The sequence below is a fragment of the Roseinatronobacter ekhonensis genome, assembly GCF_900499075.1.
Lineage (GTDB): Bacteria > Pseudomonadota > Alphaproteobacteria > Rhodobacterales > Rhodobacteraceae > Roseinatronobacter > Roseinatronobacter ekhonensis.
The window spans coordinates 113,132-169,729 of record NZ_UIHC01000002.1 but is presented as its reverse complement, the minus strand read 5'-3'; the positions used below and the strand labels follow the sequence as shown (position 1 = coordinate 169,729).

The 56,598-nt window shown below is 61.7% G+C and carries 56 protein-coding genes and 1 tRNA gene (1 of these 57 running past the window's edge); 21 read left to right on the top strand and 36 right to left on the bottom strand.

The window, feature by feature from the left end; genetic code table 11:
- From ROE7235_RS01785 to ROE7235_RS01770, 4 genes are all read right to left on the bottom strand, one after another.
- Positions 1-149 carry the 5' portion of a hypothetical protein gene (locus ROE7235_RS01785; protein WP_121092945.1) on the bottom strand. 145 nt of this gene lie to the left of the window's left edge, so only the first 149 of its 294 coding nucleotides appear in the window; its start codon is at positions 147-149; its stop codon lies off the left edge, out of view.
- Between the two features lie 102 nt (positions 150-251).
- Positions 252-2,132: a hypothetical protein gene (locus ROE7235_RS01780; protein ID WP_121092944.1), complete on the bottom strand. Its 1,881-nt coding sequence runs from the start codon at positions 2,130-2,132 to the stop codon at positions 252-254.
- Positions 2,119-2,847, bottom strand: a complete 729-nt coding sequence (locus ROE7235_RS01775; RefSeq protein WP_121092943.1) for a TadE/TadG family type IV pilus assembly protein — start codon at positions 2,845-2,847, stop codon at positions 2,119-2,121. Before ROE7235_RS01775 ends, ROE7235_RS01780 begins: the two co-directional genes overlap by 14 nt.
- A 2-nt stretch (positions 2,848-2,849) precedes the next feature.
- A complete protein-coding gene (locus ROE7235_RS01770; protein ID WP_121092942.1) occupies positions 2,850-4,190 on the bottom strand; it encodes a TadE/TadG family type IV pilus assembly protein in 1,341 nt (446 codons plus the stop codon).
- Positions 4,191-4,473: 283 nt separating this feature from the next.
- Here ROE7235_RS01770 and ROE7235_RS01765 point away from each other — a divergent pair, with 283 nt between their 5' ends.
- The 5 genes from ROE7235_RS01765 to ROE7235_RS01745 all read left to right on the top strand — a co-directional run bounded on the left by ROE7235_RS01765 (position 4,474) and on the right by ROE7235_RS01745 (position 10,776).
- Positions 4,474-5,904 (top strand): Glu/Leu/Phe/Val family dehydrogenase, encoded by a 1,431-nt coding sequence (locus ROE7235_RS01765; RefSeq protein WP_121092941.1) that lies wholly within the window; start codon positions 4,474-4,476, stop codon positions 5,902-5,904.
- A 316-nt stretch (positions 5,905-6,220) separates the two neighbouring features.
- A complete protein-coding gene (locus ROE7235_RS01760) occupies positions 6,221-7,324 on the top strand; it encodes an ABC transporter ATP-binding protein (RefSeq protein ID WP_370743413.1) in 1,104 nt (367 codons plus the stop codon).
- A gap of 95 nt (positions 7,325-7,419) precedes the next feature.
- Positions 7,420-8,520, top strand: coding sequence for an extracellular solute-binding protein (locus ROE7235_RS01755; protein ID WP_183073255.1), 1,101 nt, complete (start codon positions 7,420-7,422; stop codon positions 8,518-8,520).
- A 91-nt stretch (positions 8,521-8,611) separates the two neighbouring features.
- Positions 8,612-9,913 (top strand): ABC transporter permease, encoded by a 1,302-nt coding sequence (locus tag ROE7235_RS01750; RefSeq protein WP_121092967.1) that lies wholly within the window; start codon positions 8,612-8,614, stop codon positions 9,911-9,913.
- A gap of 11 nt (positions 9,914-9,924) precedes the next feature.
- Positions 9,925-10,776, top strand: coding sequence for an ABC transporter permease (locus ROE7235_RS01745; RefSeq protein ID WP_121092939.1), 852 nt, complete (start codon positions 9,925-9,927; stop codon positions 10,774-10,776).
- Positions 10,777-10,906: 130 nt separating this feature from the next.
- Here ROE7235_RS01745 and ROE7235_RS01740 read toward each other — a convergent pair.
- The 3 genes from ROE7235_RS01740 to ROE7235_RS01730 all read right to left on the bottom strand — a co-directional run bounded on the left by ROE7235_RS01740 (position 10,907) and on the right by ROE7235_RS01730 (position 13,359).
- Positions 10,907-10,993, bottom strand: a tRNA-Leu gene (locus tag ROE7235_RS01740).
- Between the two features lie 139 nt (positions 10,994-11,132).
- Positions 11,133-12,767 carry a peptidoglycan-binding domain-containing protein gene (locus tag ROE7235_RS01735; protein WP_121092938.1) on the bottom strand — a complete coding sequence of 545 codons (1,635 nt, stop codon included), beginning with the start codon at positions 12,765-12,767 and terminating at the stop codon, positions 11,133-11,135.
- Between the two features lie 85 nt (positions 12,768-12,852).
- Entirely contained in the window at positions 12,853-13,359 is a 507-nt protein-coding gene (locus ROE7235_RS01730; RefSeq protein ID WP_121092937.1) for a DUF2306 domain-containing protein, read from the bottom strand.
- 102 nt (positions 13,360-13,461) lie between these two features.
- Between ROE7235_RS01730 and ROE7235_RS01725 the strand changes: the two genes are divergently transcribed.
- The 5 genes from ROE7235_RS01725 (at position 13,462) to ROE7235_RS01705 (ending at position 18,545) form a co-directional block, all read left to right on the top strand.
- Positions 13,462-14,238, top strand: a complete 777-nt coding sequence (locus ROE7235_RS01725; protein WP_183073253.1) for a LytTR family DNA-binding domain-containing protein — start codon at positions 13,462-13,464, stop codon at positions 14,236-14,238.
- Positions 14,239-14,241: 3 nt separating this feature from the next.
- A complete protein-coding gene (lipB, locus tag ROE7235_RS01720; RefSeq protein WP_121092935.1) occupies positions 14,242-14,913 on the top strand; it encodes a lipoyl(octanoyl) transferase LipB in 672 nt (223 codons plus the stop codon).
- Positions 14,914-14,949: 36 nt separating this feature from the next.
- Entirely contained in the window at positions 14,950-15,984 is a 1,035-nt protein-coding gene (locus tag ROE7235_RS01715) for an ATP-grasp domain-containing protein (protein WP_121092934.1), read from the top strand.
- Between the two features lie 300 nt (positions 15,985-16,284).
- Positions 16,285-17,991: a cytochrome c oxidase subunit I gene (gene ctaD / locus ROE7235_RS01710; protein ID WP_121092933.1), complete on the top strand. Its 1,707-nt coding sequence runs from the start codon at positions 16,285-16,287 to the stop codon at positions 17,989-17,991.
- Positions 17,992-18,008: 17 nt separating this feature from the next.
- On the top strand, positions 18,009-18,545 hold the full coding sequence (locus ROE7235_RS01705; RefSeq protein WP_121092932.1) for a DUF2244 domain-containing protein: 537 nt from the start codon (positions 18,009-18,011) through the stop codon (positions 18,543-18,545).
- Here the strand turns inward: ROE7235_RS01705 and ROE7235_RS01700 are convergent.
- From ROE7235_RS01700 to ROE7235_RS01660, 9 genes are all read right to left on the bottom strand, one after another.
- Complete coding sequence (locus ROE7235_RS01700) at positions 18,528-19,202, bottom strand: N-acetylmuramoyl-L-alanine amidase (RefSeq protein WP_245963854.1); 675 nt, start codon at positions 19,200-19,202, stop codon at positions 18,528-18,530. The genes ROE7235_RS01705 and ROE7235_RS01700 overlap by 18 nt on opposite strands.
- Before the next feature lies 1 nt (position 19,203).
- Positions 19,204-19,995 carry a hypothetical protein gene (locus ROE7235_RS01695; protein WP_121092930.1) on the bottom strand — a complete coding sequence of 264 codons (792 nt, stop codon included), beginning with the start codon at positions 19,993-19,995 and terminating at the stop codon, positions 19,204-19,206.
- Positions 19,996-20,031: 36 nt separating this feature from the next.
- Positions 20,032-21,513, bottom strand: a complete 1,482-nt coding sequence (gene gatA / locus ROE7235_RS01690; RefSeq protein WP_121092929.1) for an Asp-tRNA(Asn)/Glu-tRNA(Gln) amidotransferase subunit GatA — start codon at positions 21,511-21,513, stop codon at positions 20,032-20,034.
- Complete coding sequence (gatC, locus tag ROE7235_RS01685) at positions 21,510-21,800, bottom strand: Asp-tRNA(Asn)/Glu-tRNA(Gln) amidotransferase subunit GatC (RefSeq protein WP_121092928.1); 291 nt, start codon at positions 21,798-21,800, stop codon at positions 21,510-21,512. Before gatC ends, gatA begins: the two co-directional genes overlap by 4 nt.
- A 35-nt stretch (positions 21,801-21,835) precedes the next feature.
- The gene (locus ROE7235_RS01680) at positions 21,836-22,363 is read right to left on the bottom strand and encodes a hypothetical protein (RefSeq protein ID WP_306418847.1); all 528 of its coding nucleotides are present in this window, start codon (positions 22,361-22,363) and stop codon (positions 21,836-21,838) included.
- Positions 22,364-22,498: 135 nt separating this feature from the next.
- Positions 22,499-22,948, bottom strand: a complete 450-nt coding sequence (locus ROE7235_RS01675; RefSeq protein ID WP_121092966.1) for a nucleoside deaminase — start codon at positions 22,946-22,948, stop codon at positions 22,499-22,501.
- A 123-nt stretch (positions 22,949-23,071) separates the two neighbouring features.
- On the bottom strand, positions 23,072-24,157 hold the full coding sequence (gene ribD, locus ROE7235_RS01670) for a bifunctional diaminohydroxyphosphoribosylaminopyrimidine deaminase/5-amino-6-(5-phosphoribosylamino)uracil reductase RibD (RefSeq protein ID WP_245963853.1): 1,086 nt from the start codon (positions 24,155-24,157) through the stop codon (positions 23,072-23,074).
- Between the two features lie 3 nt (positions 24,158-24,160).
- Positions 24,161-24,628: a transcriptional regulator NrdR gene (gene nrdR, locus ROE7235_RS01665; RefSeq protein ID WP_121092925.1), complete on the bottom strand. Its 468-nt coding sequence runs from the start codon at positions 24,626-24,628 to the stop codon at positions 24,161-24,163.
- A 117-nt stretch (positions 24,629-24,745) separates the two neighbouring features.
- A complete protein-coding gene (locus ROE7235_RS01660; RefSeq protein ID WP_121092924.1) occupies positions 24,746-25,165 on the bottom strand; it encodes a L,D-transpeptidase in 420 nt (139 codons plus the stop codon).
- A 139-nt stretch (positions 25,166-25,304) separates the two neighbouring features.
- Between ROE7235_RS01660 and ROE7235_RS01655 the strand changes: the two genes are divergently transcribed.
- Positions 25,305-25,961, top strand: a complete 657-nt coding sequence (locus ROE7235_RS01655) for an SDR family NAD(P)-dependent oxidoreductase (protein WP_121092965.1) — start codon at positions 25,305-25,307, stop codon at positions 25,959-25,961.
- Here the strand turns inward: ROE7235_RS01655 and ROE7235_RS01650 are convergent.
- On the bottom strand, positions 25,958-26,371 hold the full coding sequence (locus ROE7235_RS01650) for a tellurite resistance TerB family protein (RefSeq protein ID WP_121092923.1): 414 nt from the start codon (positions 26,369-26,371) through the stop codon (positions 25,958-25,960). The genes ROE7235_RS01655 and ROE7235_RS01650 overlap by 4 nt on opposite strands.
- Positions 26,368-26,889: a peptide-methionine (R)-S-oxide reductase MsrB gene (gene msrB, locus ROE7235_RS01645; RefSeq protein ID WP_121092922.1), complete on the bottom strand. Its 522-nt coding sequence runs from the start codon at positions 26,887-26,889 to the stop codon at positions 26,368-26,370. Before msrB ends, ROE7235_RS01650 begins: the two co-directional genes overlap by 4 nt.
- Before the next feature lie 119 nt (positions 26,890-27,008).
- Between msrB and dnaG the strand changes: the two genes are divergently transcribed.
- The gene (dnaG, locus tag ROE7235_RS01640; protein ID WP_121092921.1) at positions 27,009-28,898 is read left to right on the top strand and encodes a DNA primase; all 1,890 of its coding nucleotides are present in this window, start codon (positions 27,009-27,011) and stop codon (positions 28,896-28,898) included.
- A gap of 160 nt (positions 28,899-29,058) precedes the next feature.
- Positions 29,059-31,047 (top strand): RNA polymerase sigma factor RpoD, encoded by a 1,989-nt coding sequence (gene rpoD / locus ROE7235_RS01635; RefSeq protein WP_121092920.1) that lies wholly within the window; start codon positions 29,059-29,061, stop codon positions 31,045-31,047.
- A 54-nt stretch (positions 31,048-31,101) separates the two neighbouring features.
- Here the strand turns inward: rpoD and ROE7235_RS01630 are convergent, their stop codons facing one another.
- From ROE7235_RS01630 to ROE7235_RS01575, 12 genes are all read right to left on the bottom strand, one after another.
- On the bottom strand, positions 31,102-32,061 hold the full coding sequence (locus tag ROE7235_RS01630) for an amidoligase family protein (RefSeq protein ID WP_121092919.1): 960 nt from the start codon (positions 32,059-32,061) through the stop codon (positions 31,102-31,104).
- Between the two features lie 5 nt (positions 32,062-32,066).
- Positions 32,067-32,489: a gamma-glutamylcyclotransferase family protein gene (locus ROE7235_RS01625; RefSeq protein ID WP_183073251.1), complete on the bottom strand. Its 423-nt coding sequence runs from the start codon at positions 32,487-32,489 to the stop codon at positions 32,067-32,069.
- A 40-nt stretch (positions 32,490-32,529) separates the two neighbouring features.
- Positions 32,530-33,417, bottom strand: a complete 888-nt coding sequence (rarD, locus tag ROE7235_RS01620; protein ID WP_121092917.1) for an EamA family transporter RarD — start codon at positions 33,415-33,417, stop codon at positions 32,530-32,532.
- Entirely contained in the window at positions 33,414-34,817 is a 1,404-nt protein-coding gene (murD, locus tag ROE7235_RS01615) for a UDP-N-acetylmuramoyl-L-alanine--D-glutamate ligase (protein WP_121092916.1), read from the bottom strand. Before murD ends, rarD begins: the two co-directional genes overlap by 4 nt.
- A 134-nt stretch (positions 34,818-34,951) precedes the next feature.
- Complete coding sequence (gene mraY, locus ROE7235_RS01610; RefSeq protein WP_121092915.1) at positions 34,952-36,037, bottom strand: phospho-N-acetylmuramoyl-pentapeptide-transferase; 1,086 nt, start codon at positions 36,035-36,037, stop codon at positions 34,952-34,954.
- Positions 36,022-37,452 carry a UDP-N-acetylmuramoyl-tripeptide--D-alanyl-D-alanine ligase gene (locus ROE7235_RS01605; protein WP_121092914.1) on the bottom strand — a complete coding sequence of 477 codons (1,431 nt, stop codon included), beginning with the start codon at positions 37,450-37,452 and terminating at the stop codon, positions 36,022-36,024. Before ROE7235_RS01605 ends, mraY begins: the two co-directional genes overlap by 16 nt.
- Complete coding sequence (locus ROE7235_RS01600) at positions 37,449-38,933, bottom strand: UDP-N-acetylmuramoyl-L-alanyl-D-glutamate--2,6-diaminopimelate ligase (protein ID WP_183073249.1); 1,485 nt, start codon at positions 38,931-38,933, stop codon at positions 37,449-37,451. Before ROE7235_RS01600 ends, ROE7235_RS01605 begins: the two co-directional genes overlap by 4 nt.
- Before the next feature lie 98 nt (positions 38,934-39,031).
- The gene (locus ROE7235_RS01595) at positions 39,032-40,819 is read right to left on the bottom strand and encodes a peptidoglycan D,D-transpeptidase FtsI family protein (RefSeq protein ID WP_121092912.1); all 1,788 of its coding nucleotides are present in this window, start codon (positions 40,817-40,819) and stop codon (positions 39,032-39,034) included.
- Positions 40,816-41,202, bottom strand: coding sequence for a cell division protein FtsL (gene ftsL / locus ROE7235_RS01590; protein WP_121092911.1), 387 nt, complete (start codon positions 41,200-41,202; stop codon positions 40,816-40,818). Before ftsL ends, ROE7235_RS01595 begins: the two co-directional genes overlap by 4 nt.
- A 3-nt stretch (positions 41,203-41,205) precedes the next feature.
- Complete coding sequence (rsmH, locus tag ROE7235_RS01585) at positions 41,206-42,180, bottom strand: 16S rRNA (cytosine(1402)-N(4))-methyltransferase RsmH (protein WP_121092910.1); 975 nt, start codon at positions 42,178-42,180, stop codon at positions 41,206-41,208.
- A 5-nt stretch (positions 42,181-42,185) separates the two neighbouring features.
- Entirely contained in the window at positions 42,186-42,746 is a 561-nt protein-coding gene (gene mraZ / locus ROE7235_RS01580; RefSeq protein WP_121092909.1) for a division/cell wall cluster transcriptional repressor MraZ, read from the bottom strand.
- A gap of 656 nt (positions 42,747-43,402) precedes the next feature.
- Positions 43,403-44,461: an Mrp/NBP35 family ATP-binding protein gene (locus tag ROE7235_RS01575; protein WP_121092908.1), complete on the bottom strand. Its 1,059-nt coding sequence runs from the start codon at positions 44,459-44,461 to the stop codon at positions 43,403-43,405.
- 329 nt (positions 44,462-44,790) lie between these two features.
- Here ROE7235_RS01575 and ROE7235_RS01570 point away from each other — a divergent pair, with 329 nt between their 5' ends.
- Positions 44,791-45,003, top strand: coding sequence for a DUF1127 domain-containing protein (locus ROE7235_RS01570; protein WP_121092907.1), 213 nt, complete (start codon positions 44,791-44,793; stop codon positions 45,001-45,003).
- A 312-nt stretch (positions 45,004-45,315) separates the two neighbouring features.
- On the opposite strand, the gene fliP is transcribed toward ROE7235_RS01570, so the two are convergent.
- Genes fliP through fliF form a run of 4 tightly spaced genes read right to left on the bottom strand, consistent with a single transcriptional unit; the run spans position 45,316 to position 48,504 of the window.
- Entirely contained in the window at positions 45,316-46,044 is a 729-nt protein-coding gene (fliP, locus tag ROE7235_RS01565; protein WP_121092906.1) for a flagellar type III secretion system pore protein FliP, read from the bottom strand.
- Between the two features lie 3 nt (positions 46,045-46,047).
- The gene (locus tag ROE7235_RS01560; protein WP_121092905.1) at positions 46,048-46,344 is read right to left on the bottom strand and encodes a FliM/FliN family flagellar motor switch protein; all 297 of its coding nucleotides are present in this window, start codon (positions 46,342-46,344) and stop codon (positions 46,048-46,050) included.
- Positions 46,337-46,942: a hypothetical protein gene (locus ROE7235_RS01555; protein WP_121092904.1), complete on the bottom strand. Its 606-nt coding sequence runs from the start codon at positions 46,940-46,942 to the stop codon at positions 46,337-46,339. Before ROE7235_RS01555 ends, ROE7235_RS01560 begins: the two co-directional genes overlap by 8 nt.
- Positions 46,939-48,504: a flagellar basal-body MS-ring/collar protein FliF gene (gene fliF, locus ROE7235_RS01550; protein WP_121092903.1), complete on the bottom strand. Its 1,566-nt coding sequence runs from the start codon at positions 48,502-48,504 to the stop codon at positions 46,939-46,941. Before fliF ends, ROE7235_RS01555 begins: the two co-directional genes overlap by 4 nt.
- A gap of 184 nt (positions 48,505-48,688) precedes the next feature.
- Between fliF and ROE7235_RS01545 the strand changes: the two genes are divergently transcribed.
- The 5 genes from ROE7235_RS01545 to ROE7235_RS01525 all read left to right on the top strand — a co-directional run bounded on the left by ROE7235_RS01545 (position 48,689) and on the right by ROE7235_RS01525 (position 53,253).
- Positions 48,689-49,123 carry a flagellar basal body-associated FliL family protein gene (locus ROE7235_RS01545; RefSeq protein WP_245963852.1) on the top strand — a complete coding sequence of 145 codons (435 nt, stop codon included), beginning with the start codon at positions 48,689-48,691 and terminating at the stop codon, positions 49,121-49,123.
- A gap of 12 nt (positions 49,124-49,135) precedes the next feature.
- Positions 49,136-49,558: a hypothetical protein gene (locus ROE7235_RS01540; RefSeq protein WP_121092901.1), complete on the top strand. Its 423-nt coding sequence runs from the start codon at positions 49,136-49,138 to the stop codon at positions 49,556-49,558.
- Positions 49,555-50,124, top strand: a complete 570-nt coding sequence (locus ROE7235_RS01535; protein ID WP_121092900.1) for a MotE family protein — start codon at positions 49,555-49,557, stop codon at positions 50,122-50,124. The genes ROE7235_RS01540 and ROE7235_RS01535 overlap by 4 nt, the downstream gene beginning before the upstream one ends.
- A 102-nt stretch (positions 50,125-50,226) precedes the next feature.
- Positions 50,227-51,096 carry a flagellar motor stator protein MotA gene (motA, locus tag ROE7235_RS01530; protein ID WP_121092899.1) on the top strand — a complete coding sequence of 290 codons (870 nt, stop codon included), beginning with the start codon at positions 50,227-50,229 and terminating at the stop codon, positions 51,094-51,096.
- A 3-nt stretch (positions 51,097-51,099) separates the two neighbouring features.
- Entirely contained in the window at positions 51,100-53,253 is a 2,154-nt protein-coding gene (locus ROE7235_RS01525; protein WP_121092898.1) for a hypothetical protein, read from the top strand.
- 35 nt (positions 53,254-53,288) lie between these two features.
- On the opposite strand, the gene ROE7235_RS01520 is transcribed toward ROE7235_RS01525, so the two are convergent.
- Entirely contained in the window at positions 53,289-54,050 is a 762-nt protein-coding gene (locus ROE7235_RS01520; protein WP_121092897.1) for an NAD kinase, read from the bottom strand.
- 201 nt (positions 54,051-54,251) lie between these two features.
- Here ROE7235_RS01520 and glyA point away from each other — a divergent pair, with 201 nt between their 5' ends.
- Positions 54,252-55,547 carry a serine hydroxymethyltransferase gene (gene glyA, locus ROE7235_RS01515; protein WP_121092896.1) on the top strand — a complete coding sequence of 432 codons (1,296 nt, stop codon included), beginning with the start codon at positions 54,252-54,254 and terminating at the stop codon, positions 55,545-55,547.
- A complete protein-coding gene (locus tag ROE7235_RS01510; RefSeq protein ID WP_121092895.1) occupies positions 55,547-56,314 on the top strand; it encodes an alpha/beta fold hydrolase in 768 nt (255 codons plus the stop codon). Before glyA ends, ROE7235_RS01510 begins: the two co-directional genes overlap by 1 nt.
- A gap of 4 nt (positions 56,315-56,318) precedes the next feature.
- Here the strand turns inward: ROE7235_RS01510 and ROE7235_RS01505 are convergent, their stop codons facing one another.
- Positions 56,319-56,510 (bottom strand): CTP synthetase, encoded by a 192-nt coding sequence (locus tag ROE7235_RS01505; protein ID WP_121092894.1) that lies wholly within the window; start codon positions 56,508-56,510, stop codon positions 56,319-56,321.
- Between the last annotated feature and the right edge of the window lie 88 nt (positions 56,511-56,598).

Here is a 56,598-nt window from a genome sequence, read left to right as displayed (position 1 = left end):
GGCGGTCCCGCCTGCGCCAACAGGCCCGATATCGGCACAAGGCGCGGCGCGTCCCCGCGCGCTTGCCGGTCGGCAGGCGGCAGGTCGGGGCTGTTCACGCAGGCAGCCAGAGCGGCGCAGAGCAGGAAAGAAGAAAATGAGCGGCGCATGACGGTCCCTGTGCTGCAAGCCCCTGCATCTTAGCCACGGACAGGCCAAAGGCGCAAGGCGGTGGTGCCTTGCGCCTTTCGGCAATTCTTTCGAACTAAACGTTAGTAGCGCTCAAAGACAATGTCCGTATCGCAGGTATCACGATACCAGTTCCCGCCATAAACATGGTAAGTTCCACTTTGAGCGTTCTCCATGTTCAAACGCGCGTTCCAGTCGTCATTGCGCCCGCCTTCCCAGACTGTCCAACCACTATAGTGCCACTGGCCACCTGGGTCTCTTACAGCAAGCACAGAATCACAGTCGAACCCACTGTTGCCGTCGTCGGTTCGGATGCGCAGGCGGTTTCCGTTGCCGGACTGTCCCTCATTATCCCAGTTGAACACCACTGTCGGATTCGCGTTCACATAACCGTCATTGTCGCGGTCGAAATCGTCGCAGCGTGACAGGTCTTGGCGGCCGCCAACTTCAACACGATGGCGCAAGACAGAACCAGAGGCCGCGAGAGCTGATTGGGTAACTTTATGGGTGCGCCCGGCATGCCTTGGATCGGGACACGCGTCATAATTCTGAAACCCGGAGTATTGATCGACACCGTCGCGATCGCGCCTGCGGGGCACAAAATGTGATTGCGCCTGATCGCCTGCCCTCGCGCTGATGCGGAAATTATCGATCCCAAAGCTCTCGTTTGATCTTGGCTCATCACTCAGCATTCGAAAGTCGAGATCAAATTCTTCCTCAGGGTCCGTAATATCTATTCTGACTCTCCAGATTTGATCTGCCCAAGCAGAGCCACCGATATTTGCGTTGTCATTGACCAATTCCATTCGGGTTGTGAACAGACCCTCGTCACGCGACGCTGTTGTGCGCCGAGTCGCACGCATTACGCCGGAGGGTGTTGCCTGAAAGGTCTCAGCGGCTATGCTTGTTCCTTCCACACCGATCCAGATCTGTTCGCCGCCCTCCGGGGCCCATGACGCGTCGAACCCGTCCCAGCTATCAAGCAGGTAGAAATCGAATTCGATACGGGCCGCAACCATCTCGCGATCCAGATCGACCTCGAACTCCAGCGGGTCATTGAACGTTTCACGCCCGAACGGACCAAGAAAGCCACCAATTGTTCCGTCACTGCTGGTTGTGACATCATCTTCGGACCAGTCATCCGCGTCGTCGTTTGAAAAATCATCATCCAGAAGAACCGTATCAAGCGGCGGGTCGGCAGGATCATCGCCGGGGGTATCGGGATCATCCGGGTCAGATACCGGGTTGGCAGGTGTCGCGCCGAATTCGCTGGCATCGGGCGGGGCGGCGTCCATCGCGCCCTCGTAGTTGATGAAGGGCGAAAAACGCGGACGCACCACCGCAATCGGGCTCAGGCGCGTGTTGTCCAGAATGTCGAACCCCAGAAACACCTGCGGCAACGGTGTTTCCCACATGGTGAAGCTTTCGACCAGAATCAGCGCCTCGCCCGGCATGACCGGGGGAATGCGATTATGCAGGTCGGCATTCGGCATCTGGGTGAAGCCCGCGATCATATTCTCGCCGTCCTCACCATCCATCAATTCGCGCAGAGTTCCCATCTCACCCGAAGACATCAGTTGAAACGTGTTGTCGGGCAAGGCGTTCATGCCGCGCGTGCCATAGGACCACAGCACCAGAGGCTGGTCGGCATCGCGGTCCCACACCACGGACGTGACACGCAAGCGCGATGTCTCGCTGTTTGCGATCAAGAAGTCATAGACGTCATTCATCCCTTCAAGGTAATCATTTTCAATTCGCGTCGTCTTTCGCGAAATCGCATCTGCCACGTAAAGCGCGGCTGCCTGCGCCTGCGTGCGCGCCCGGTAGGCGTCATTGAAAATCATGGTCGCAAAAAAGGCCCAGATTAGCAAAGGCAGAACCAAGACAAGCTCGACCGTGACGGCGGCGCGCGCGTCAGATACAAAATCGCGCACGCGTTGGCGGAAGGATTCAACTTGGCTCATTTACAAAAACCCCTCTGGAAACAGCTACATAGTCTCCGTTAGCGTTGATCGGCATCGCTGTCAGGACGCCGGTCAAGCGGATGAACGGGTCTGAAACAACGCATGTGCGGATCAGCATCAACTCTTGCGGCGCCGCGGCCGATCGCGGAGTAAATGCGACAGCCGGGGAAATGTTCTCTTCGCGGTCTACGCATCCGACAGGCTCGTCAAGCCCAGCAAATGACTCGTCGTTGATGATCCTCAGCTCAACGGTGATCCCCGCAAGACACTCGTCTTCCTGCATGACTGGGCGCATCCCGGAACTGACATCTTCAATCCCAGTGCAAATCGCGTTTTTGATATCATCCGAGGATTCGAAATCAGGGTTTCCAAGACGAATCTCACGCACGGCAAGGTCCACGGCCCGGTCCAGCATCACTTGCCGCAGCATCGATACGCCGACATCGACAGAAGCGAAGAACAGGCTGAGCAGGAACGGAATGATCACCACGAATTCGACCGTGACGGCCCCGTCTTGCCGGTGTGCCCAAGACCGCAGGAATTTCGGCAGTTTACTCATGACATAACCTAAATGTTCTATGTGCCCGAAAAACGGGGCTTTCTGACCTTCACGGTCGCAGATGATTGCGGCGATTTTCGGAATGGATGATGGCGGATTGGCGGCAGTGCCCGACCGCAGGACAGCGCGGCAGCCCAAAGGACCGCCGCGCCGCATGATTATTCCGTCAGGCGCAGGGTTTGCGTCTTGACATGCGTCGCGATGCTGTCGAACGATGCGACCAATGCATCACCGCCAGTATTGAAAAAGTGGTTTTCCGACGAGGCGCATTCCGACAGCAGGTCGATCGCGCCTTGCGGGGCGTCGAATGACACGGTGTAGACGGTCACATCATTGGCACGCATTCCCTGACAGACCGCGAGCGTGTTGTCATCCTGCACCGAACTGTTGAACCGGCTTCCGCAACAATTCTGTCCGTCGGTCAGCAGCACCATCACACGGTGCACGCCCGGTTCGTCCCAATCGAAGGGGCGCCCGCGCATCTCTGCCGGCAACTGTCCCGAATCGACCATCGAATCGATGAACCCGCGCATGTCGGGGTCGAGCAGCATGGCACCGAAGCGCGCACCGAGGTCGATAGAGGTGGTGCCGCGCGTGCTGATCGCGTCGACATAGCTTTCGAAATCTGCCAGATCGTTGACCATCGGCTTGATCTCATATGCCGCATTGGTCGAGCAATTGACGCGCGTGCCGGGTGCATTGGAACTGTTCTGCCCGACCGAAGCCCAGGGCGGTCCATTGCCGTTTCCAACGCCAACGGGCCCGTTGCCGTCCCGCACATCGGTCCAGTCATCAAATTCAAGGCAGGCGCCAGAGCCCGACACATCCAGCATGTGGTTCAACATGCCCGGCGTGGGCAGCACCCACGAATCATAGGTCACAAGCGACAGCGACACATTCGCCGGATCGTTGTTTCCCAGTATTTCCGCCGCAAAGGACTTTGCGGCCAGCTTCATTTCCGCCAGCCGCGTGCGCCCGGTAGAGGTGCTCGACCCCATCGACCCGGACGCGTCCAGCACCATCACGATCTCGACCTTTGTCGTGCCCCCGCGCCCTTCGACGGCGGCAGCAGGTGCGGTCATATCCAGATTGTTGATCCCTGACATGCGCAGGAACATCGTCTCCATCCGCGCGGTGGGATTCACCCGCACGGTGCGCCCCGTTTCGGACGTGTCGGTTACGGTAATATTGCCCGACGCAAACTCGCCCAGCCCCTCGGCATCGAAATAGGCCTGTGCCAATTCCTGCGGCGTCATCGTGACATTGCTGTTCATGAGCGACGTCGCCGCCAGCACGGCACGGTCTGACGTGCCTTGCAGCCGGACGCGGTCATTTTCATAGCGCATCACGTCCACGGCAAGGCCACTGACCATCAGCATAAGCACAAAGATGATCAGACCAAAGACCAGAACGGCGCCGTCCTCTGCCCGTGCGAATCCGGACATCACCTGCGCGAACAGCTTGCGCGGTGGTCCTTCTGAACTTGTCGTCGTATTCATTACCAACACCTCTCATAAACCCCGCATGTGGCAGTCCGGCGCGGGCGGTTAGCAGCATCCATCATGGTGTTACTACGCCCGCCCCGTGGCTTTTTTGGGGCGTGTTCCAGCGCGATTGCGGCGTAATTTAGGCAATTTTTAGGGAAACGAACTGAACTCGCCGCCGCGGGGGCCATCACCGAAAACACCTGTGCAGCAGGGTTTCGCGACGCGGTTAACCTGTTACTGTCCGAATCAAGATAGCAAATTGACGCAGCTTCGGCGTCCGCAATGGGAGGATTTCATGCGCGATATGACAGAACCGGGTTTCCGCGAGAATGTAGACATCATGTTCCGCCGCGCGGTCGAGTATCTGGACCTGCCACCGGGGCTGGCCGACAAGATCCAGATCTGCAATTCGACCTACACCGTCCGCTTCGGCGTGCGTCTGCGCGGCAAGATCGAAACCTTTGTCGGCTACCGCGCGGTGCATTCCGAACATATGGAACCCGTCAAAGGCGGCATTCGCTACGCCCCCGAAGTGCACCAGAACGAGGTAGAGGCGCTGGCCGCCCTGATGACCTATAAATGCGCGCTGGTCGAAACCCCGTTCGGTGGGTCCAAGGGCGGGCTGTGCATAGACCCCCGTAAGTACGAGGAACACGAACTGGAACAGATCACCCGCAGGTTTGCCTATGAGCTGGCCAAGCGCGACCTGATCCATCCGGCCCAGAACGTCCCCGCCCCCGATATGGGCACGGGTGAGCGTGAAATGGCGTGGATCGCGGACCAATACGCCCGGATGAACACCACCGACATCAACGCGCGCGCCTGTGTCACCGGCAAGCCGCTGAATTCGGGCGGCATAAAGGGCCGGGTCGAGGCGACGGGGCGCGGCGTGCAATATGCGTTGCAGGAATTCTTCCGCCACCCTGACGACATGGCCAAGGCGGGCCTGACCGGCAGTCTGGCCGGAAAACGCATCATCGTGCAGGGCTTGGGCAATGTGGGCTATCACGCCGCCAAATTCCTGCGCGAGGAAGATGACGCCCGGATCATCGGGATTATCGAGCGCGACGGGGCCATCCTGAACGAAGACGGGCTGGACCCCGATGATGTGCGCGAGTGGATCGGGCAGCATGGCGGCGTCAAGGGCTATCCGGGGGCCGAATTCACCGCCAATGGCGCCGTGATGCTGGAACATGACTGCGACATCCTTATCCCGGCGGCGCTGGAAGGCGTCATCAACCGTGAAAACGCCGACCGCATTCACGCGCCCCTGATCATCGAAGCGGCCAATGGTCCGATCACCGCAGGGGCCGATGATATCCTGCGCGAAAAAGGCGTGGTCATCATTCCCGACCTCTATGCCAATGCGGGCGGTGTGACGGTGTCCTATTTCGAATGGGTCAAGAACCTGTCGCATATCCGTTTTGGCCGGATGCAACGCCGCAACGAGGAAGCGCACGCAAAATCGCTCGTGCGCGAATTGGAACGCCTGTCCGAAGACAGAGGCTTGGGCTGGGAACTGTCGCGCGATTTCAAGGAAAAATACCTGCAAGGTGCGGATGAATTGCAACTCGTTCGTTCGGGTCTGGATGACACGATGCGCACCGCCTACCAAGCGATCTCGGAAGAATGGCACCGCCGCAACGATGTGCGCGACCTGCGCACGGCCGCCTTCATTGTGTCGATCACAAAGGTCGCGGACAGCTACCGCGCAAAGGGGCTGTAATCCCGGCTGACGGCGTGCCCGGCGGCGTCACCGACCGGGCACACGCCACCTAACAAAAGCCGCTACCCCAGCGCCACACCTGTCTTTGCGCAGCGTCCCACCCCCAATTGTGGCAAAGCGCGCATGACGCTTTTTTATCAAATACGTCGCATTTCGCAGTCATTTCGGCCCAGCTGCACATAACATACAGGACAACAGCCCGAAAACGGGGCATTGGTTGCTAATTTTAAGTTATCGGTTGCAAAGCGAAACTCGGTTCGTTTTACTCTGAGCAGGAAAAGAGCGGATTACCGCCGGTCCACACAGGGAGATAAGTGTGAGCGCATCAGGAACGGATGATGGCTTCGTCGTATTCGACAAGGTTCAGAAAAGCTATGACGGCGAAACGCTGGTCGTAAAAGATCTTAACCTGTCGGTCGGGAAGGGTGAATTCCTGACAATGCTTGGACCGTCGGGGTCTGGCAAAACAACCTGCCTCATGATGTTGGCCGGGTTTGAAACCGCGACGAATGGCGAGATTTTGCTGGATGGTAAACCGATCAACTCGGTCCCCCCGCACAAGCGCGGCATCGGCATGGTCTTTCAGAACTACGCGCTGTTTCCGCACATGACCGTGGGCGAGAATCTTGGATTTCCGCTTGAAGTGCGCGGAATGGGGAAATCTGACCGCGAGACCAAGATCAAGCGCGCGCTCGACATGGTGCAGATGGGCGACTTCATCAACCGCCGTCCGGCCCAGCTTTCGGGCGGCCAGCAGCAGCGGATTGCGCTGGCCCGCGCCTTGGTGTTCGAACCGGAACTGGTGTTGATGGATGAGCCGCTCGGCGCGCTCGATAAACAGTTGCGTGAACACATGCAGTTTGAGATCACACGCCTCGCACATGACCTGGGCATTACCACCGTGTATGTGACCCATGACCAGACCGAAGCGCTGACAATGTCCGACAACGTGGCCGTGTTCGACGACGGACGGATCCAACAGCTTGATCCGCCCGATGTGCTGTATGAAGCGCCGAAAAACAGCTTCGTTGCACAGTTCATCGGTGAGAATAATACCCTTGATGGCGTTGTGAAAGAGATCAAGGGCGAGCATTGTGTGGTCCAACTGGATGGCGGCGAATTGATCGACGCCAAGCCTGTGAACGTATCCAATGTTGGGGAGCGGACGCGCGTTTCCATCCGCCCCGAGCGTGTGGAAGCCAACAAAAGCCGTCTGGCAGAAGACGCCCACACGATCAAAGCCAAGGTTTTGGAGTTCATCTACATGGGCGATGTGTTCCGCACGCGCCTGAAAGTAGCTGGAAATGAGAATTTCATCATGAAAACCCGTAACGCACCCGATCAGGTGCGCCACAAACCGGGTGACATGATCGAAATCGGCTGGATGCCGACAGATTGCCGCGCGCTCGACTTCGGTTGATCGCTCGCGGCCAAAAATTGCAGAGCCCGAGGGACGGGAATGCAAAAAGACGTATCGGCAACGACCGATGACGTTATCACTCTAGGAGGTTACGAATGACTAACAAGTTCAAGTTGATTGCGCTGAGTTCGGCGGCAAGCATCATGGCGTTGAGCGCTGCGGCACAGGAAGAGGTCTCTTTGACCGTTGTGTCCTGGGGCGGCGCTTACACCGCAAGCCAGCAGCGCGCGTATCACGAGCCCTACATGGCTATGAACCCGAATGTGACCATCATCAACGACGATGGTTCGGCCAACGCACTGGCAGGTCTGCGGGCCCAAAGCCAAGCTGGCAATGTAACATGGGATCTGGTCGACATGCTGCCGTCGGATGCCCAGCTGGCATGTGACGAAGGCATCATCATGGAAATCGACCATGACGAAATGCTGGCCCCTGCCCCCGATGGCACGCCCGCGAGCGAAGACTTCCTGCCGGGAAGCCTTGGCGACTGCTTTATCCCGCAGATCCTGTACTCGACCATTCTGGCCGCACGTCCCGGTGCGTTCGAAGGCGAGCAGCCCGATTCCATCGAAGACCTGTTCGATCTGGAGAACTTCCCCGGTAAGCGTGCGTTGCAGGATCGCCCCGGCACCAACCTCGAATGGGCGCTCTATGCTGACGGCGTCGCGCTCGAAGACATCTACGATGTTCTGTCGACCCCGGAAGGCGTTGACCGTGCATTTGCCAAGCTCGACACCATCAAGGACGAGATCATCTTCTGGACCGAAGGTGCACAGGCACCGCAGCTTCTGGCAGATGGCGAAGTTGCGTTCGCAACCGGCTATAACGGCCGTATGTTCGACGCGATCGAGGTCGAAGGCATGGACGCCGCGATCATTTGGGACGGCCAGATCGTGGAATGGGACGGCTGGGTTGTACCCGCACAGGGCGACAACGTGGACGCCGTGATGGACTATCTGTATTTCGCCACCGACACGCAGCGTCTTGCGGATCAGGCAAAATACATCAGCTATGGTCCGGCACGCGCATCTTCGGCGCCGCTGGTTGGTGAGCATGCCGATCTTGGCATCGAGATGGCACCGCATATGCCAAGCGCGCCCGACAACTACTTCGCACCGATCGTTCTGGATAACGACTTCTGGGCTGACTACGGTGACGAACTGCGCGAGCGTTTCGCAAACTGGATGCTTCAGTAATCTGACGTAAAACTAGGGGCGCGCGATTTCGCGCGCCCCTTTTTGGCCTTTCGGCCCTCCCCGGAATTCCCTGAAGGATGAAGCCATGGCAATGTCTGACGACGCGGGCGATGACGTCGCAATCGGAAACGAGACAGATAGCAAAGGCCGCTTGCTGACATCGGACGGTCGTCCCCTGCGCGCAGCGCTGGAGCGCGCGAACCGTCGCCGCAAACTGACCGCGTTCGGCCTTGTGACGCCGCTGCTGGCCTTCATCGTGATTTTCTTCGCCTACCCCATCGTTCAGATGATGTGGCGTTCGGTCGATAACCCCGCCGTGATCGAAGCGCTGCCACGCACGCTGGACGCGCTGCAAGACTGGGACGGCGAAGAGCTGCCCAGTGAAGACGTGTATCGCGCGCTCTACGAAGACATGATGGCCGACGAAGAGTTGCCGCGTATCGAACAAAAGATCGGCCCGCTTGCTGTGCGCCTGAACTACGAAGTTTCGGCTGCCCGCGGCGCCATTTCTCGAACATCGCGCAATGTAGACGAGTTCGAACCGCCGTATAAAGAGGCGTTCATGGACGCCCACCGCCTGTGGAACGACACTGAAATCTGGCGGATCATCGAGCGCGAGGGGCGACCTCTGACGGCGTCCTACTACGTCGCGGCGGTCGACGCCGAATACAATGCCGATAACGAGATTGTCCGCGCCGACGAGAACCGGCGTATTTATGTGTCGCTGTTTGGACGAACATTCGCCATGAGCATTGTCATCACCTTCATGACCTTCGCGCTTGGGTTCCCGATTGCGTATTACCTATCCAGCCTTCCGATGAGCAAGGCCAACCTGCTGATGATCGCCGTGCTGTTGCCCTTCTGGACATCGCTTCTGGTGCGCACTTCGGCCTGGATCGTGCTGTTGCAGGGCCAAGGCGTGATCAATGACTCGCTCGTTGGGCTCGGGTTAATCGGTGACGATGATCGCCTCAGTATGATCTATAACCAGACCGGCACGATCATCGCGATGACACATATCCTGCTGCCGTTCATGGTGCTGCCGCTCTACTCAGTGATGAAAACTATCCCGCCCAGCTATGCCCGTGCAGCCCGTAGTCTTGGGGCGACGCCGTTCACAGCATTCCGACGGGTCTATTTCCCCCAGACATTGCCGGGGATCGCGGCGGGCGGTGTGCTCGTGTTCATCATTTCGATCGGTTACTACATCACCCCCGCGCTTGTGGGCGGTCAGGATGGGCGCATGATCTCGAACGAGATTGCCCGCCATATCCAATCCTCGCTCAACTGGGGTCTTGCCGCTGCACTCGGGACAATGTTGCTGGTCAGCGTGCTGATCCTGTATTGGCTGTTCAACAAGCTTGTCGGCACCGACAGCCTGAAATTCGGATAAGGGGGGCCCGCATGTCACTTCCGGCCTATTACACCACCAAGGACAAGGTCTGGCATTACGCCTTTCGCGTGATCTGCTTTTCGATCTTCTTCTTCTTGCTGGCGCCGATCCTGATCATGATCCCGCTCAGCTTCAACGCGGGGCCCTATTTCACCTTTACCCGTGAAATGCTGACCCTGAACCCCGAAGGCTACAGCCTGCGCTGGTATCAGGATTTCCTGGGCGACGAAGGATGGATGCGCTCTATCAGCAACTCCTTCATCATCGGGATCGCAGCCACCGTCCTGTCGACCAGTCTTGGCACGCTGGCAGCGCTCGGCCTGTCGCGCGCAGAAATGCCCGCCAAAGGGTTGATCATGGGCATCCTGATCTCGCCCATGATCGTGCCGCTGATCATTTCTGCCGCAGGCATGTTCTTCTTCTTCTCGCAGATCAACATCGCGCAGACATTTGTGGGTGTGGTGCTGGCACACGCAGCCCTTGGAACGCCGTTCGTGGTTATCACGGTCACTGCCACTCTGGTCGGATTTGACCAGTCCCTTACCCGCGCCGCTGCGAACCTCGGGGCCTCCCCCACGACAAACTTTTTCAAGATCACCATGCCGCTGATCCTGCCGGGCGTGATTTCAGGCGCGTTGTTCGCGTTCATCACGTCCTTCGACGAAATTGTCGTTGTGCTCTTTGTGGCGGGTGTCGAACAGCGCACCATCCCGCGCGAGATGTGGTCGGGCATTCGCGAAGACATCAGCCCAACCATCCTTGCGGTGGCGACGATCCTGGTGCTGATCTCCATTGCCCTGCTTACGGTGGTGGAACTGCTACGCCGTCGGGGCGAGCGGATGCGCGGCCTGTCACCACAATAAACGCTGGAAAATCAACCAGAAAGGCGCGTCGCAAGACGCGCCTTTTTGCATTCGCGGGCCGCGAAACCAGACTGATCAACCAAGCCCTAGTTTGAGCAAGAGCAGCCGGCGTCCAAAGCTATCTGAATAATGGTGCGGTCGAGAAGACTCGAACTTCCACGGGAGTTACCCCACAGCGACCTCAACGCTGCGCGTCTACCAATTCCGCCACGACCGCACGTGGTTGGTAGGGGCCTGATACTCATTTCGCTGCGTCTTGAAAAGGGCAAAAAAACCATGTTGCGTCGCGCCGTCCCTAAAAAAGCGCGCCCCGGTTCGGGGGCGCGCTGCATCTTCATAACAAGGTCGCGATACACCTATTGCAGGCTGAAAACAGGCAGGGTTGCCGTGGCCTTGTCCGTGCCGCTATCAACGCCCTCATCAAACACTGCCGCGCGCAACAGGTCATCGCGTTCCGGCTGCATTGGCGCAAAGACGGCGGTTTTCGCCGGGTCCAGCCCGTGTTCATACCATGCAAGCGACAGGTCATCGCGCTTGGACGCGCCGAACCCTTCGGTCAGATGGTGGCCCATCAATTCGCCATAGGCGCGTTCCCCCATGGCAACGAGCAGCAAGCCCGACCCGATTGCCAGCACCATGTCATCTTGCTTGTAGCCCACGGCCAAGCAGATACGGGCCGTCGCGCCAAGCTGTTCGGGGTTCATACCGGTGGAGAGGATAAACCCACCGACATCGCTCATGACCTCTTCGCGAGGTTTGACCGACAGCGCGCTGACATGCGGCTGAAGGCTGGGCGCAAAACCGGCGCATTGCGCCGCGATCTGGTCGGGCGTAGCCCCCTGCACTTTGGCGATCAGCGCCTCACCATCGGCCATGGCGTAGGTGCGTGCCAGACAGAATTGCTCGGCGATCACGATCGCACGGTCATTCATGGTCTGAAGGGTCGTGAACCCGCCATTGGCGTTGGTCAGCAGATTGACCTTGTTGCAATGCGATGCAAGCGAACGCGCGCCCTGCCCGCCCCCGAAGAAATTGGGGATCGCGGGCGCTGCCTCTGCCGATTGCGGAGCGGGATTGCGGGCCGCAGGCTGGGCCGACGGGACAGACAAAGCGACCTCGGTCGTGGGCGATGCGGGCTGCGCGGGCACGGTCGGCGCGGCGACAGCCACCGGCGCATCCGATGTCCCCATCTCGCATGTGCCGCGGGTGCAGGTGAACATGGCAGGGGTTACGTTGAAGGCCTGAAAGTCGTTGCGCACATAGCCGTCGGGCGTAGAGAGAAACGCCTGGACCGTGCAGGCTTGCGCAGAGCACCAAAAGGCTGATCCGGTCACGGATGTGTCCAGAATGTAATCGGTGCGTCCGTCGCCATTCATGTCGGCCAGTTGGATGAAGCCCGCGCGCTGAACAAGCTGCTCGGCATTGGGATCGGACGACGCCGCGATTTCATCTACCGCCGTGGCAACAGGTGCGGGCAGACCGTAATTGCCCGCGCTGCGTGCCGGGCTACGGCCCGACAGCTCATCGCGGACAACAAGGATCAGCCCGCGCATACCCTGCGGATGGCTGGAAACTGTCTGCGCCACTTGCGGGCCACCCATGATGGCGCGCTGATGCGCGGTGACAAGAATGTTGCGCTCGAAATCCGTAAGTTGGCCCGTGGCGGCAAATCCGGCGAAGACCTGATACTGCGAGGCGCCTTCGCGGGACCGGCGCCCCAGGACACCATCGGCAGTGCCGACATTCCACCCGAAATGGTTGAGCGCGGTCTGCACCGACCGGTTCTGTTCGCGCTGTGCCGTACTTACGCCAGAGGATCGAACGACACGCTGCGTGCGCGGCTGCGACTTGCGCTGGCCATTCGCGATTGCGCCGCCGATGATCCCACCGATGATACCACCGACCAGCCCGTCCTGCGCGCGCGCCTGCTCTATGGGCAAGGCCGCAACGCTGAGAGACAGGGCCGTTACCAAACTGATTTTCCCAAACATATGCTTTCTCCCGACAAATGATCCTCCAAGGATACTCCAGCTTGGAGGGAGTCGGTAACGAAAAGTTCAAAAGCCGGAAGAGCCGTCAGCCGTGCAGGGCCGATGTCCTCCAAAGCTTGCGGAGTGTCGGGCGCAGCACCATAAGCAGCGCTATGGCCACCCCGAGCGCGATAAGCACAAAGCCGGTGTCGGGCGTATCGGGCAGCAACGCGCGGTTGATCGCGCGACCGGGCAGGAAATTGAACATACCCGCGATGATTACGCCGAACCAATACAGGTTCATGTATATCCGTCGGTGCACGGCGATACGGCCCGCCCGCGCGTGGCGCACCCCTTCCCAAAGCGACCAGAGCGTGACCAGCGCCAGACCGTGCAGCGGGCTGAATGGCCCGATCACGGCAAAGCTGTGAATGGCGAAAGAGGACAAGGCCAGCGCCGCCATGGCACTGACCCAAACATAGCCTGTAATCTTGTGGGTCTTGGTGCCCGGCCGCATATAGAGCGCGACAGGCCCCAGCAAGATGGCAAGCAGACCGGCGGCGACATGTGCTTGTATAACGGGTGCGGCGTCCAAAATCGGAGAGAGTGTCATGATAGCGTCCTTGCATTGGCGTTCGTGTTGCTGTGCGCTATTGGGGTGGCAGAGCATCGCGGATCACCCAACCCCGGATGCGGCAATGACAAGGATCGCTACGTGAGTGACAGCCCCACGCAACTGGCGCTTCGTGAATGGCGCAGCCATATTCGCCATCCTGCGACGCTGGTTGCACTGGGCGCGGTGGCGGTGATTCTGACGCTTGTGGCCCCATATGGCACGGGCGACGCGCTGCGCCCCTTTCCCCGTTTGGGCTACTGGGCGCTAATCATCCCTGCGACCTACGGCGCCGGCAGTCTGGTAGTCACATTGCTGCGCCATGTGCTGCCCCCTTGGCCCTATGCACTACGCATGGGCGTGGCAGGGCTGGCGGCGGGCGTTACCGTGGCCTTGGTCGTGTTGGGCATAAACGCGGTTGCCCTTGGGTTCGTACCCGACCGCGCGGCGCTGCCCGGTTTCATCTTGAACGTGGCGGGCGTGGCAATGGTGGTCACACTCGCGATTGCGGCGGTCACGCGCCATTTGGCCCAGCAGCCCCCCGAACCCGACCAAGCCGCCCCGCCGCCTGTCTTGCAGCGCGTTCCGTTGGAAAAACGCGGCGCGCTGATCGCGCTGTCCGTAGAGGATCATTACGTTCGGGTGCAGACCACGGCGGGCGCAGAGATGGTGCTGATGCGCCTGTCCGATGCCATCAAGGAAACTGGCACCGTCGCCGGCGCGCAGGTGCATCGTTCGCATTGGATCGCCTATAATGCCGTGCGCGCGGGCCGCCGCGACGGCGACCGCGCCATTCTGACACTTGTGTCCGGCGCCGAAATCCCTGTCAGCCGCAGCAACCTGCCCAAGGTGAAGGAGGCGGGGCTTTTGCCCCGGTAGCGCATGGTCGAATGGATCACCTCGGACGGGCTGACCGACTACGCCGAAGCCTGCGCTTTCATGGAGGCGCGCGCCGAAGCCATTGCGCGCGGTGAGGCCGAGGAGTGCATCTGGCTTGTCGAACACCCGCCGCTTTACACGGCCGGCACCAGCGCCAAACCCGACGACCTGACCCAGCCCGACCGCTTCCCCGTCTACCCATCCAAACGCGGCGGGCAGTATACCTATCACGGCCCTGGCCAACGGGTTGCATATGTCATGCTGGACGTTGGCAAACGCGGGCGCGATGTGCGCTGTTTCGTGCGCGACCTGGAGGCGTGGGTGATCGCCACGCTGGCCGAATTCGGGGTGACGGGGCATATCCGTCCCGGGCGGGTCGGCGTCTGGATAGATCGGCCGGAAAAGCTCCCCCTGCCCGACGGCACCGCACGCGAGGACAAAATCGCCGCCATCGGCATTCGCCTGCGCCGCTGGGTCAGCTTTCATGGCCTGTCCATAAATGTCGAACCCGATCTGTCGCATTTCGACGGGATCGTGCCCTGCGGCATTCGCGGACATGGTGTGACCAGCCTTGTGGACCTTGGCCTTCCCGTCACGATGCAAGATCTTGACCTTGCGTTGCGGCGCAGTTTTGACCAAACCTTTGCGCAACAGCCCAAGACCCGCGCGGATTGAACGCCGTAGGCATTCCAAGTTGAAGGGGCACCGGCGATGCAAAACGACCGCACTGTGTTGCGCGACGCCGAAATACGTTTGCGCAACATTCACCGGCACCAGTGGCACCTGTTGCGCAACCGGATGCTGCGCAAGGGGCGGCTGTTCCCGAAGCTCGCCCTGCCCCAGACCATGGATGAGAAATTCCTGTGGCGAAAGCTGTTGGATCACGATCCGCGTTTTGTCATCATGTCCGACAAGCTGGCGACCAAACGCTGGCTTGCCGCGCGGTGGCCGGAACTGCCCGTCGCTTCGGTGCTATGGACCAGCCGAACCGGCCGTGACCTGCCCTATGACCTGTGCGCGCCCGGTGTTGTGCTGAAATACAATTGCGGCTCGCACACCAATCTCGTGCTTGGGTCCGATGTCCCCGCACGCAAGCATCTTGTGGGGCGTCTGCGAAGCTGGCTGCGCACGGATTACGGATGGGAGACAGGCGAATGGGGCTACAGCCCGGTGCGCCGCCGCGTGTTCGCAGAGGCAAACGCCTTTCCGGGCCGTCCGGTGTCAGAGATTAAAGCCTATATGCAAGGCGGATTTCTGGACCGGCTGGTGATGATTTATCAAGATGGCCCCAAGAAGACGGCTGCGATCTGGCAGGATCATGGTCAAGGTCTGGAACTAACGCAAGCAACCGCGGCCGTGTCGCCCATACGGGACACGCGCCCGCTGCCCGAGGTCGCGGCGCGTGCCTGCCGGATCGCCCGCATGATCGGGGCGGAGTTTGACCATGTCCGGGTCGATTTCATGACGGACCTGCAAGACCTCGTGGTCGGTGAAATGACCATCTACAACCTTGGAGGCCGTGTTTCGGATCTTGGCCATCTGCGGGACGTGCGCATGAACCGACACTGGGATCTGCGCCGCAGTTGGTTCTTGAACAGCTACCACACGGGCTGGAAACAACGATACGCAGCCGCGCTGCGCGCGCAGCTGGACAGGCAGGCCGAAAACGACCCTGTTATGGCAGAGGTTGCCGCGTTGCCGTGTTCTGTCTTTGACATATGCTATGATGACTACGCGCCCGATTGATCGTTCCAAGCAACGGGTTTGCCGACTAGCAACCGGGCCAGCGCACACGACTGCGTGATGCTGTGGTCAGCGCCATGCAGCCAAAACCGGCACGTGCCAAATTACCCTGATGTAGATCAAAAAAATTGAATATGCGGCATATCGCGCGTTGCCTCAGAAAAAGAGACATTCTACAAGCATGGTATGCCGCGTCATGCCGTTTTGGCCTGCGCGGAACGGAATCGGGCGCACGGCACAGGCCGGGTGCACCTGCAAACAGCCGCCGGAAAGCGCGGCAGGAAACGGGAACTGGAGTAGCCAATGGCCGACGCAGCCACCCATGACCATGGGCACGAGGATCCTCGCGGGTTCTTCACCCGGTGGTTCATGTCTACCAACCACAAGGATATCGGTATCCTTTACCTGTTCACCGCAGGGATCATCGGGTTCATCGCGGTAGCCTTCACGGTCTACATGCGGATGGAGCTGATGGAACCCGGCGTGCAATACATGTGCATGGAAGGCGCCAGCTTTACCGCACAGGAAAACTGCACGCCGAACGGGCATATCTGGAACGTGTTGATCACGGCGCATGGCATCTTGATGATGTTCTTTGTGCTGATTCCGGCGCTTTTCGGTGGCTTTGGTAACTACTTCATGCCCCTGCAGATCGGTGCGCCGGATATGGCGTTCCCGCGCCTGAACAACCTGTCCTACTGGCTGTTCGTGGCGGGCTCTACGCTGGCCGTGGCGTCGGTTCTGTCGCCGGGTGGCAATGGCCAGCTTGGCTCTGGTGTGGGCTGGGTGCTGTATCCGCCGCTCTCGACCAACGAATCCGGCTATTCGATGGACCTTGCGATTTTCGCGGTCCATGTGTCGGGGGCGTCGTCCATTCTTGGTGCGATCAACATTATCACCACCTTCCTGAACATGCGCGCGCCGGGCATGACCCTGTTCAAGGTGCCGCTGTTCGCGTGGTCGATCTTCATCACCGCGTGGATGATCCTGCTGGCCCTGCCGGTTCTGGCTGGCGCAATCACCATGCTGCTGACGGACCGCAATTTCGGCACCACGTTCTTTGACCCGTCGGGTGGTGGCGATCCGGTTCTCTATCAGCACATCCTGTGGTTCTTCGGCCACCCGGAAGTGTATATCATCATTCTGCCCGGCTTCGGCATCATCAGCCATGTCATCGCGACCTTCTCGCGCAAGCCGGTCTTCGGCTACATGCCGATGGTCTGGGCCATGATCGCCATTGGCGTTCTGGGCTTCATCGTCTGGGCGCACCACATGTACACGGTGGGGATGTCGCTGTCGCAGCAGACCTACTTCATGCTGGCCACAATGACGATTGCGGTGCCGACCGGCATCAAGATCTTCTCTTGGATCGCGACAATGTGGAAAGGCTCTGTCAGCTTCGAGACACCCATGCTCTGGGCGTTCGGCTTCCTGTTCCTGTTCACCGTGGGCGGTGTGACCGGCGTAGTGCTGTCTCAGGCCCCCATCGACCGGGTGTACCATGACACCTACTACGTTGTAGCGCACTTCCACTACGTGATGTCGCTGGGCGCGGTGTTCGCGCTGTTTGCCGGTATCTACTTCTGGATCGGCAAGATGTCGGGGCGGCAATACCCTGAATGGGCGGGCAAGCTGCACTTCTGGGCCATGTTCATCGGCGCCAACCTGACCTTCTTCCCGCAGCACTTCCTCGGGCGTCAGGGCATGCCGCGCCGCTATATCGACTACCCGGATGCCTTCGCGCTCTGGAACTATGTCAGCTCTATCGGGGCATTCATCAGCTTTGCGTCGTTCCTGTTCTTCATCGGGGTGATGTATTACACGCTGCGCCACGGTGCCCGTATCACCCAGAACAACTACTGGAACGAGCACGCAGACACGCTGGAATGGACCCTGCCTTCACCGCCGCCCGAGCACACGTTCGAGCAGCTTCCCAAGCCAGAGGACTGGGACCAGCAGCGCAAGGGCAAGCGTGATGGCCTGATCCCCGACGCGGCAGAAAACCTCTGATCGCGGACGGACCAAGATTGCCTGCAATCTGGACGATAACACCCAAGGCCTCGGGCATCGCGCCCGGGGCCTTTGCCGTGGCGCAATCGGACGGGGCTGAATACCGGCTGGACCTGTCGCCGCATCTGTCCATGGGGCCGCAAGGCTTTGTCACCATCATTGGCATTAGCGCCGGATTGCTGGCGCTGCCCCTGATCGGGGTGCTGGGCACGCCGGTCCTGTGGGGCCTGATCCCCTTTGCCGGCGTGGCACTCTGGGGCCTGTGGTATGCGCTGCAACGCAACGGGCGCGAACGCACCATGCTGCACGAACAACTGCGCCTGACACGCGACGTGATAGAGATCACCCGCATCAACCCGCGCAAACCCGAACAACATTGGCAGGCCAACCCATATTGGGTGCGGTTGTCGCTGTTGGAAAAGGGCGGGCCGGTGGAAAACTACCTAACGCTCAACGGCGGCGGGCGTGCGGTGGAACTTGGCGCATTCCTCAGCCCCGAAGAGCGCGCCGCGCTGCATGACGAATTGGCCCGCGCGCTACGTTACTTGCGCTGACCGGGCGCGCTGACGCTGGAACACGTCCGCGACCCGCGCCGCGCGCCGACGATCAATCACGCACTCGGCACCGTGCCCTTCCGGCCGGAACCGCGCGCGAAACGCCGCCAAACGACATTCGGGCGGCGCACTCGGATAGCCGATCCGGGTCAAGCTATCCTCGAAAACCGAGTCCTCTGCCAGCCCCTCTGGCCAGACTGATAGGCCCGTGCGCGCCAGCCCCCGCCAATCGAAACGCGGGCCGGGATCTTGCTTGCGGGCGGGCGACATATCGGCATGCCCGATCACATCCACCGGCGCGATCTGCCAACGCCCCATAACGCCTGTCAGCAATCGCTCCAACGCGCCCATTTGCGGCGCGGGAAAGGGTTCTGCACCGGTATTGACCAACTCGATCCCGATAGACCTAGAGTTGATATCCGTCAGCCCGTCCCATGTCCCGGCACCGGCATGCCATGCGCGCATCTCCTCTGCGACCATGTGAACACAGGGGCCATCGCGGTCGATAAGGTAATGCGCCGACACCTCGGCACTCGGGTCGCACAGCCGCGCCAAGACCTCATCGGCGTCGCGCATTGCAGTATAGTGTAGAACAACGAGTGTGGGGCGCAGCCCATCGCGGCGCGGCCCGCAATTCGGCGACGGATGCCAGATCACGCTATTCGCGCGCTTTTACCGTCGTCGCGGCCTGACGGAACGGCGCCGGGTCCCACCAGCAGGCAAAGCCGTCACCATCGGGATCCATGTGTTCGGGGTCGTTCTCTGGCCCGCCCGCGGCCAAGAACGCCTCTTGCGCCAGATCCTGATGGGGATATTGCGCGCATGCGGCTTCCCAACGACGCCAGCGAAGCAGATGACGACGCGTGTACCGCTCTTCGCCCACATTATGGCGGGTTGAAAGCGCATACATAAACAGGTTCGGCCCGCTTGCTGCCGGGGCTTCTGCCGCTGTGACGCGCACTTGCGGAACGTAATCGCGCCGCACCACGCGGTTTTGCGTCGGCGTCCCGAACGGCTGGGCCTCATAGCTCTGTGTGCTGACACCCTCTTCAGACGGGGCTGCGGGCGCAGCAGCAACCTGCTGTCCGGTGTTGAAACCTTGCGGTTGCTGCGGTTGCCGCACCTGTTGCGGCAGTGGTTGGCTCTGAAGCGAGTTTGTCGCAATCGGCTGCCCAATCGGCGCCTGCGGTGGCATCTGCGTTTGCGCAGCGCCAAACCCCTGAGGCTGGAAACCGATGGGCGCGGTTCCGGCGGCGGGTTGCGGAGCCGCCCGCGCCGCTGCAGCCTCTGCCTGACGAATACGCGACAACTCTTCTTGCGCGCGCATGTATTGGGCATAGTCGCTGAACCCAACACCCCCGCCCGCCGTGTCGACGACATTCGAATAGGGCGCACCCCCAGTGCAGGCAGACACCAGAACAAGGGCGCAAAAGGCTAGGGGAAAACGCATGGGGCTACTCTCGACGCTCGATTGTTTTTTGGAACCCTACCACCATTTGGACGGTTTGGCCACAAAGCCGGCGGCCTGCTCCAACACATGGGCGGTCTTGAGCAATTCACCCTCGTCCCATGGTTGACCGATCAGTTGCAAGCCCAGGGGCAAGCCCTTGGAATCCAGACCCGCGGGCACCGAAATTCCCGGCAATCCGGCAAGGTTAACCGTAACCGTGAACACATCGTTCAGATACATCTGAACAGGATCCGCATTGGCCATTTCGCCCAGACCAAAGGCGCTGGACGGGGTGGCGGGTGTCAGGATCGCATCGACACCCTCTGCGAAAACCGTCTCGAAATCGCGCTTGATCAGCGTGCGCACCTTGCGCGCACGGTTGTAATAGGCGTCGTAGAACCCCGCCGACAGAACATAGGTTCCGATCATCACGCGGCGCTGCACCTCTGGCCCGAACCCTTCGGCGCGGGTTTTCTCGTACATCTCTGTAATGCCATCGCCCGCCGCCAGCGTCGCGCGGTGTCCGTAACGCACCCCGTCATAGCGCGCGAGGTTGGACGACGCTTCTGCGGGCGCAATCACGTAATATGCCGGCAGCGCGTATTTGGTATGCGGCAGGCTGATCTCGACAACCTTGGCACCCGCATCGCGGAGCATATCCGCGCCCCTGTCCCACAGCGCCGCAATCTCTTCAGGCATGCCCTCTATCCGGTATTCGCGCGGGATCCCGATGGTCTTGCCGCGAATATCACCAGTCAGCATCGCCTCGAAATCCGGCACGGGCAGATCGGCGCTGGTCGAATCCTTTGCGTCATGCCCGGACATCGCTTCCAACATGATGGCCGCATCGCGCACGGTTTTGGTCATTGGACCAGCCTGGTCAAGCGACGAGGCAAAGGCCACGATCCCCCAACGCGAACAGCGACCATAGGTCGGCTTTATGCCCACGGTGCCGGTAAACGCGGCAGGCTGACGGATGGACCCGCCCGTATCGGTCCCGGTCGCGGCCAGACACAAATCCGCCGCCACGGCTGCCGCAGATCCGCCCGACGACCCGCCGGGCGTCAGCGCACGCCCGTCCACCTTCCACGGATTGACGGCATTGCCATAGGTGCTTGTCTCATTGCTCGACCCCATGGCGAATTCGTCCATGTTCAGCTTGCCCAGCATGACTGCACCCGCATCACGCAATTTCGCGCTGACGGTGGAGTCGTATTCGGGGCGGAACCCATCCAGAATGCGGCTGGCAGCCTGGCTGGCAACGCCCGTGGTGCAAAACAGATCCTTGATGCCGATGGGCAGGCCGCACATGGCCGGTGCATTGCCCGCTGCCAACCGCGCGTCAGCGGCACCCGCGCGCTCCAGCGCAAGGTCGGGGGTGTTATGCACAAATGCGTTCAGCGCACCCGCGCCCTCGATTGCGCCAAGGCACGCTTCGGTCAGCGCGACTGAACTCGTCTCACCGCTGCGCAACAGATCGCGCGCCTCGGCCAGTGTCAGCTTGTTCAGATCGCTCATTCCACCACCTTCGGCACCGCAAAGAAACCTTCGCGCGCATCCGGCGCGTTCGACAAGATTTTCGCCTGAATATCGCCATCCGTCACCCCGTCGATACGGCGCGGCAACCGCATGGGCGTGACCGATGTCATCGGCTCCACGCCCTCGACATCGACCTCGCCCAGCTCTTCCATGAAATTCAGTATGCGGCTCAGGTCTTGCGCAAGCGCGGGCAGTTCACCCTCTGCCACAGCAATGCGCGACAGTTTGGCGACCTTGCGCGCGGTCTCCAGATCAATTTCGGACATATCGCCTCCGCCGGGGTATCGGTTTAGCAAGCGGTTTATCCAGATGGCGGGCGGGGTGCAAGCGCGCCCGAGCGCATGTGGTTGCAATAGACCAGGATCATCCAGCCCAGCATGACGCCGTTCAGAATGTGCCACATGAAATGCGTGCCAACGGAAAATGCGGCGCAAACCGGCGCATCCGCCATCCGGAACCCGAGCGAGACAACGAGTATACCCGCCCCGACAAGCAGGCCCCGCCCAGTCGCGCTGCGCCGCAACCACAGCCCATAGCCCGCGATCAACACCGCCACGCTGGCATAGAGCGCATTTCCACCGGGCAAAACAGCGCCGAAGACCCACGCGAAACCCGCAGCATACGGAAAGAACGCGGCCGCCGAAAAGGCAGCGACACGGGCCGAAGCGCCCAGATAGTCGCGTGTCGCGGCGAACAGATACACGAGGATGAACAGCACAATGAACAACACGTCGGCCACGCTGGACCAGCCCGTCGCATGGGTGTGCCACAAATAGGACCCGACACCGATCAACGCCAGAACAACCGCCATCACGCGGGCCAGGATCAACCCTCTGGTTCTCGGCCAGACATATACCGCCGCTATCACAAATGCGATATTCGTCACTGCGTTGACAGGTTCGGACCAATAGGAAAAATCCGTTCGTTCACAATAGGCTATCACCTGTTCGAACATCTTTGACCTCTAGCGCAACTTTTCAAAAAACGATGTCAGCAATTTGCGTGCGGCATCAGCCTCCAGCCCGTCATACACCTGTGGCACATGATGGCATTGCGGATGCGAAAAGACCCGCGCGCCATGTGCGACCCCCCCGGACCTCGGGTCCGACGCGCCGTAATACAGCCGCCGCAACCGCGCATGCGCCACGGCTTGGGCACACATCGCGCATGGCTCCAGCGTCACATACAGATCGCAGTCCAAAAGCCGTTCCTGCCCCAAGGCCGCGCAGGCGGCACGAATGGCCAAAACCTCGGCATGGGCCGTCGGATCGTTGCGCTCCCGCGTCCGGTTGCCCGCGGCCGCCAGCACCGTGCCGCTGCGATCAACGATCACCGCCCCCACAGGCACTTCGCCGCGCGTGGCGGCGTTGCGGGCTTCCCGCAAGGCCAAAGGCATATAGCTGCGAAACCGGATCATACCCTGACATGCCGCCGCGCCCGCTCAAAAACAAGCCCATTCATCCTTGCACAAATATCCCGGGGGAGTCGCGCGCCAGCGCGACGGGGGCAGCGCCCCCTGACCCATAGCCTTGGCGCGTCAGCGCCTCCGCCAGATTTGGCAAATGTCGTCCCCCGCAGGCTGCACGCGGCATAGCGCGAATTTTGGTGCGTCGGCCAGCCGGTCCAGCCCCAAAGGTCCCAATCCGGCGCGACCGTCAGCGCCGATCAGCTTTCCGGCGCCGAAGATGACAAGTTCATCTACCAGACCGGCCCCGATCAACCCCGCGCCCAGCGCGCCACCGCCCTCGCAGAGCACCCGCGTCAGGCCTTCGCGCGCCAGCGTCGCCATCATCGCGCGCGGCTCCAGCGTGCCATCTTGTTCGGGGCATCCGATCAGGCGCGCGCCCGTCTGGGTCCATCCTTCGGGAACGTCTTGCGCGTCGCCGTACAACATCCAGACAGGGTTGGCACGGGCGGTTCGGCCCAATTGTCCGTTCGGGTCCAGATCCATCTTGCGACTGGCCACCACGCGCACCGGTTGCCGCGCGATCCCCAGATCGCGGACGCGTAAATCAGGATCGTCCGCACGTGCTGTTCCGGCACCGACCAGAACCGCGTCATGACGGGCACGCAGCGCATGCACGGCGCGGCGCGCCTCCGGCCCGGTGATCCAGCGGCTTTCGCCGCCGGCCGTTGCGATCCGACCATCCAATGTCAGTGCCAGTTTCAGGGTCAGCCACGGGCGACCTGCTTCCAGGCGCAACAGAAAGCCAGCATTCGCGTCGCGCGCAGCGCTGGCCTCGACCCCTTCATGCACTTCCAGCCCGGCGGCGCGCAGCCGCGCATGGCCGCGCCCTGAAACGCGCGGGTCCGGGTCGGTCAGTGCCGTGACCACTCGGATCACGCCTGCGCCTATCAGCGCATCACTGCAAGGCGGTGTGCGGCCATGATGTGCGCAGGGCTCCAGGCTGACATAAGCGGTCGCGCCGCGTGCATCGCAGGCGGCAAGCGCCATGGCCTCGGCATGGGGGCGACCGCCGGGCTGCGTCCACCCGCGCGCCAGAATGCGCCCGTCGCGCACGATCACACAGCCGACGGCCGGATTGGGCCAGACCTGCCCCAACCCACGTCTGCCCAAGGCTATCGCCAGCCGCATGAAGCGGCGGTCAGCAGCGTTTGGCACGGGTTACTCCGTGTCTTTCGGTTCCGGGCGCAGTTCAGAGACGAATTTGTCGAAATCGTCCGCTTCCTGAAAATTCTTGTAGACCGATGCAAAGCGCACATAGGCGACGGTATCAATGCGCGCCAGCGTTTCCATCACGATCTCTCCGATCAGCTTGGACGGGATATCGCTGTCGCCCAGGCTTTCCAGCCGCCGCACGATGCCGCTGATCATCTGGTCCACGCGTTCATGTTCGATATTGCGTTTTTGCAGCGCAATCCGGACCGAGCGTTCCAGTTTCTCGCGGTCGAACGCCTCGCGCCGGCCATTGGTTTTGACAACGACCAGATCGCGCAATTGCACGCGTTCATAGGTGGTAAAGCGCCCCCCGCAGGCCGGGCAAAACCGGCGACGGCGGATTGCGCCATGGTCCTCTGCGGGACGGGAATCTTTCACTTGCGTGTCGGTATTGCCGCAAAAGGGACAGCGCATCAGCAGCCTCGGGGTTTGAATTCGGATGTCCCCAAGAACTATACCCAACACCAAGGCTTTGGGTAGCGCATAATCGCACCCACCAGATCATGCGGGCGCGCCTGTGGCATGCAAGACTCAGCGCAGAACGATCACGCGGGTCTGGTCCATCCCTTCTTCGCGCACCATGTCGAACAACACGCTGGCATTGGCCGGATCGAGCCGCACGCACCCCGCAGAGGCCGGACGGCCAAGGCGGCTGACCTGGTCCGTGCCATGAATGGCGTAATGTCCCGAGTAGAAAATCGCGAACGGCATGGGCGCGTTGTTATACCGGCTGGAGCGATGATATTTCGAAAGCAGTTGCGGACGCCACTGCCCCGTGGGCGTGATCTTGCCCGGCCTCGCTGTGGACACCGGCCATTCATGCACAAGTGTGCCGTGGCGATAGACATACATTTTTTGCTCGGCAATACTGACGCGCGCAACGACGCGATCAGCCAAGGCACTGGTGGTAAACAGCAGCAACGCGGCCAAAGCCGCAAGAAATGGGCGCATGGTCAGATCCCCCCGGAAAAACAATGCAAGTTTTGGGCAGCAGTAATGCGACAATCTGGCCCGATGCGGACGGCCAGAGTCAAGCGATTTGCGCGCGTTTTGGCTTGAACCGGCGCTGTTTGGGTGGCATCTGCCACGCATGGAAAACACCAAGATAGCACTTGTCACAGGCGCATCCCGCGGGATCGGGGCGGCTCTGGCCGAAGAACTGGCGGCGCGCGGGTGGCATGTCGTGGCCGTGGCCCGCACCATGGGCGCGCTGGAAGAGCTGGACGACCGGATCAAGGCGCGCGGCGGTGCGGCCACTCTGGCGGCAATGGATGTGACGGTGGATGACGCCATGCGCCATCTGTGCCGCGGCATACATGACCGGTGGGGCAGCGTCGGGCTGTGGGTGCATAGCGCCATTCAGGCGCCGCCGCTGTCGCCCGCCAGCCATCTTGCCATCAAGGAATGGGACAAGGCCTTGGCGGTGAATGCCCGCGCGACCGGCGTGCTGATCCCGATGGTTGCGCCCTTGCTGGCGGCCAGCCCCGACAAGGGCACGGCGCTTTTCCTGGATGATGCCGCCGCAGAAGACCGCTTTCACAGCACATATGGCGCCACGAAACTGGCGCAGATGGCGCTTGCGCGGGCTTGGGCTGACGAGTCGCGCAAGACCGGCCCGCGCGTGCTGGTCGAGCGCTGCGCGCCGATGCCGACGGCCCTGCGCGCGCGCTTCCATCCCGGAGAGAACCGGGACGCGCTGACACCTTGCGCAGCAGAAGCGGCGCGGTTGGCGGACCTGATCGGTTAACCGGCCTCGGCCTGCACCGCTTGACGGGCGCGGGCCGAATCGCGGTCGGCCATGCCCAGCAGGTTGCTTGCCAGCCGCATGAACCCGTCTTCCTCGAAATCGCGGGTTTCATCGGCCAGCACCACGCGCCACAGGTCTTGCAGATATTCCATGCGGTCATCATGCGCGATCTCGTCCTTGATCGCCTTGGTCAGATGCACCGTATCGCCCGCGCTGTGCTCCAGATCTTCGCCATCGGACAGCATGTCGGCAGAGCCATAGCGGCGGGTCAGAACCTTTTGGATCACCGCCTTTTCCTCTGCCGCATACTCGCCATCCGTGCGCGCCACCCGGACAAGCAGCGCCGCCACGGCGGCGCGCCCGTCAGCAGGCTTCGGGGCCTCTGGTTTGCGAAACAGCCGCCCGATCATGCCGCTGGCACCGGCCCGCCTTCAACCTCGCCCGTGGTATCGGGCGTAAAGGTCATGGCCAATCCGTTGATGCAGTGGCGCTTCCCGGTGGGTTGGGGACCATCGTCAAAGATATGGCCCTGATGCCCGCCGCAATTAGAGCAATGCACTTCGGTGCGCACCGTGAAAAAGCTGCGATCCGGGCGTGTGCCAGTCGCGCCGTCCATCGCTTGCCAGAAACTGGGCCAACCGGTGCGGCTGTCGAACTTTGTTTCCGACCGGTACAACGCCTGCCCGCAGCCTGCGCAGTTATAAGTGCCCGCGCGGTCTTCTTTCAGCAGTGGCGAACGCTCGCCCATAAGCGAGTTGGTGAAGGCCCGTTCGGTCGCTTCTTCGCGGAGCACCGCGAATTGCGCGGGCGTCAGGCGCGCGCGCCATTCTTCTGTGCTGAGCGTCAGCGGGAAATTCCCCTCGCCCGCCACGGCGCGTGCACCATAAAATGCAAGGCCCGTGGTGGCCAGAAATGTGCGTCGGTTCATGAAACCCTCCTGTTCAGATCATATACCCTCTACGCGGGCGAATACCGATTGGTTTCAGATATAATGTAAGATTACGTCATAGCTTCAACAAGCTCGCGTGATCTGCCATTATCCCCACCATGAGTCTGCCCCCCGGTTTTCTGGATGAACTGCGCAACCGTGTTTCGATCTCGTCCGTTGTCGGGCGCAAGGTCACATGGGACATGCGCAAATCCAATCAGGCCAAGGGCGATTTCTGGGCGCCCTGCCCGTTTCATCAGGAAAAGACCGCGTCCTTCCATGTCGATGACCGCAAAGGGTTTTATTACTGCTTCGGGTGTCATGCCAAGGGCGACGCACTGACCTTTCTGCGCGAAACAGACAACATGTCGTTTATGGAAGCGGTCGAGGTGCTGGCCCGTGACGCGGGCCTGCCAATGCCCGAACGCGACCCCCGCGCCGCCGAAAAAGCCGACCACCTGTCCGAATTGGCAGAGGTGACAGAAGCCGCCGTGCGGTTCTTTCGCATGCAGCTCAGCACATCGGCGGCGTCTGGCGCACGCGACTACCTGAAAGGCCGCGGGCTGGCGCAATCCGCGCTGGACCGGTTCGAAATCGGCTATGCGCCGGATGCGCGCCAAGCGCTTTGGACCGCGCTGACGAACGCGGGCGTGGCAGGCGACAAGATCATAGAGGCCGGGCTTTGCGCCAAACCCGATGACGGGGGCGCGCCCTATGACCGGATGCGCGGGCGCATTATTTTCCCGATCCGCGATGCACGCGGGCGCTGCATCGGGTTTGGCGGGCGTGCCCTGAGCCCGAATGCGCGGGCGAAATATCTGAATTCGCCGGAAACTCCGCTCTTTGACAAGGGACGCGCGCTTTACAACCTTGGTCCCGCGCGCAGTGCGTGCGGCAAGGGCAAACCGCTGATCGTGGCCGAAGGCTACATGGACGTGATTGCACTGGCGGAAGCCGGTTTTGAGGGGGCGGTCGCCCCGCTTGGCACCGCGATCACCGAAGACCAGTTGCGCCTGATGTGGCGCGTCTCTCCCGAACCCGTCATCGCGCTGGACGGGGATGCGGCCGGCCTGCGCGCGGGGTTCCGGCTGATCGACCTTGCCTTGCCGCTGCTTGGGCCCGAGCAATCGCTGCGGTTCTGCCCGCTGCCAGAAAAGATGGACCCGGACGACATCTTGCGCCAGGGCGGCACACCGGCCATGTCCAAGCTGGTCGACGGCGCTGTGCCGCTTGTTCAGCTTTTGTGGCAACGCGAAACCGAAGGGCAGGTCTTTGACAGCCCCGAACGGCGCGCAGCACTGGACAAACGACTGCGCGCCGCTTTGGCGAAAATCGCCGATCCGGGGCTGCGCGGGCATTACACCGACGAAATCAAACGCTTGCGGTCCGAATTTTTGCGCCCGGCGCGGCGGGAATGGTCGGGGCGGCCCGCAACCGGCCGCTTTGCGCCCCCTGCCAAACCGCTCAGCGCCACACGCAGCACGCGGCTTGCCAGCGCGCCGGACAATGCGATAGCCGAAGCAATGCGCGAGGAGCTGATCATCGCGACGCTACTGTGCCACCCGGCACTGGTGTCGGAATTCGAGAGCGATCTGGACAGGCTGACCTGCCACGACCCGGCACTGGCGCAGCTTTGCGCGGCGCTGCTGGACGGCGATACCCCCGATGACGCGCAAACCGCCGAGCTATTGACCCTGCCCCATGTCGCGATTGCGCCGCCGGTTCGCAGCAGCGATGCGGGCTTTGTGCGGCTATGCCTGCGCGACGAATTCGCCAAATACTTCGCGCGCGACGGCCTGACGGCAGAGCTGCGCGACGCGGTAGAGGATATGGGCGATCTGGCGGATGAGGGCGTGACCTTCCGGCTTGCCCGCGCCGCAGAAGCGCGCAACAGTTCGGAGCGTGCAAGACTGACCGATTCGACCGATCTGGGTGAAGATCGCGCGGCACTTTCGAGCGAATTGCAGCGTCTGATCGAATCAGAAGTCTGGGTGAAACGGAAAAAGTGACCGATTCGTAACGATACCGCCGGCTTGGACAATCAAATCTGCATTGTATAACTGGAAAATCCGCTGCTCTGCCCCTACATCTTACCCAGCCGTGATACGCTCAGAGCCGATTCGCCCGATTCGGCCAACGCGCATCCTTGCATTTTAATCGGGAGCTTCCATGGCCGCTAAAGATACCGACGACACGCGCAGTGATGATCTGGAAGTTGACGACAAGTCCGTCAGCCAAGCCTCGGTCAAGAAGATGATCGCGCAAGCCAAGGACCGCGGCTACATCACCTACGAGCAGCTCAACAAAGCGCTGCCGCCGGATCAGGTGTCGTCTGAACAGATCGAAGACGTCATGTCGATGCTGTCCGAAATGGGCGTTAACGTTGTTGAGGACGACGACGAAGGCGACGGCGACGAAGCCAAGGGCGGCGAACTTGTCGAAGTCGCTGGAGCGCGGGATGTGACGGTCGCGACATCGTCAGGTTCTGAAACCCTGGACCGGACCGACGACCCGGTGCGCATGTATCTGCGCGAGATGGGGTCGGTCGAATTGCTGTCGCGCGAGGGCGAAATCGCCATCGCCAAACGGATCGAGGCCGGGCGCAACACGATGATCGCCGGGCTGTGCGAAAGCCCGCTGACCTTCCAGGCGATCACCATCTGGCGCGACGAATTGCTGAACGAAGACGTGCTGTTGCGCGATGTGATTGATCTGGAAACCACCTTCGGCAACAGCCTGGAGGGTGAAGACGGCGTGCCTGTCACCGAAGGGCTGAGCGAAGGGGCCGCGCAACCGAAAACCGAGCGTTCGTCAGAACCCGAGTTGGACGCTGACGGCAATCCAATCTCAAGCGCCGAGGATGATGACGAGGACGACGACCAGACGAACCTGTCGCTCTCGGCGATGGAAGCCGCGCTCAAACCGCGCGTACTGGAAACGCTCGACCGCATTGCCGCCGACTATGAGCGCTTGGCCGAAATGCAAGACGCCCGGATCGACGCAACGCTGCGCGAAGCGGGACGGTTCAGCGACACGCAAGAAGCGCAATACCAGTCGCTGCGCAGCGAGATTGTGGAACTCGTCACCTCGCTTCACCTGCACAACAACCGGATCGAAGCGCTGGTTGACCAGCTTTACGGGATTAACCGGCGGATCATGTCGATCGACAGCGCCATGGTGAAGCTGGCCGATCAGGCCCGCATCAACCGGCGTGAATTCATCGACGACTATCGCGGCTCGGAACTGGACCCGACATGGTGCGACCGCATGGCCGAAAAGCCGGGTCGCGGCTGGCAAGCGCTGATGGAACGGTCGCGCGACAAGGTAGAGGAATTGCGCGCCGACATGGCGCAGGTCGGCCAGTATGTTGGCGTCGATATCAACGAATACCGCCGCATCGTGTCTCAGGTTCAGAAGGGCGAGAAAGAGGCGCGTCAGGCCAAGAAAGAAATGGTCGAGGCCAACCTGCGTCTGGTGATCTCGATTGCCAAGAAATACACCAACCGTGGCCTGCAATTCCTTGATCTTATTCAGGAAGGCAATATTGGCCTAATGAAGGCCGTGGACAAGTTCGAATACCGCCGCGGCTACAAGTTCAGCACCTATGCGACGTGGTGGATTCGTCAGGCGATCACCCGCTCGATTGCGGATCAGGCGCGGACCATCCGCATTCCTGTGCACATGATCGAAACGATCAACAAGCTGGTGCGCACGGGCCGCCAGATGTTGCATGAAATCGGGCGCGAACCGACCTCGGAAGAGCTGGCCGAAAAGCTGCAAATGCCGCTGGATAAGGTCCGCAAGGTGATGAAAATCGCCAAGGAACCGATTTCGCTGGAAACGCCGATTGGCGACGAGGAAGACAGCCAGCTCGGCGACTTTATCGAGGACAAGAACGCCCTGCTGCCGCTGGATTCGGCGATTCAGGACAACCTGCGCGAAACCACGACGCGGGTTCTGTCATCGCTCACCCCGCGCGAGGAGCGGGTTCTGCGGATGCGCTTTGGCATTGGCATGAACACCGACCACACGCTGGAAGAAGTGGGCCAACAGTTCAGCGTGACGCGCGAACGCATCCGCCAGATCGAGGCAAAGGCCCTGCGCAAGCTGAAGCACCCGTCCCGGTCGCGTAAATTGCGGAGTTTCCTGGATCAGTAATTCAGTCGGGATCGTAAGACGGGACAGGGGCGAACAGCCCCTGTTTTGCTATTCTCACAGTGTGATCGATTCTAGGCGGTCGTGCACTCTGTCCAGCCAATCCCCCCGCGTGGTGGTCAGCGCAGCGCGGTAGGCTTGCCAATCCTGCGCCAGCGCCGCCAACATGTCGGCATCCGCCGCCACCTTTTCCACCACCCACCAGCGGTTCCATTCGTAGGCCAGTGACCAATCCGCCTCGTCCAGCCGCGATTCCGGCAAGCGGTAGTGAAAGGTCGGGCGGCCACCCTTCAGGTGGTCCGGCGGCACATCGGCCAGCGTGTCGGGGCAGGCATCTTGCAGCAGCGGCAGCAGGTCCAGTCCGTAGCTGCGCGACGGGGCGTGCTGCGCATAGGCGCGGCCCAGATCGGTCAGCGCCCACCCTTCGGCCCCGGCCAGCGCGTCCACCAAGGCACGCGGCCACGGGTCCACGAAGGGCATGACACGGCGCGCGGGGTCCAGCGGGTCGGCGGCGCGCAGCCAATCCTCCAGCAGCGCGTAGGCGCGGGCAATCGCGATCACCGCACGGTCGGATTGGGGACGTTCGGGGTTCAGATGCACGCCGAAACTGTAGGCCAGTTGCGCGCGCGAGCCTTTTGCGCCCGCCTCTGCCAGCTTTGCAAGCACCCCCTCGACCGCAGGTAGATCTGATTGGGCCATAGGGGCCGTGACCACCTCGACCGGCACAAGGTCGCCCAAGATGTCGGCGGCCATATCCTCGACCCAAGCGTTCTTGAGGGTAATGTCCAACTCTACCTTGACCTTGCCGAACCGCCCGCCGGTCAAGACCAGATCGCGCGGCCCGTCGCGGGTGATGGTGCCGCCCCATTCATGGCTTACGATGTCGGCGGCCTGTTCGGGGGTCAGCCCCGCGAATTCCACCTCAACACCCGTGCAGCGGTTGGCGCTGGATTGGCCGTCATGGTCGGGCAACGGCAAGAATCGGTCGCGCGGCAAGGAAGCGTGCAGATCATCCATGGCGTTCAATCCTCTACCGCGTCCAGCCCGCGCGCACCGATCAGCCGGTAAACCCAGGCGCTTTGCCCGTCTTCCAGCACCATCTGGTCGCGTCGATACTTTCGCCCGGTGCGCTCGTAGCGGTCAAGGCGGATCATCTCTGCCGGGGTCACGTCAAAGGCCACGCCGTCCAGCACCGTATCCGCGCCTTGCACAATGTCGCGCCCTGCCCCGCGCTGCCAACCGCGCAGCTGCGCGGGTTCGGCAGGCACCCAACGCCCCATGACGACCAAGCGCACCAAAGGGTTGGTCAGCGTGGCAAAGCCAAACACGCGCGCAGGGCCATCGGGCGGTGCGGGCGTGGCGGCATCTGTCGGCGGCAGGTAAAACGGGGCGCGAGTGATCGCATACCACACAGCAGCGATCACGATCAGGGCGATCAGGGTCATTTTGGTCATCCTCGGCAACTTGACAGAGCAGACGCCGCCGTCAAGCCTGCGCTGCGCGCCGCTTGCGCAGCACTTCCGAGATATAGAGCGCCATCGCCCCCCAGATCATGGGGAAGGCAATCAGTCGCGCCCCGTCAAAAGGTTCGCGGAACACGAGGGTCGAGATGAGGAAGATCATCGTCGGGATGGAATAGCCCGAAATCGCAATGGTCGAGAGCCGCAACCCTTTGGCTGCATTGGCATACAGGATCAGCGGCACCGCCGTGATAAAACCGCACCCCAGAAGCAGCAGCCAGTCGCGCGGCGTTGCCTGAAGGGTATAGAGCGTGCCCTGACCCGCCTGCCACGCCAGAAATCCGAGGGCAACGGGCAAGAGTATCAGCGCTTCCAGCGCAAACCCCTGATTGGGACCGATGGGCAGCGCCCGTTTGAAATAGGCGTAACTGCCCCAGCTAAACACGATGGCCAATGCCCCGACCGGCAACCGGCCTGCATCTACGGTCAACACGACGACCGCCGCAAAGGCCAGCGCGACCGCGCCCCATTGGCGCGCAGTCAGGCGTTCACCAAGCAGGGTTGCGCCCAGAAAGATGCTGAAGATCGGGTTGATATAGTAGCCCAAGGCCGCATCCATCGCCTTGCCGGATTGGATGAGCCAGACATAACTGCCCCAGTTGATAGAAATCAACGCGGCTGTAACCGTCGCCATGCCCAGCATCCGCGGGGTGCGGATTGCGGTGCGCAAATCCGCCGTGCGCCCCAACCACAAGAGCCAACACAAGGCCACGGGAAGCGCCCAGACGACGCGGTGGGCGACCACCTCTGGTGTGGGCACATGGCCCAGCGCCCGAAAGTAGAAGGGCAACATGCCCCAGATGGCAAAGGCGGCGATCGCAAAAGCAAAGCCGCGCGGGGTATCTTCATTCATGTGCGGCCAAGCCCGGCTTGCACGGCGGCAATAAACGCAGACCCGCGCGCTTCGAAATCAGGAAACTGGTCGAAACTGGCGGCGGCGGGTGCCAGAAGCACAGTGTCACCCGTTTGTGCCTCTGCCATGGCGCGGGCGGTGGCCTGCTCGATCGTGTCGCAAACCTCGTGCGGGTGCTCGCCCAGTTGCAGGGCGAAATCGCGGGCAGAATGGCCGATCAGATAAGCCTTTGTCACGCGGTCCAAATGCTGCGCAAGTGCTGTGATGCCGCCATCCTTGCCCAAGCCCCCTGCAATCCAGCGGATGCGCTCGAAGGCCTGCAAGGCCTTGGCGGCGCTGTCGGCATTCGTGGCCTTTGAATCGTTGATGTAGCGCACGCCACCCGCCTCTGCGACCAGCTGGCTGCGATGCGGCAGGCCGGTGAAGCTGGCCATCGCATCCTCTATCACGCGTGGGGCGGCACCAAGGCTGCGCGCCACCGCATAGGCCGCGCAGGCATTCTGGTGGTTATGTGCGCCCGGCAAACCCGGCATGGCACGCAGGTCGATGGACGCCACTTGCCGCCCTGCGCGGTATTCGGCCAGAAACCCCTTGCGTGCAAAGATGTTCCAACCCGGCCCGGCCAGCTTTTGCCCGGACGAGATGCGGATGACGCGAGCATCTTCCGCCGCCTCAGCCAGTTGACCGGCCATGAACAGCCCTTCCGGTTCATCGACGCCGATGACCGCTCGGTCCGGCCCGCCCTCGGCAAAAAGCCGACGCTTGGCCGCGAAATACCCGCCCATTCCGCCATGCCGGTCCAGATGATCGGGCGAAAGATTGGTAAATACCGCAATGTCGGGCGTGAGCGCGCGGGCGAGTTCGGTCTGGTAGCTGGACAGCTCCAACACCACGACCTCGCCCTCGACCGGCGGGGTAATGGACAAGACACCGGTCCCGATATTGCCCGCCATCTGGCAGGGACGGCCAAGCGCGGTCAGAATATGATGGATCAGGGCCGTGGTGGTGGATTTTCCGTTCGATCCGGTGACGGCCACGACCTTGGGCGGTTGGTCCATGGCCATTGTGTCTGCGGTGGCGAAACTGCGGAAAAACAGGCCGATATCGTTGTCCACCGGCACCCCCGCCGCCAGCGCCGCCGCGATATGGCGGTTGGGCTCGGGGTAGAGATGCGCAATGCCCGGACTGGAGACAAGCGCTGCGACTTGTGACCAGTCGGCGCGCGACAAATCATGCAGCGCGACGCCCTCGGCCTCTGCCCGAGCACGAGCATCCGGGCTGTCATCCCATGCCAGCGGCAGCGCCCCGCCCGCTGCAAGCGCATGGCAGGTTGCAAGCCCTGACCGGCCGAGCCCGAGCACAGCGACGCAGCGCCCAGCGTAACCTTGGACCGGGATCATGTAAGAGCCTTTCAACCGGAAGGGGCTGCGCCCCTACACCATTTCGTTCAGGGGGCTTTGCCCCCGCGCGGCCTCTTGTCGAGGCCACTTTCCCCCAGAGTATTTGCGGCAAGATGAAGGTGCAAGAGACGTGACTAACGCACCTTGAGTGTGGCAAGGCCGATCAGCGCCAGAACCAGCGCGATGATCCAGAAGCGGATCACGATTTGCGGCTCCGCCCAGCCCTTCTTCTCAAAATGGTGGTGGATCGGGGCCATGAGGAAAACCCGTTTCCCGGTTGTTTTGAAATACAGCACCTGGATGATGACCGAGAGGGTTTCGACCACGAAAATGCCGCCAACGATGCCAAGCACGATTTCATGCTTGATGGACACCGCAATCGCGCCCAGCGCACCGCCCAGCGCCAAGCTACCCGTGTCGCCCATGAACACGGCGGCTGGCGGCGCATTATACCACAAAAAGCCCAAGCCACCGCCGGCGAGGGCCGCGGTAAAGATCAGCAACTCGCCCACGCCGGGCACATAGTGCACATCCAGATAGGCGGTGAAATCGACCCGGCCCACCGCATAGGCAATGACCCCCAAAGTGGCACCCGCAATCATGACCGGCATGATCGCCAGCCCGTCCAGCCCGTCGGTCAGGTTTACGGAATTGGCAGCGCCAACAATGACGAATGCGCCAGCGGGGATGAAGAACCACCCCAAGGTGATCAACACCTCTGAGAAGACAGGAACCGCCAACTGGCCCTGCAACGGCTCTGGATGGGCATACATCGCGGCGGCGCTGGCCAGCACGCCGATCAGCGTGCCCAAGGCCAGCCGCACGCGACCGGGAACCCCTTTGACATTGCCTTTGGACACTTTGGCAAGATCATCGGCAAAGCCGATCAGACCAAAGCCGATCGTAACCAGCAACACGATCCAAACATACGGGTTGTCCAACCGCGCCCAGAGCAGGGTCGAGACGGTCAGCGCCGACAGGATCAGCAACCCGCCCATGGTGGGTGTGCCGGTCTTGGTCAGCAGATGGCTTTCGGGCCCGTCATCGCGGATCGGCTGGCCGTTGGACTGGCGCTTCTTCAAAGCGTTGATCAGGGGCCGCCCGAAGAAAAACCCGAAGACAAGCGCCGTGAAAAACGCAGCCCCCGCGCGAAAGGTGATATACCGGAACAGGTTGAACCCCGGCAGGGTATCGGCAAACTCGGTCAGCCAGAATAACATTGCAAACCCTTTTTCTGCGAGGACGTCGTGTCCAGTCCGCGTAGCGCATCGACAACGCGCGACACGCGGCTGCCCTTCGACCCTTTGACCAGCACCACATCGCCGGGCGCAACCAGCGTGTGGACATGGTCCAGAAGCGCTTCTGCCGCTTGGGTGCTGCGCCCGCGCTGTCGCAGCGGAAGCGCGGCATGCAGCTTGGCCATAAGCGGTCCGACGCAATGCACAAGGCGCACCTGCGCCATGGCAGGATCACCGGCCAATGCCGCGTGCATCGCGCCCGCGTCAGGGCCAAGTTCAAGCATGTCGCCAAGAATAGCGATACGCCGCCCGTTCGGACCGGGTTTTGTCTGGGCCAGAAGCGCGAGTGCGGCGCTCATGGATGCCGGATTGGCGTTGAACGCGTCGTCGATCAAAGTGAAGCTGGCCTCTTCAACCGGGTCGAGCATGATTTTCTGGCGCAACCCACGCCCGGCGGGCGGTTGCCATCGCCCGAGCGCAAGTGCCGCGCGCGCAAGATCGAGCCCCAGCGCATGGGCCACGCCAAGGCAGGCCAGCGCATTGCCAGCCGCATGTGCGCCGGAATTGACCAGCCGCACCGCAAGCGCCATACGCCCGACCTTGGCCCGCAGCACAAGGGCGGTTTCCGTCTGGCGGATGTCATGCAAATGCAGGGGAAGGTCACCTTCCCCGAAAGGCAAACAGGATGCTGCGTGGTCGGCCGCCGCAGCGTCAAGAATAGGGCTGGTGGGCAGGCCAGCCGGGTAGATGGCGGTGCCACCGGGTTCCAGGCCGGCAAAGATACTTGCCTTTTCCTGCGCTATCGCGTCCAGACTTCCCAAGGATTCGAGGTGGGCGGGCGCAACCGCTGTCACTATTGCAACATTTGGGCGGGCAAGCGCCGTAAGCGGCGCGATCTCTCCGGCATTGCTCATGCCCATCTCTATAACGGCGAAATCGGCGTCTTGCGGCAGGCGCGCAAGCGTGACGGGCACCCCCCAATGATTGTTGAAACTGGCTTCTGCGGCGTGAACCTTGCCGAACTCAGCCAGCATCTCGCGGGCCATGTCCTTGGTTGAGGTTTTCCCAACAGACCCGGTAATGCCGATGACCTGCGCCCGTGAGCGGGCCCGCCCTGCCGAACCCAAGGCGCGCAGGGCATCCATAACATCTGGCACGACAAGCAGGGGAGCGTCAGGCGCCACGCCCTCTGGCACGCGCGAGACCACGGCCGCCGCAGCACCTTTGGCAAGCGCATCTGCGACGAAATCATGCCCGTCGCGCGCAGCAGACAGCGCAATGAATAGATCGCCCGGTTGCAGGCTGCGGGTGTCTATGGAAATGCCGTCGGCCCGCCAATCGGACGTGACACGCCCGCCGGTTGCTTCGGCGGCATCTGCGGCGGCCCAGAGGGTCATGCGCGCTCCTCCAGCGCGGCGATGGCCAGCGACGCCTGTTCTAGATCATCGAACGGATACACGGTATCGCCCACGATCTGGCCGGTTTCATGGCCCTTGCCCGCAATCAGCAGCGCGTCGCCCGGACCAAGCGCATCCACCCCTCGCAGGATCGCTTCTGCACGGTCGGGCACTTCGGTTGCGCCGGGGCAGACTTTCAAAATCTCTGCACGGATAGTGGCTGGATCTTCCGATCTTGGGTTGTCGTCTGTCACAAATACAACATCAGCGTATTGCGCGGCGGCCTGTCCCATCAGGGGGCGCTTCGTTCGGTCGCGGTCGCCACCGGCCCCGAAAACCACAACAAGACGGCCCATCACATGCGGGCGCAAGGCTTGCAGCGCGACCGCCAACGCGTCTGGCGTGTGGGCGTAATCCACAAAGACCGTCGCGCCGTTTGCGCGCGTTCCCGCCTGCTGCATGCGTCCGCGCACGCCCTGCAAGCGCGGCAGATGGGCCGCAGCTTCGGCCGGGTCGCCACCGCAGGCCAGCACAAGACCGTAGGCCACCAGCACGTTTTCGGCCTGAAATCCGCCGATCAGGGACAGGTTTTGCTGATAGGTCACGCCATCATAGGAAAACCGCAGGATTTGTCCGGCAGCGTCAAAACGCTGACCAAGCAGCCGCAGGTCCGCATCGGCATCATGCCCGACAGTGAGCGTGCCAAGCCCGCGCGCTTCGGCAATGGCCAGCAGGTCCGGCCCGCGCGGGTCGTCCATGTTCAGCACCGCAACCCCGTCCTCGGGCAGAAGACGCTCGAACAACAGCGCCTTGGCCTGAAAATAGGCATCCATTGTGCCGTGATAATCCAGATGGTCCTGGGTGAAGTTGGTAAACCCCGCCGCACGCAGCGTAACGCCGTCAAGCCGCCGTTGGTCCAGCCCGTGCGAGGACGCTTCCATCGCGCAATGTGTCACCCCCTCGCGGGCCATATCCGCCAGCAGGCGGTGCAATGTCACACTATCGGGGGTGGTGTGGCCCAATGCAGCACTGTAGGCGCCCTCGACCCCGGTTGTGCCCAGATTGGCCGCGTCATGCCCCATCAGGGCCCAGAGTTGGCGCGTAAAACTGGCGACAGAGGTCTTGCCATTGGTGCCGGTCACAGCAGCCATGACGGCAGGCTGGGCGCCGAACCACAACGCCGCCGCTCCGGACAGGGCGGCGCGCGGGTCTTCGGCCAGCACCAGCGCAGCATCGGCCCCGGCCAGCGCCTGCGCTGCGATCTTTGCGCCCGCGCGGTCGGTCAGGATGGCGCGCGCGCCACGCGCCAGCGCCGTCGCGATGTAGTCTGCCCCGTGTACACGGCTGCCGGGCAAAGCGGCGAACAACATTCCCGCACGCAAGCTGCGACTGTCCAGCCCGATGCCGGTGATAACCACATTGCCGCCGCGACTTGGGTTCAGGCCAAGCTCTGACAGCGGGCGGGCGGGCAAATCGGACACGCGCGGGTTCCTTTTTGAAGGTCGGCGCAACACGCCGGATCGCAAACCTGTTACCCCGTTTTGCCGCACAGGTTCAATGGCCCGCGCGGCATGATCGGTCATTGCGCGCGGGCGTCCGCCTGCAAGCGCGACTCGGCTTCGGCCAGCGGCACCGGGCGCAGACCCAGAAGCGGCGCCACGCGCCGGGTGATCTCGGCAGCCATCGGGACCGCCGTCCAGCCTGCGGTGCGGCGCGGTTCGGGGCCGGTGGTGTCCACGGCCTCGTCCAGCGTGACGATCAGAACATATTTCGGGTCATGCGACGGGAACACGCTGGCAAAGGTGGCCAGAACCGCATCTTCCTTGTAGCCGCCATTCGGGCCGGGCTTGTCGGCAGAGCCGGTCTTGCCCCCCACCGGATACCCCGGAATACGCGCGAAAGAGGCAGTTCCCTCATGCACGACCCGATGCAATATCTGGCGCATCTGCGCCGATGTGCCGGGGTGGATGACCTGCGCGCCCTCTGGAACGCTGTCGCGGCGCAGCAATGTCGGTGTTACAAGACGCCCGCCATTGACCAGGCTTGCGTAGCCAGCGGCCAGCGCCACAGGGCTGGTCGTCATGCCATGCCCGTAAGAGATGGTCATGGCCGACAGTTCCGACCACGGGTCGGGCAACAAGGGACGGGCACGCGCGGCTTCTGACAGCTCAATCTGCGCTGACTCCAACAATCCGAATCGGCGCAGGAACGCCTGCTGCCGGTCTGGACCGATCTCCTGCATCATGCGCGCCGTACCGATATTCGACGATTTCACCATCACCTTCGTGACTGACATTTCCGATCCGTAGTCGCGGAAATCCTCAATCTCGAACCGGCCCCATTTCAGCGGGCCACGGGTATTGATGGTCGTATCAGGCGTCACTTCGCCCTCGTCCAGCGCCTGCGCCACGGCAAAGGCTTTCATGACCGAGCCAAGCTCGTAATAGCCTTGCACAGCGCGGTTGAAGAGCGGGCTATCAGCCGGTTCGCCCTCGGTGGGTGGTGCGGGGCGGTCATTGGGGTCAAAATCTGGTAACGACACAAGGCTCAACACCTCGCCGGTCTGCGCGTCCATCAGCACCGCACTTGCACCGCGGGCGTTCAGAACGGTCATGCCGCCCGACAACACCTCTGTAACCGTCGCCTGTATCGGCAGATCAAGCGACAGCCGCAAAGGTTGGTTGGCGCGGGCCGGATCGCGCAGGCGGTCTTCGAAGTACAGCTCCGCCCCGGCGACACCCAGAAGTTCCGCCGCGCGCACCCCCTGCTCGCCAAAGCGCGCACCGCCCAGAACATGCGCAGCCATGCGCCCGTTGGGATAGACGCGCATCTTGCGCGGGCCGAACATCAGCCCCGGCTCTCCGATGTCATGCACCGCCTGTTGCTGTTCCGGCGAAAGGCGTGTGCGGACCCAGACGAAGCGGCGGTCAGGATCGGTGAACCGGGCGGCAAGGCGGGCGACATCCATCTCTGGGAAAATGCGGCCAAGCTCGACCGCCGCGCGCTCGGGATCGACCATGCGACGGGTTTCCGCATAAAGCGCGTGGGTCGCCAGATTTGTCGCCAGCACGCGACCGTTGCGGTCAGTGATATCCGCCCGCGCGCCAGAGATATTCTCGACCATGCCGACGCGCAGTTCCAACGGCTCGGTTGCAGCCAGCAGACCCATGCGCGCGCCCAGCAGGACAAAGCCGGACAGAAAGATCAACGCCAGCACCAACAGCCGCACCTCGGCCCGCACGCGGCCCGTGTCGCGCAATTCCTGACGCCGCAGGCGCAGGTTTTCCTGCTCTATGCACGCAGGGTCCTGACCCTGCTCGCGCGCCTTCAGAATGCGCGCCAGCGGGCGCAATGGCGTGCGGATCATGGCTGCACCTCATCGTCTTGAGACTCCAATGTGCCCGATAGCTGCTCCAATGCGCCGAACACTTCGACCCCGGCCCCGACCTGCAACCGGGCGGGGGCGCTAGGGTAGGCAATCTCGTCGATCTCTCCGAAATGCTCCGCGGTGATGGGCACAAGCTTCAGCGCGGCAAAATTCACATCCACCAGTGCACGCAACCTGTCGGGCCGATTCAGATAGGCCCATTCCACCCGCTGAACGGCAATTTCCCCTTCCAGACGGTCGATTTCCCGCTCAAGGCTGGCGCGGGTGTTCATCGCCTGCTGCGTCAGGTGGTTTTCGCGGTAGGCCCATGTTGCAAGCCCGATTACCGCAAGGGCTGTGACCAGATAGACCAAGCTTCGCATCTGCTAAACCTCTGATATACGGGGCAACCCCAAGGCACTGCGGTCTGAAGGGCCGGGCGCGGCATCGGTGCGAATAGCCATCCGCAACCGCGCCGAACGGGCACGCGGGTTCGCGGCCAGCTCTGCGCTGTCTGCCGAAACCCCCTTCTTCTCGATCAATGTGAAACGCGCGGTGGTCTGCGGGGCTTCTGGCAGGAAACGATTTCCACCGCCCCCCTGCCCCGCGCGTTGCGCCAGAAAGCGTTTCACAACCCGGTCTTCCAGCGAATGAAAGCTGACCACGGCCAGCTTGCCACCGGGTTTCAGCGCACGTTCCGCCGCTTCGAGCCCGTCGATCAGCGCATCAAACTCGGCATTCACGGCAATGCGCAAACCTTGAAAACTGCGTGTGGCGGGGTTGCTTTGTCCCGGTTTCGGTCGCGGCAGGCAGCCCGCCACGATCTGCGCCAACTGGCCAGTGCGCTCTATCGGCGCGTCGGTGCGCGCGCGCAGGATAGCGCGGGCAATCCGGCGGCTGGCACGTTCCTCACCGTAATGGAACAGGATATCCGCAAGCGTCTCTTCACTGGCACCATTCACGATATCGCGGGCCAAAGGGCCGGATTGCGACATGCGCATGTCCAGCGGGCCATCCTTACCAAAAGAGAACCCGCGCTCAGGCAGGTCCAACTGCATGCTCGACACACCCAGGTCCAGAACGACCCCGTCCAATGGCTGGCCCGCATGTTCGTCCAGTTGCGCGAAATTTCCCTGAACCAGCCGCAGCCGGTCGCCAAATTCAGCCCCCCAATCGCGCGCCATGTCCAGCGCAAGGGGATCGCGGTCCACACCGATCAACTGGTCGACGCCCGCGCGCAACAATTCGCGCGCATAGCCGCCCGCGCCCAATGTGCCATCCAGCCAAACCCCCGAAATCGGGGCCAGATGCGTCAGGATGGGCTGTAGCAGAACAGGGATATGCGGGTTTTGATCGGACATCACACTCAGCGGCGGCGCGCAAGCAGGTCGCGCATCAGGTCGGCCTCTGTGCCCACGGCGCTGGCGGGGCGGGGCGGCAGATGGATGCGCGGGTCGAAATCGGGGGCCTGATCGGACAGGAACACCTCTGTGCGCTCTGACTTGACCGCATTGAACGTGTCATCCTTCCATATCTGGAAATGATCGCCGCGCGCCATGAACAGCGCGGCCTCGTTCGGCTCCAGCCCCAGCTTGTCGCGCAGACGCTGGGGCAACACGATCCGGCCATCCTCGTCGATCTGCACATCTGACGCGTGGCCGTGAAAGGTCAGTTCCAGCGTTTCGCGTTCGGGGCTGCCGGGTTGCATCAGGTCGATGCGCTCCTCGATATCCTCGATCCCGTTCAACGTGTAGCAATCCAGCCGCTTCTGGCTGTCTAACCCGTAAACGATGACAAGATTGGGGCGCAAACCTTCGGTCCAGTCGGGGTCACCCGCTTCGACCACGCGCCGGAAGCTGGCCGGGATAGACACCCGACCCTTGCTGTCCACCTTCTGGTGGAAAGAGCCTCTGAACCTGCGTGCCACGTTGGGCGGTCCTTCGTCTGCGCAGGGCGCGTATCAGGCGCCCCAAATGAAAACGGCGGATCGAGCTGCTGCCACTGCCCGATCCGCCGACTGTCCCATCGCTGGGTGCCCGGTTGGCGCTCGCTTCCTTGGGGGGAGGGGATGCTACTCGCGAGCGCGCCGGATCTGTGTTTTTTGCAGATAAAGCGGGTGCCTGTATGAACTCTGCCTCGGTGGGGTCTTGGTGCCCCTGTGCTGCCCGTTTATCTTGGAACAATGATTGCCACGGGATTTCATGGTAATCAATCACCAATTGGCTGGATCTACCAGAATTTCGGCCGCCCCGGTGGAACTAGATACAGTATTTGGCGATGTGTATTCGCCAGTTTGTCTATATATAGTGAGAACAAAAACAGATCACATCAATATAGAAGGCAAAATGCTGAAAGATCGAACTTGGAAAATTCATTCCCGTGAAATCCCGATGAGTTTTCGGTGACCGTGAGTATGTTGCCCCTTCGCCACAGAAAACACGGGTTCAGGGCTGAATTCCACAAAAAACACGCACGAATCACGGTGGAGTGATTCGTGCGTAGCCGCCTTCAAGACCGGCGAAAGCAGATTCCATGCAGTCCCAGCAGACAGTCTTGACCCCACCCAAGCCGGGTTCTAGACCGTCAGAGCGCCGCGATCATCTGGGTGGCGATGCGCGTGTAGGCCTCGGCGACAGGGCTATCCGTGGCCGCGACCGGCACGCCGCCGTCACCCGCCAACCGCACTTCCAGACTGAGCGGCAACTCTCCCAGAAACGGCAGCCCTTGTTTTTCGGCCTCACGCCGTACGCCGCCATCCCCGAAAATATGCTCTTCATGGCCGCATTTCGGGCAGATGAAGGTCGACATATTCTCGATCAGGCCCAGCACGGGCGTTTTCAGGGTCTGGAATGCACGGAGCGCCTTGCGGGCATCCAGCAGCGCAACATCTTGCGGTGTCGACACAACAAGCGCGCCGCGCACCTCGAACTTGGTGCACAAGGTAAGCTGGATATCCCCAGTTCCCGGCGGCATGTCCACCAGCAGCACATCCAGTTGGCCCCATTCGACTTGCGTCAATAGTTGTTGCAAGGCTCCCATCAGCATCGGGCCACGCCAGATGACCGCATCGTCGCCCTTCAGCATCAACCCGATAGAGATCATGCGCACGCCATGCGCTTCGGGCGGGATCATGCGCTTGCCATCGGGAGAGGACGGGCGTTTGTCGACGCCCATCATTTTGGGCTGGCTTGGTCCGTAAATGTCAGCGTCCAGCAGTCCGACCCGCAACCCCTGACGCGCGAGCGCCACGGCCAGATTGGCCGCGACGGTGGATTTGCCCACACCCCCTTTTCCCGACCCGATCGCGATCAGGTTGGTCACGCCGGGCACGGGCTGGCGCCCTTCTTGCGGGGTCGGGTGGCGCCCGACCTTCAGGCTTGGCGCGGGTTTGGGGGGCGTATGCGCCGTCAGCGCGACCGCCACAGACTGCACGCCGGGCAGCGCCGCGACTGCACGCTCTGCCGCAGCGCGCACGTCTGTATAGGTCTTTGCAATCTCAGCTGTGGGGGTTTCGATGACAAATCGCACCGAATTGCCATCCACCACCAAGGCGCGGACAAGATCGCGCGCTACAAGCGTGCCGCCATCGGGCAAAGCGACCGAGTCGAGGGCTTCGAGAATCGTTTCGCGCATCGGGGTCATAAGGTGCTCCATACTTACTTGGTGAATAAATGGGCATCGCAGGGCGTGCGACAAGGGGCCATCTCCGTGGTCGGCACAAAGCGGCGCCGGCACACCAAAGGCCCGAATTCCGGGCCATGACACCGAAATCAGACATTGAATGCACAGGTTTTTGTCAAATGACGGCGCGCCCCGCACAATGATGGTGCAGATTGCAAATTTACCTAGCGTAAGCATGACTCTAGCGCATAGCGGCATTGCAGCATTCTGCATTGTGCAAGCGCAGCAATTCCCTATCTTCAACTTCAACAGGGCCGCGACGGCCACAGCGAAACAAAAGGTGCATCATAATGGCACATATTGCAGAAAATATCGGCATCGGCAGCTTTCGTGCGCCATTTGGCGGGTTGTTCGGTCGCATTGCCGACGCGTTTGCGCGTCGTCGCGTTTATAACAGAACCTACGCGGAACTGAATGCCCTCACCACGCGCGAGCTGGATGATCTGGGCATCAGCCGTTCCATGATTTCGCGCCTCGCCTACGAGGCCGCGTTCGAGAATTGAGTTTCAGGCCCTACCCTCCTCCCGGGGCTTGATTACGGCGGCGACTGTTTCCTCCTCCCTCGGTCGCCGCCACAAATACCGCGCCGGACGGTCAACCCGGATCGCGGCACAAGACGACCGCCCTTATCCTCCTCCCGAGGGCGATCGCGGGGCATACCGGCCTCCTCCTCCCTGCCGGTGCCCCAAGACCGGGCCTTTGGCCTATGACATTGTGACGGCCCCCTCCTCCTCCCTAGGGTCGTGCAAAAATCGGCGGTAGTCCCTTCCTCCTCCCTGGGACTACCGCCTTTTTCATTTTCAGATGTCATTTGGTCAGAAGTAGCTGCGCACCAGCGCTTCGGAAATCAGCCGCCAGCCATCCGCAATCACGAAAAACGACAGCTTGAACGGCAGCGAGACAATGGCAGGTGGCACCATCATCATCCCCATTGACATCAACACCGCCGCAACGACCAGATCTATGATCAGGAATGGTAGGAAGATCAGGAAACCGATCTGGAACGCCCGCGCGATTTCGCTGAGCATGAAGGACGGCACCAACACCGATAACGGCGCATCCGGCCCGAGCGCGCTCTGCGGTGTCGGGCGTAGGCTGGCAAGGCTGTCGAACGTGGCCGCATCGACCCGCGCCGCCATGAACTGCCGGAACGGGTCTGCCGCGCGCACGAACGCCTCTTCCAGCGCGATTTCTCCGTCGTTCAATGGCACGATCCCGTTTTGCCATGCGGCGACAAAGACCGGCTCCATCACGAAATAAGTCAGGAACAACGCGAGCGACACCATCAACATATTGGGCGGCGACTGCATAAGCCCCAAGGCTTGGCGCAGGATGGCCAGAACGGTCACGATAAACGGAAAACACGTCACCATGACCAGAATTCCGGGCACCAGACTGAGCAGGGTCAACAGCACCACAAGCTGCGCGCCCCGCAGCGCGAGCGAGCCATCCTCGCCGAATTGCAGGCTGATATCCTGCGCAGCCGCGGGCGCGAGTACCGCCAGCCAGATCGCCAGCCCAAGCCAGATGACGCGCCATGTCATCGCTCAGAGCATCTCGTCTAGATTGGCGAGTTCGGTGAGTTTCACGCCAAGATAGCCTGCCTGCTCCCCTTCCAGTTCCTGCAATTCCCCGCGCGCAATCAGCTTGTCGCCAACATACAGTTCCACAGGGTCATCGATACGACGGTCCAGCGGCAATACGGAGTCGCGGCGCAGCCGCATCAGCTCTTTCACCATCGGTCGCGCGAAACCGACAGAAACAATGATCTCCAGCGGGACTTGCCCCAGAATGGCATGTCCCGTCCCGTCGGTTTCTGTTGCGGGCAATGTGGTGTCATCCATGCGCGGCCTCCTTCTTGGGTGACGAATGATCTGGCAGGGCACTCAGACCGGCGCGGAGTGCGGACATCGCGCCGTCAAGGTCGATATGGCGCGCGTTCTGATCTATTCGGATCGCCACTTGCGATTCCGTGAAACTGGGTTCTTCAACCAACAAAATTTCCATCCCGTTGACCGTCTTGACCAGTTCGGACATGCCATCCACCGCTCCCGGCGCGCAAAGCAACTCCAGCCGCCCTGAGAATTGGCGCGTGCCGAGGGCCCGCAATTCACGCGCCAGCAAACGGGGTAACGCTTCGGGCAACAGGTCCGGCAACAGCACCGTGATCATCTCTCCGGCAAGTGCCATGAAACTGCTTTCCAACTGGTCGCGGGCCTCGTGAAAGCTGAAACTGATCGCCTGCAACGCCTCCTCGGCTGCGGCGCGGCGCAACGCATCTTCGTCGCGCATCTGTTCCAGCGCATCTGACCATCCTGCACCGTAGCCTTCTTCAAATGCCCGCGTACGCAGCATCTCGGCATCTTGCGGGGTGAGCGGCGCACCATCCTCCAGCGCGCGATCACCGTCAAAGCACTCCAACTTCAACAGGGCGTGGCTCATGACGGCTCCTTTCGGTCGTCCATCCAATGGCGCAGCAGCTGGGCGGATTCGTCCTGACGTTCCTCGATCAATCGGCGCAGGCGCGCGACCGGATCCTCGCGTCCGTCATCCTCGGCAGCCTGACCTGCCAGTCCGCCGTCAAACCGTTCCAGGTCGCCACCCTCGGGCAGCAGCGGAGCGTCGAGCGCGAACCTGTCGTCGCGCCGTCCTTCGGACCGCGCCGCGCGCAGGATCGGCTTCAACACGAAGAGGATGAAGATCGCCAGCACGGCCAACAAGAACCCCCAGCGCAGCAGGGTCATCATATCCAGAGCGGTGTTGGCAAAGAGACCCGAGCGCGCCTCTGTGCCGAGTGCCGTTGTCGGTTCGAACCGCAGCGATTGCAACGTGATGACATCGCCGCGTGCCTCGTCGTAGCCCACGGCCGAGGCGACCAGCGTGCGCAACGCCGCAAGCTCTTCGGCATCGCGGGGGCGCCATGCCAGTGTGCCGTCTGGCTGCTCTTCTTCGATGCCGTCAATCAGCACCGCAACCGTCATGCGGCGGATCGAGCCAGGCGCGCGCTCGATCTCGCGCAGCGTTTCGGACATATCGTAATTCGTGCTTTGCCGCGTTTGGGTTTCGGTATTTTCCGCAGCGCCCGCATCGTCTGCCGCGTCGCCATCCGGCAGATTGGACGCCACGGTTACCCCTTGCGCACGCGAATCCGAACTGGTCATTCGGGTTTCTTCGGTGTCGGCGCGTATGGCGACCCGTGTTTCGGGGTCTATCCGGCGCTCTGTAATGGTTTCACGATCCGTCACCATGTCGAGGCTCAGCTCCACAACCGACCGCCCCGGACCGACATGCGCCTCCAACAAGCGTTCGACATTACGCCGCAATCCGCGCGCGCGATCAGCCGATTGTGCCGCCGGTTGCGTGGCGTCATCGGGACCCAGCACAAGGCCGTTCGCGCCATCAATGACAGAGACATCCTGCGGCGTCATTGCAGGCACCGCCGACGCAACAAGAAAGCGCAACGCGCGCGCCTGCTCGGCACTCAATGCGCCGCCCGAAGTTGTCACCGAAACCGAAGCTGTGGGGGCAATATCGCGCCGGAACACCCCGTTTACCCCTTGGGAAATATGCACACGCGCACTACGCAAGTGCGGGCTGGCCACGATCGTGCGCGCTAATTCGCCCTCTTTCGCGCGCCAGTAGGCGGCGTCGAACATTTGCGACGTGGTGCCAAAACCGGTCAGCGAGTCGAGCAATTCGTAGCCGGTATGCGAATTTGCAGGCAAGCCCGAAGAGGCCAGCATCAGCCGCAATTCATCGCGCTGCGGGGCAGGCACATAAATCGCGTCGCCGCGCACCTCATAGGCGACATTGCGCGCTTCCAAGGCCTGGATCACGTCGCCTGCCGCGGCCTCTTCCAGTCCCGCATACAGCAATGCCTTGGCCGGTTGCATCCCAAGCTGGGCGATAAACATGATGACCGCGAACGCGCCAACGCCCACACCCGCCAGCATCAGCCTGCGCTTGGTATCGAGTGTCGTCCAGAACGCCTGAACCTGCTGCACTGCACTGCTCCCTTCCTGCGGGCCTTCTGCCCGTTCGACACTGCCAACATCGCCGCCATGACTTAAGATTCGGTTAGTGACCTTTTGGTAGAAACAAGAAAATCAAAGTGCCAAGCGAGGACCCATGTCGCAAACCGCGGACGAACCACCCGTCGACCCTGAAACTCTTCCTAAAAAGAGTAGCTTGAAGCCTATTCTTATGGGCGCTGTCGGGGCGTTGGTCCTTGGTGGCGGCGGCTTTTATGCCGTCTATTCGGGGCTGATTCTGTCAAACGAACCCAAGCCTGCCGCACATGCCGACAGTGCAGACAGCCGCCCTGCGCCCGTCTATATGCCCATCGAACAACTCACTTTGTCGCTGGCCACGCCCGGTGCGTCGCAGCATCTGCGGCTGTCGGCCCATATAGAGGTCGCCGACAATCGCCTCGCAGAGGCCGAACAATTCCGTCCGCGGTTTCTGTCCGTGATCAACACCTACCTGCGCGCGATAGAGCCGCGTGACCTGGAGGACCCGACCATTCTGATCCGGCTTCGGGCACAGCTTTTGCGCCGCTTGCAGATGGTCGCGGGCGAAGACCTCATCAACGATTTCCTGATTACCGAATTCATCTTGAACTAAGGAGCCGCGACTATGGACATCTTGGCAGATATCGCCATCGGAACGTGCGCCCTGCTGGCAGCGGCCTATTGTATGCTGTTGTCGCGCAGGTTGCGCGCCTTCACCCGGCTCGACGGGGATGTGGGGCGCGCCATCGCGCTCCTGTCGTCGCAGGTCGATCAACTGACAAAAGCGTTGGCGAAGGCCGAAGCAAGCTCGACGGGCCGCGAACGCATGCTGCAAGAGCAGATCACCGCCGCAGAACAAGCCGCGCGCCGGTTGGAACTGCTGATGGCCGCTGAGCGGCCAAACATGGCAGAGCGCAGTCCAGACCCGGCGCCGTCCGTCGCCAACAGCGCGGTCTGGGATGATCGTGGCACGGATTTCGAACCCTTGGCGCGTGCGCCTGAAAAGCGCTTGCGCACAACGCGGGCACGGGTTGGGGGGCGGGTATGACACAACGCGCCAGATCGCGCGGCACCGGCATGGGGTTTGTACTGCTTTTGCTGGCAGCACTGTTTTTCGCCGCTGGCTTGTCACAGCTCAGCTTGGGCGTCGCAAACGCGATTGCCGCCGAGGATACGGCACCGGCGCCCGCGCAGACCCCTGCCGCCATTGATGGCGGCGCGCTGTTCGAGGCATTGCGCGCCCGCGAGGCGCAGGTCGCCGAAACCGAAAAAGCACTGGAGGCCCGCGCCGAAGCCTTGCGGGACGCGGAAAAAAGCCTGCGCGCCCAACTTGAACAACTGCAGGCCGCCGAGGATCGGCTCGCGGCCACTTTGTCGCAAACAGAAACGGCAGCGGAAACCGACCTGACGCGGCTGACGACCGTGTTCGAACATATGAAACCACCACAGGCGGCGGCCCTGTTTTCGACCATGGAAACAGAGTTCGCCGCCGGTTTCATTGCCCGGCTCGACCCGCAATTCGCGGGCGAGGTGATGGCAGAGCTGGACCCGACGCTGGCCTATGGAATCAGTGCAGTGCTGGCGGGTCGTCACGCGCGAACCCCGCGCAACTAAGAACCATTGCCCACCAAGACCTCTGGCGATCGCAACCGAAATTTAAGCTCCGGCTGCGACACTTGCGGCCACCGCGCATGAATAGAAAAACGAGGGATCAACGTGTTACCGGTTATTGGAATTGTTCTTGTCGTTGGCCTTGTCTTTGGTGGCTATCTTGGTGCTGGTGGTTCCATGACCATCATCCTCAAGGCCCTCCCCTTCGAAATGGTCATGATCGGCGGCGCGGCTCTCGGCGCGTTTGTGCTGGGCAACGATCTGGCCACGATCAAAGGATGCGGCCGCGACATCGTCAAAGTGTTCAAAGGGCCGAAATGGCAGGCAGCCGACTACCGCGACCTGCTGTGCCTGTTGTTCCAACTCATCTGGCTCGCGCGGCAGAACCCTGTCGCCGTAGAAGAGCATATCGAGTCTCCTGAAACGTCCTCCATTTTCGGCGCTTATCCCAAAATCCAGAAAGACCATGACGCCATAGAGTTGATTTGCGACACGATGCGCGCGGCGTCGATGAACTATGATGACCCGCATCAGGTGGAAGAGGTCATTGACAAACGGCTTGACGCACGGCGGGACCATGCATTGCACACGAGCCATGCTGTTCAGGTCGTGGCGGATGCCCTGCCAGCCTTGGGTATCGTGGCCGCCGTGCTTGGTATCATCAAGACCATGGGCGCGATTGACGAACCCCCAGAAGTACTTGGAAAAATGATCGGTGGCGCGTTGACCGGCACCTTTCTTGGCGTGTTTCTCGCCTATGGCTTTGTCGGTCCAATCGCTGGTCGGATGGGTGCAATCGTTGCCGAAGACGACCATTTTTTTCAACTTATTCGAGAGGTTCTGATCGCCAATATGCACGCCCATCCGGCGAATATTTGCATCGAAGTCGGGCGCCAGAATGCGCCGCATCAATTCCGGCCCGATTTCTCCGATCTTGAATCTGCCATGCGCGAATTGAAGAAAGCGGCGGCTTGATTCATGCGTTATCCGGGCCTGATCTTTGCGATTGCCTTGTGCGTCTGTGTGCCGATGCGCGTCGGCGCTCAGGGCATAGACACCATACTGCGCGCGGGCGAGCATCGTGATTTCACCAGGCTTGTCATGGCGCTGCCCGACGGCACGGAGTGGCGGTTGCAGGATGGAACGGGCCATGTCGACCTGATATTCAATGCCCCTAATCTGCGGGTGGATCTGTCTCAGACATTCGAGCGGATCCCGCGCACCAGACTGCGCGCAGTAGAGCCGCTTGAAAACGGGATCAGGATGTTTTTGAACTGCCCCTGTCGGGTTGAGCCGGTCAACGGCATTATCGGACAGGCCGTGCTTGACATTCGATCGCCAGAGGACGCCTCCCCTGCGCCCAACCCCGGCATCCGCCCTCCGGCCCGTCCGGGCAGCCCGCCCATCAACTCTGTGGCGCAACAGGCGGGAGAGCGTCTTGCGAAAATTCTGCGCGGGCAGCCGGACACGCGGCCCACAGACAGGTTCGCTTTGGAAAACAGGTTTGCGCCGATCCCAACGCCGCGCCCGCCGGACACTCCCCGAGAGGCGACATCCCCAATGGTGGCGACCGAAGTCACCGACAATCTATTGAGTGCGATATCAGGTGCTGTGTCGAACGATCTTCTCACAGCAGATACGCAATTCACACCGCCAACGGATGGTCCACAAATTTCCCTTTCGGACGATGCGGCGCGTCATGTCCTGACACAACGTTCCCGTGGTGCAGAACCCGAGGACCTGCCAGAACAGACTTGCACAAATGCGATTTCAGACTTCATAAGCGCATGGCCTGCCGAGTTGGATATGCAATCTGGGTCTGGCAACTGGTCAAGCCTGTATGACCCTTTGGATAGGGTGGATCGGGCTGCCGCGACGCGTTTGTTGCAACGCTTTCTGGGCAATGGTCTTGGTACAGAAGCCAGAAGTGTTTTGTCTCTTATGCCAGAAACACGACATACTGCACCCATCCGAAGTCTTACCTACCTGCTTGATCTGGAACCGCCGCCCGACCCGGATGAACTCTTGCAATATGCCGCGTGTTCCGACCTCGACGCGCTCTGGGCCTTTCTGAGCAGCCCGAGCCAAAGCCTGTCACTGCCGAATATGGAAAACCGTATCGTCAGAGCGGCACAAGCGTTGTCACCCCATTTGCGAGCACATCTGGGACCTGCGATTATCCACCGGCTTTTGCGTCATGGTGCGCCGAATGGGGCATCCTTGGTGCAATCGGTGCTCGACCGGTCGCATCCGGAAACGGATGCCAACAGGACGACACCCGAGCTTTTGTTGGCCCAGCCGGGGGCAATTGCCGCGCTGGAACGCCCAGACATTCTGGCCCTCGCGGACGAAGACCTGCTGCTGATACTGGAAAATGCGCAGACCCACGCGCGCACGCTTCCGGCGGATGTTCTGAGCGTCGCGATCGACCGGCAATTTGCCCTGCGCCGCAGTGCTCTGGGGCGCAGCTTCGCGCAACTGACTGCGCGGGCGCTGGCAACCGCCGGTGAGTTCGATGCGGCATTCCGAATGGCAAATGATGGCGAAACCGGCCTTGACGACCGGGAACGCACCGTCCTTCTCTCGGCACTGTTCAACGCGCTATCGCAAACTGCGCCTGACACCACCTTTGTGACAACGGTATTCTCGCAAGAACCATGGCAGAATGCTGCACTCTCGCAAGAAACGCGGACAGAGCTTGGACTGCGGCTGACAGAACTGGGATTTGCGGAAGCGGCTTCACGGCTTCAACCGCCAAGACCAGAGAGCCGCGACACCGCGCAAGCCACGTCCCCACCAATGCCCGGCGCTAACGGTTCCACCACATTTTCGCCCGCGCCGCCCTTGTCCGATGCCGCGGAGTCGACAGGTCGCGGGACCGCCAACATAGCAGTACTGCAAGACCCGTCGGCCAGTGCGTCAGCAAATCCTGCGGACTTGGCGCAACCCCCCGATCCATCTGACATTGGCCCAAGGGTTGCGGCGCAGCCGAATTCTCGGCAAGCATCGCAAGACGACGCGCAGGGATTGTTGGCGCAAGGGCGTCGCAGCCTCGAAAGTTCCGAAGCGTTGCGCGCGCGGTTGGACGCGCTTCTCGGCGATAGCCCTGACGCGCAGGACCTGACACAATGATGGACTTGGCACCGGACACGACAGCGCGCGCAAAGTCAGACGAATTGTTCGCGGATCAAGCGTTCTTCCAACCCATGGCCCGGATCGAACAGCAATTTGTGAACGATGTCGGCCCGCGACACGATATCGACCGCGACGATACCGCGCACCGAGCGGCTGTCGGCATCGGCCATGACAGGGCGTTTATCGGGTTCCACCACCTCGAACCGGACCTTCGAGGATGTCGGCAGCAAAGCGCCCCGCCAGCGCCGTGGGCGGAATGCCGCGACCGGGGTCAAGGCCAAAACATCCGACCCGACCGGCAGAATCGGCCCATGAGCGGAGTAGTTATACGCTGTCGAGCCCGCAGGCGTGCTGAGCATCGCGCCATCACAGATCAACTCGGCCAACCGTTCGCGCCCATCCACCAAGATGCGCAGCTTGGCGGCTTGCGCGCCTTGGCGCAACAGCGACACCTCGTTGATCGCAAGCGCGTGCGACACAGAGCCATCGACCCGTTCCGCGCGCATGTCCAGCGGGTTGAGCGGCGCCATTTCCGCTGCCGCAAGCCGCTCGTAAAGGCCATCTGGCGAATAGGCGTTCATCAGAAAACCGACCGTGCCCCGGTTCATTCCGTAGACTGGCAGGTCGATATGCTGCGTGGCGTGAAGGGTCTGCAACATGAATCCATCGCCGCCAAGCGCCACGATCACATCCGCCTCGTCTATGGTGACGGCCTCGTATCTGGCGGTCAATTCGGCCAATGCGGCTTGCGGCGCAGCGACCGAACTGGCGACGAATGCGATCTTGCGGGTCATGGATGGCGCTCCTGCACATGCGCGATGGCGGTGTTGTGGCCTGTAACATGCGCGTTTGGCAAGCACTTGCTGACAGCGCAGGTCATGTCGCGCGGATGCTCCGGCGTCGCGGTTTTGGCGAAATGTGGCGCAAACAAGCCTTCCACAACGCGGTTTCATGCTCTAGATGAGCAGTAATTTCACCCATTGCCGGAGGCCGCCATGGACATCACACCCCGCGATACAGGTTTTTTCACCGAAACGCTGGAGAGCCGAGACGCCGAATTGTTTGCGGCCATGCAGCAGGAATTGGGACGCCAGCGCGACGAAATCGAATTGATCGCGTCGGAGAACATTGTGTCCGCAGCTGTCATGCAGGCGCAAGGGTCTGTGTTGACCAACAAATACGCCGAGGGCTATCCAGGGCGCCGCTACTACGGCGGTTGCCAGTATGTGGACGTTGCCGAGAACATGGCCATTGAACGGGCGTGCAAGCTGTTTGAGTGCGACTTCGCCAATGTACAGCCCAATTCCGGCAGCCAGGCCAACCAAGGCGTGTTCACGGCGCTGCTGAAACCGGGCGACACCATTCTGGGCATGAGCCTGGACGCAGGCGGCCACCTGACCCATGGCGCCAAGCCCAATCAGTCGGGCAAATGGTTCAACGCGGTGCAATACGGTGTGCGCGAAGGCGATTACGCCATCGACTATGATCAGATTCAGGCGTTGGCGACCGAACACCAGCCCAAAATGCTGATCGCGGGCGGGTCGGCCATTCCGCGCATCATCGATTTTGCACGTATGCGCGAGATCGCAGACAGCGTGGGGGCCTACCTGTTGGTGGATATGGCGCATTTCGCGGGTCTGGTGGCGGCGGGCCTGTACCCCAGCCCCTTCCCGCATGCGCATGTCGCCACCACCACCACGCATAAAACCCTGCGCGGCCCGCGCGGCGGCATGATCCTGACCAATGACGCGGCGCTGGCTAAGAAATTCAACAGCGCGATCTTCCCCGGCATTCAGGGCGGCCCGCTGATGCATGTGATCGCGGCCAAGGCCGTCGCCTTTGGCGAGGCGCTGCGCCCCGGTTTTCGCGATTACCAAAAACAGGTTATCGCCAATGCGCAGGCTATGGCCGCGCAACTGGAACAGGGCGGTTTGGCCACCGTAACTGGCGGGACCGATACGCATTTGCTGCTGGTGGACCTGCGACCCAAGGGCGTGAAGGGCAATGCGACCGAAAAGGCATTGGGCCGTGCGCATATCACCTGCAACAAAAACGGTATTCCGTTCGACACCGAAAGCCCGATGGTGACAAGCGGCATCCGGCTTGGCACGCCCGCAGGCACCACCCGCGGATTTGGCGAGGCGGAATTCCGCCAGATCGCCGACTGGATTGTCGCGGTGGTAGATGGGTTGGCCGCCAATGGTGAGGATGGCAATGCAGAGGTCGAGACGCGGGTGAAGGCCGAAGTGGCCGACCTTTGCGCCCGGTTCCCGATCTATCCGCAGCTTTAATGCGGCTTGCGCAAGTCTCTTACGGCACAGCAGGGGCGACACCGCCCCTGTTGGTGGTGCACGGCCTGTTCGGGTCGGCGCGCAATTGGGGTGCGATTGCCAAGCGGCTGGCAGATGATCGCCACATTATTGCTGTCGATCTGCGCAACCACGGGGAAAGCCCTTGGGACGACGCCCAAGATTACCCCGCGATGGCGGCCGATCTGGCAGAGTTGATTGCCGAACAGGGCGCGCCGATGGATGTGCTGGGGCATTCCATGGGTGGCAAGGCGGCAATGGTGCTGGCGCTGACGCGGCCAGAATTGGTGAACCGCTTGCTGGTCGCCGATATTGCGCCAGTGGCTTACGAACATACGCAACGCCACTTTGTCGCCGCCATGCAGGGCATGGATCTGTCGCGCGTGTCCACCCGTGCAGAGGCGGATGCCGCGCTGGGTGAGACCGTTTCTGATAACGGTGTGCGCGCCTTCCTGCTGCAATCGCTGGACCTGCGCGCTGAGCCACCACGCTGGCGGCTGAACCTGCCCGTTCTGGACCGCGACATGGATAAGATCACCGGCTGGCCCGACGACGTACAGGGCAGGTTCGACGCCTCTGCGTTGTTCCTGAGCGGCGCAAATTCCGACTATGTCCAGCCGGAACACCGCCCCGCCATCAAGGCTCTGTTTCCCAATGCGCGCTTTGCCAAGATCCCGGATGCGGGTCATTGGCTGCACGCAGAGGCCCCGCGCGCGTTCGAACACACGGCGCGGGCGTGGTTTGACTAAGGCATCACGCCGCTTCGTTGGCCAAGATCATCTTGGCGACGACCCAGCTTGCGATAAGCCCGACCACGCTACCGGCTGCGGCCCAAGCGAGGATCGGCTGCAACGTGTCTTGGCCGATCACCAGCGCGATGACCACGCCGATCCCGGCACAGGTCGCACCGGCAATGCTGAAGATAAGCGAGAACAGACGGAACATATGCAAACTCCTGAAGGTTGTGGAACTTGCGATAATCTTAGGCGGTTGCGCGACGAGTCGCCTTGATCTGGCGCAAACGGGACTCTGA

Bases quoted from the DNA above. Each gene is read 5' to 3' on its own strand.
- ROE7235_RS01780 (WP_121092944.1), bottom strand. From the start codon at position 2,132: ATGAGCCAAGTTGAATCCTTCCGCCAACGCGTGCGCGATTTTGTATCT.
- ROE7235_RS01775 (WP_121092943.1), bottom strand. From the start codon at position 2,847: ATGCGGCGCGGCGGTCCTTTGGGCTGCCGCGCTGTCCTGCGGTCGGGC.
- ROE7235_RS01770 (WP_121092942.1), bottom strand. From the start codon at position 4,190: ATGAATACGACGACAAGTTCAGAAGGACCACCGCGCAAGCTGTTCGCG.
- ROE7235_RS01765 (WP_121092941.1), top strand. From the start codon at position 4,474: ATGCGCGATATGACAGAACCGGGTTTCCGCGAGAATGTAGACATCATG.
- ROE7235_RS01755 (WP_183073255.1), top strand. From the start codon at position 7,420: ATGACTAACAAGTTCAAGTTGATTGCGCTGAGTTCGGCGGCAAGCATC.
- ROE7235_RS01750 (WP_121092967.1), top strand. From the start codon at position 8,612: ATGTCTGACGACGCGGGCGATGACGTCGCAATCGGAAACGAGACAGAT.
- ROE7235_RS01745 (WP_121092939.1), top strand. From the start codon at position 9,925: ATGTCACTTCCGGCCTATTACACCACCAAGGACAAGGTCTGGCATTAC.
- ROE7235_RS01735 (WP_121092938.1), bottom strand. From the start codon at position 12,767: ATGTTTGGGAAAATCAGTTTGGTAACGGCCCTGTCTCTCAGCGTTGCG.
- ROE7235_RS01730 (WP_121092937.1), bottom strand. From the start codon at position 13,359: ATGACACTCTCTCCGATTTTGGACGCCGCACCCGTTATACAAGCACAT.
- lipB (WP_121092935.1), top strand. From the start codon at position 14,242: ATGGTCGAATGGATCACCTCGGACGGGCTGACCGACTACGCCGAAGCC.
- ROE7235_RS01715 (WP_121092934.1), top strand. From the start codon at position 14,950: ATGCAAAACGACCGCACTGTGTTGCGCGACGCCGAAATACGTTTGCGC.
- ctaD (WP_121092933.1), top strand. From the start codon at position 16,285: ATGGCCGACGCAGCCACCCATGACCATGGGCACGAGGATCCTCGCGGG.
- ROE7235_RS01695 (WP_121092930.1), bottom strand. From the start codon at position 19,995: ATGCGTTTTCCCCTAGCCTTTTGCGCCCTTGTTCTGGTGTCTGCCTGC.
- gatA (WP_121092929.1), bottom strand. From the start codon at position 21,513: ATGAGCGATCTGAACAAGCTGACACTGGCCGAGGCGCGCGATCTGTTG.
- gatC (WP_121092928.1), bottom strand. From the start codon at position 21,800: ATGTCCGAAATTGATCTGGAGACCGCGCGCAAGGTCGCCAAACTGTCG.
- nrdR (WP_121092925.1), bottom strand. From the start codon at position 24,628: ATGCGCTGTCCCTTTTGCGGCAATACCGACACGCAAGTGAAAGATTCC.
- ROE7235_RS01660 (WP_121092924.1), bottom strand. From the start codon at position 25,165: ATGCGCCCATTTCTTGCGGCTTTGGCCGCGTTGCTGCTGTTTACCACC.
- ROE7235_RS01655 (WP_121092965.1), top strand. From the start codon at position 25,305: ATGGAAAACACCAAGATAGCACTTGTCACAGGCGCATCCCGCGGGATC.
- ROE7235_RS01650 (WP_121092923.1), bottom strand. From the start codon at position 26,371: ATGATCGGGCGGCTGTTTCGCAAACCAGAGGCCCCGAAGCCTGCTGAC.
- msrB (WP_121092922.1), bottom strand. From the start codon at position 26,889: ATGAACCGACGCACATTTCTGGCCACCACGGGCCTTGCATTTTATGGT.
- dnaG (WP_121092921.1), top strand. From the start codon at position 27,009: ATGAGTCTGCCCCCCGGTTTTCTGGATGAACTGCGCAACCGTGTTTCG.
- rpoD (WP_121092920.1), top strand. From the start codon at position 29,059: ATGGCCGCTAAAGATACCGACGACACGCGCAGTGATGATCTGGAAGTT.
- ROE7235_RS01630 (WP_121092919.1), bottom strand. From the start codon at position 32,061: ATGGATGATCTGCACGCTTCCTTGCCGCGCGACCGATTCTTGCCGTTG.
- ROE7235_RS01625 (WP_183073251.1), bottom strand. From the start codon at position 32,489: ATGACCCTGATCGCCCTGATCGTGATCGCTGCTGTGTGGTATGCGATC.
- rarD (WP_121092917.1), bottom strand. From the start codon at position 33,417: ATGAATGAAGATACCCCGCGCGGCTTTGCTTTTGCGATCGCCGCCTTT.
- murD (WP_121092916.1), bottom strand. From the start codon at position 34,817: ATGATCCCGGTCCAAGGTTACGCTGGGCGCTGCGTCGCTGTGCTCGGG.
- mraY (WP_121092915.1), bottom strand. From the start codon at position 36,037: ATGTTATTCTGGCTGACCGAGTTTGCCGATACCCTGCCGGGGTTCAAC.
- ROE7235_RS01605 (WP_121092914.1), bottom strand. From the start codon at position 37,452: ATGACCCTCTGGGCCGCCGCAGATGCCGCCGAAGCAACCGGCGGGCGT.
- ROE7235_RS01595 (WP_121092912.1), bottom strand. From the start codon at position 40,819: ATGATCCGCACGCCATTGCGCCCGCTGGCGCGCATTCTGAAGGCGCGC.
- ftsL (WP_121092911.1), bottom strand. From the start codon at position 41,202: ATGCGAAGCTTGGTCTATCTGGTCACAGCCCTTGCGGTAATCGGGCTT.
- rsmH (WP_121092910.1), bottom strand. From the start codon at position 42,180: ATGTCCGATCAAAACCCGCATATCCCTGTTCTGCTACAGCCCATCCTG.
- ROE7235_RS01575 (WP_121092908.1), bottom strand. From the start codon at position 44,461: ATGACCCCGATGCGCGAAACGATTCTCGAAGCCCTCGACTCGGTCGCT.
- ROE7235_RS01570 (WP_121092907.1), top strand. From the start codon at position 44,791: ATGGCACATATTGCAGAAAATATCGGCATCGGCAGCTTTCGTGCGCCA.
- fliP (WP_121092906.1), bottom strand. From the start codon at position 46,044: ATGACATGGCGCGTCATCTGGCTTGGGCTGGCGATCTGGCTGGCGGTA.
- ROE7235_RS01560 (WP_121092905.1), bottom strand. From the start codon at position 46,344: ATGGATGACACCACATTGCCCGCAACAGAAACCGACGGGACGGGACAT.
- ROE7235_RS01555 (WP_121092904.1), bottom strand. From the start codon at position 46,942: ATGAGCCACGCCCTGTTGAAGTTGGAGTGCTTTGACGGTGATCGCGCG.
- ROE7235_RS01540 (WP_121092901.1), top strand. From the start codon at position 49,136: ATGGACATCTTGGCAGATATCGCCATCGGAACGTGCGCCCTGCTGGCA.
- ROE7235_RS01535 (WP_121092900.1), top strand. From the start codon at position 49,555: ATGACACAACGCGCCAGATCGCGCGGCACCGGCATGGGGTTTGTACTG.
- ROE7235_RS01525 (WP_121092898.1), top strand. From the start codon at position 51,100: ATGCGTTATCCGGGCCTGATCTTTGCGATTGCCTTGTGCGTCTGTGTG.
- ROE7235_RS01520 (WP_121092897.1), bottom strand. From the start codon at position 54,050: ATGACCCGCAAGATCGCATTCGTCGCCAGTTCGGTCGCTGCGCCGCAA.
- glyA (WP_121092896.1), top strand. From the start codon at position 54,252: ATGGACATCACACCCCGCGATACAGGTTTTTTCACCGAAACGCTGGAG.
- ROE7235_RS01510 (WP_121092895.1), top strand. From the start codon at position 55,547: ATGCGGCTTGCGCAAGTCTCTTACGGCACAGCAGGGGCGACACCGCCC.
- ROE7235_RS01505 (WP_121092894.1), bottom strand. From the start codon at position 56,510: ATGTTCCGTCTGTTCTCGCTTATCTTCAGCATTGCCGGTGCGACCTGT.